Genomic DNA, 49,363 nt, shown 5'->3' with positions numbered 1-49,363 from the left:
TTTTTATTGTCTATTTTTAGGGGGGTTGACTACAGGCACTCAAAAGAAGGAAAAGCTTTTATAGTAATGCTTTTCCTTCGTTGGGAGGTAATGGGCTTATTGGAAGATTTGGTCAATTTCCTGAATTTCTTTGTTAGTTAATTGTACATCTAATGTTTTCAAGTTATTTAATACCTGGTCTGCGCGTTTTGCTCCCGGAATGATTGCATCAATTACGTCCCTTGTTAAGTACCAGGCAAGGACGATATGGGCAACCTCTACACCTTTTGCATCAGCGATTTGACGCACCTTTTCCACTTTTTCAAGGTTTTGTTCGAAGGCTTCCCCTTGGAAGTGTGGCAAGTTTGCTCGTATATCGTTAAATACCATGTCTTTCGTATATTTACCAGCTAGCAAACCGGATGCAAGAGGGAAATATGGAACAAAAGAAATACTTTGCTCTGTCAGGTAAGGGAATAACGTCTGTTCAGCACTGCGGTTTAATAAATTATATTCTCCCTGGTATACATCCACATAGCCATCTTTGTTTGCTTCTTTTACTTGATCTGGTGAGAAATTGGAAATACCGATAGCACGGATTTTCCCTTCATCCTTTAGTTCCTTCAATGCACCTATCGCTTCATCCTTTGGTGTGTTTTCATCCGGATAGTGAATATACATTAGGTCAACATAATCGGTTTGGAGCCGCTTTAAGCTATTTTCCACTTCTTCTTTTAAGAAGGCAGGGTTGTTATCGTTGACCATTTCTTTTCCAATAAATTTTGGGCCGACTTTGGTAGCTATTATGACTTCGGAGCGTTTTCCCGATTCTTTTAAGACTTCACCAATTAATTCTTCTGATCGTCCTGGACCGTACAATAGAGCCGTATCAATAAAGCTCATGCCGCTGTTTATGGCAGTGCGGACTAATTCTTTTCCAGCTTCTTCATCCAAATTTGGATAAATATTATGGCCACCAACAGCATTCGCACCCAGTCCAATTGGATTAACATGCAGGTCTGACTTGCCAAGCTTTACTTGCTTTGTCATGTGGATCAAGCTCCTTTTTAAAATTTGATACAGTAAACCAAAAATAATAATGTACAGTGTTTCTGCCTTTCTGGTAAATAGGTATGTATAAAGTTCAAATAACCTATAATTTAAGCTTAAAACAACAAAAAAATCCTTTCAATCTTAACGTATTTTATTTCATTATTAAAACGCTAACAATACCGCATTCGACATTATTCAACAAAAACCGGGAAGTGACAGGCACCTACCGCTTTTTCCAGTCGGTTTTGTACATTCCGTGCAATATCCAGGGAGATGGTAAGATAAAAGGGTGATTTTCAGGAAGGGATAGTGCTTCTACCTTCGTTAGATCCATCCATATGTATGTTTGATCTTCCATATTTTCCATAGCAAACTCCTCATACTCGATTGAAATTGTTTCCCACAAACCAGCTTGTTCTGTCATGTCAGTCCAAGGGTAAATGACATGCAAGTAATAATGTTTTTTTCTATCCTTTCTCATAATTAAAAATCGTGTTCTTTTATCATTTTCATAAAAAGACCATTCCTCTAAAAGCTTCTCAGGAAACAACGCCATAGATGCTGGAAATGGGTAATAACATTCATAAGGGAAGATAGCGGAGTTTTTAATGTAATACTTATTTATCAACTCTTTTTTCCGTTCTAGATTACCGAGCTTATGCCATGGTTTTACAGGTGTGCCGGACACAAAAGAAGATGGATCCTCTGATAGCGCCCCATGCAATGTCGTGAGTTCCGGGAATCCTAATTTTTTTAAAACACGCCGTGCAGGTACATTATCCTCCTGCGTATTAGCCCCAACCCATTGAATACCATTCTGTTTAAAGGCTTCATTCGCCATATACGACATGAGCGTAGTTGCTACATTATTTCCTCGAAAACGACGGTCACTGCGCAATCTCCCTAGCATCGCGTACTGATTTGCGAAGATGGTGTACCCTCCAACACTAATCAACTGACTTTCTAAAAACAAACCATATAATCGATTATTATTCTCCGTTACGAGACGTTTAAAAATCTGTAAGACATAATCATCTCCCAATCCAGTATCCATTGACATAAGACGCGGATAATCCGTCTCGTTTAACAAGCGTATTTCTTTATCCATGATTGAAGTCACTCTCCAAAGTATTTTCCATGTACATTATAAACGTTTTGGGAGTGTCTATGCATGTAACATTTGTACAGTGGGAGTGGGCATCTATCCCCTTTGATACCATAGACGATAAAAAGGAATGACAAGTAGAATAAAACCAACATAAATCAATATTCCTGTCATAAATGCCTGAATCGATGTGAAGAGCTGGTTGCCCAAATAAGCATATACAATCATACCAGGAATCTGGCCAATTGCGGTTGCAGCAATATAATGTGTGAATAACATGGAGCTAAGACCGGAATAAATATTGACTACGGGTGTTGGAATAATCGGGATCATTCGACTGAATAGAACGGCAATAAAGGCATTTTTGCTAATAATCTGATCAAATTTTTTCACCTGATCGTACTTGGAGATGTAATTTTGAAAGGGGCGAACAAAATAGTTCCGTGCCATCATGAAAAAGATTACCGCTGCACCAACAGACCCTGTCCAATTAATGGCCGCCCCAACCCAAATACCGTATTTCACTCCCATCAGCCCAGCGAAAACGGCAAAAGGGATCACCGGAATAACACTAAAGAAAATAGCCAGAAAAAACATTAACGGCAACTGCCCATAATGACTTTCGTTGATCCATGCTAATAATGGCTCCCGAAATAAAAATGCTATAAATAAGAGTAGTCCATATAATATGCCAAAGATAATTGCACGTTTCATTCTAATAAGTGACTCCTAATCAAGGTTAATAATTTCTTCATTAGCATATCCTATTGTGGAGAAATATTACCCTGCATTTTCATTTCGACAAAAAATGACAAAAAGCGGGAAGTGACAGGCACCATATGAAAGCGGATTTATTTATGTGTGGTTTTTGTTTTTAGGTGAAAATGGGAGTAATTTTGAGTTATTTTAAGAAAAAGTGAGATGTTCCCGATTTCATTTTCGTTGTTTTCGTTTTCATGAACGATGTTATCGATTTCACGGACTTTGTAAAATAATGCCTTTTACAGCATAATTAAAGTAACAAAAGAAAGGAAGTGACAAGGATGAAACAACTTATTAAAGAAGCTTATAACTTATATGTAGATGCATATGCAAGACTAAGTCGTAACCAAGGTAAATAATAGAGCACATACGAAACAAAACTAAATATACTTAAACATTGTAAGCGAGGTTGTTCATATGTTTTTCAAAATAAAATATCAATCCGACCCGATAAACCGATTCTAATGAAAAAATTAAGAATCGGTTTTTAATTGTATCCGCATTTAGAAGTACTTTGCCATGATAGTCCTCATTAATATTCCACTTCTTAAAGACCTCTTCAGAGAAGCATTCATTTTATTTTAGCTGGAATAGCATGATGTTTGAATTCTTACGGTATGAAAGCACAAGAATAGTAAGCGCATTTACTGGAGCACTGGGAAATACGGGATTTTTTAGGAATTTAAATTTGTTACTAAGATGTCCAGTCCAAGCGCAAAGGCTGTAAAGAGATTTCCTTTCTGTATAATAAGTCAGCAACGACTCTTCCTTTCGACAAATTTCGGGAAGTGACAGGCACCGTTAAGGCACCTTTAACTTAGGAATCTTTTCATGGTTTTGATATATTGTTTTGGTTCTTCGATGTAAGCCATGTGTGCACTGTTTTCGAAAACATGAAACGTGCTGTTTGGAGTAAGATTGCTGAAGTATTCGGTGGATTCTGGTGTAGCTTCATCATACCGGCCACATGTAAATAAAGTAGGGACGGTGATGTTTTTAAGCTCCGTTGTACAGTCAAAGTTCTTCAAATTGCCAGTTACATGAAACTCGGATGGGCCCCACATGATTTGATAGATTTCGCGATTCTTATATGTGGTTCCTTTTTTTAAGAATTCTGGCATAGAATCGAGCCTGCATACGAAGTGCTTATTAAATACTGCTGTTGCCTCTTTATACTCTTCCGTGTCCGTCGTTTCAAATTTTTCGCATGTATTTAAGGTGATCTGAACATTAATAGGTAATTTCCCACGATTTTGTTTCTGGTCCTCTGCCCATCTCGGTGCACTTAAACATGGGCTTGAAAAGATGATTTTTTGAACACCTTCTGGATGCGCAAGAAAGTAAGCGGCTGCCAGTGTTGTTCCCCATGAATGCCCTAAAATGTTGAATTCCTTTAGGCAAAGAGCCTGTCTAATTTGTGCTAGTTCCTCCACAAATCGATCAAGGTTCCATAATGAAGCATTTTCTGGTCGATCAGACTTACCACACCCGAGCTGGTCATAAAAGATAACAGGGTTCTCTTCTGCCAGAACTTTCAATCCCTGTAAAGAATAATGAGAAGACCCGGGCCCTCCATGAAGGACAATGACTGGTATTTTATTCAAATGGTCGCCGTGAATTTGATACCATACTTTGCCTCCAGTTACATCTATAAAACCTTCTTCAATAGACATATGTATTCCTCCTTAAAGCCTTTTATAAAAGGACATCTTTAGTCTATTTTACCATTAATGATGAATGAACGGTTGTATCTGTTTATTTATGTATGGTTGTGCTCATCATTTGTTTGAGATGTTTATCCAGGCTTTTGTACGCTTATTAGAATGTAGCAACACCTACCATAACCACCCGCAACGTTCGACAAAATCCGGGAAGTGACAGGCACCAAAAGAGGCACCAATGTGATTTGGGTCACAGATTAATTTTTTAAGATGGATTAGAATGAAATCAAGACAAATAAATGGAGGGGAAAATATTGAAATTTACTGTTGAGCATACACCAGCGAATATTGTAAAGGTTTTTCCTAAAGCAAGTGATTATTCAAAGAGCATAAAATTGACTTCTGTTGTGGAGGGAAGCGTCCATTGAAAGAGACGTTTGCAGAAAAAGACTTGGACGAAAATGTCATTTTAACAAAACTGAACACCCGTTATGAGGAATGGAACAAGGAAGACCATGACGTCATGAATTGGGATGCTAAACCACTATCCGAGATTGTTGACCACATCCGACATACCCATCACGCCTATTTAATGGAAGAACTTCCTGCACTTGGCCAGTTTGTAACAAAAGTATACTCCAGACATGGTGCAAGCCATCCGGAATTAAAGGAATTGTATCACGTATACAATGAATTTAAATTAGAGATGGAAGAACATACGATTAAAGAAGAAAATACCGTATTCCCGCTTATTAAAGAGTATGAAAGAGAGCCTAGTGAAGAATTGCTCCATCAAATTCGCAAGGCCGACGGGGAACTTGAAGAAGAACATAATACGGTTGGTGATAAACTTAAAGTAATGCGGACGATTACCAGTGATTTTCAGCCTCCTGCTGATGCATGCGGATCCTGCCAAATCACGTATGCACGTTTGGCGGAAATGGAAGAAAACACATTCCAGCATATTCATTTGGAAAATAATGTATTGTTTTCGAGATTATAAGTTAAATGCAGTATATTAAACAGGGCAGATGCCCGTTTTCCTGCAGCATAGTGGTGGAACGGCATCTGTTTTTTTATATTTTACATTATCCATCGTTCCCGAATATTCTCGTTCGACAAAATTCGGGAAGTGACAGGCACCATGTTGTGTTATGTTAGGGATAGAGCTTATGAAGGAGGGGGATCACGACACATGTATAAATCTGTTATAGATGCACATATCCATTTGGATTTATATAAGAGGGATGAGCAAAGGGTTATACTTAATGAAATGGAAAAATATCAGGTTGAAATGCTTATATCGGTATCAAACAACCTGGCCTCTGCCGTTGAGAATTTATCTTTATCGAGGGAAAATAACCGTGTTAGGACAGCTATTGGCTTTCATCGGGAACAGCCGCTGCCGAGTGGGAAGGAATTGGAATCCATAATCCTATTTATAGACCAGCATCATGAAGAAATGATTGCGGTTGGTGAAGTTGGGCTTCCTTATTACAGGAGAAAGAAAAATCCTCAAATACCGCAAGAGCCATATATAGAACTATTAGAGTGGTTTATTATAACTGCAAAAAAGTATCAAAAACCAATTGCACTTCATGCGGTTTATGAAGATGCCTCTATTGTATGTACTTTACTGGAAAAACATTCGATAGATAAAGCGCATTTTCACTGGTTTAAAGGAGATTTAAAAACGATGGAACGTATCATACAAAATGGCTGGTTTATTTCGCTAACACCGGATATATTATATGAAACAGAAATTCAAAACTTAGGAAAGAAATACCCGCTGAATCAATTGATGGTGGAAACAGATGGGCCTTGGTCATTTAAAGGGCCGTTTAAAAATGAAATGACACATCCTAAGATGATACACGAGTCCATTGCGGAAATTGCCAAAATTAAAAACCTGTCAATTCATGATGTATATGATCAAATTTATCAAAATACGGTTCATTTTTACAGCTTAAAGTAACTAGGATGTCAGTAGGCAGAATGGTGTTCGACAAAATCCGGGAAGTGACAGGCACCTAACAAGGCACCTAACACATAAAAGCAAAAGACGTCTTGGAAAACAGGAGTCTTTTGCTTTTTTAGGAAAGGCATCACGCACTCTATTATGCCTGTATTTATTTTGCAATAAAAATTTGTGTCCAATACGGATTCATACTTCCGCTGTTTTCCATTCCAACTCCTATATGGGTAACAGATTCATTAAGAATATTTTTACGGTGGCCCTCACTGTTCATCCATTTTTCAACGACTTCCTGAGCAGTTTGTTGTCCTGCCGCAATGTTTTCAGCTGCAACCGTGTATTGGATGTTGAATTGTTTCAGCATGTCAAAAGGAGAACCATACGTTGGAGAGTTATGGCTAAAATAGTCATTGTCAGCCATATCAACGGACTTCGCTTGAGCTACGTCATTCAATTGCATATCCATTTGTAGCTCAGGTAATCCATTCTCCCTGCGTTGCTCATTTGTCAAACGAACCACTTCCTCAACCACTTGACCGACCTCTGCAGTCTGCAGATTGCCGCCACCTTGTGGAGCAGGAGCATCTTCTTCGGTTGGTTGACCTTGATCAGGCACTCTTTCATTACGTTCGTATCTGAAACCCCGACCAAACCTATTCTGGAAATTTGGACTATCGTCTGTTTGTCCATCAAATAATGGGAATTCATATGTTTGAGGCTGTCCATTATTAGGAACTTGATTATTTGCTGGTGGATTCTGCTCAGGACCAAAGCCGACATTTTCAAATGTATTGTTCTGTCTGTCGTTGTTATACCTTGCTCCTTGTTCCTGTCCTGCATTACATCCTGTTAACATGATGGAAGCAATCATTATTGTTGAAATACATTTCATATGAATTTTCATGGTCATTCCCCCCTTTCTATTTGGGATTATTTTAAAACCTAGAAATAAAATTATTCTCCCAATTTAAGGAAAACATGGAAAATCCAGTGTGGAATTATGTAGTATTCCTTGTTTCTGACAGGTTCGAAAGCGTATAATTTGGTTAGACAGGAAAATGAAAACAGCAACCGGCATCGTATAGATTTATTAGTATGCGTCATTCTAACTATGTAGGGCTTTTTAGTTTACTAAAAGAAGAGGAGAGGTTAAATTGGGTCTTTTAGACGGACTTTTAGGCAATGCTTCAACGGTGAGCAAAGAGGAAGTAAATAAGGAACTTAGTGATTTGTTAACAGTGGAAGAATCGGTGGACGTTGCATTTCGATTAGTTCGTGACTTAATTGTGTTTACCAATCGCCGTTTAATTCTTGTTGATAAGCAGGGGATGACAGGGAAAAAGACTGAGTATCATTCGATTCCATATAAAAGCATTTCACATTTCAGTGTAGAATCAGCTGGTCACTTTGATTTGGACGCAGAACTGAAAATATGGATTTCTGGAGCCGAATTACCAGCTGTTTCCAAACAGTTTAGAAAAGATAAAAGCATTTATGACATTCAAAAATTGTTGGCAAAAGTTTGTACATGATTTTCATAACGGTTCGCCTGTAATAAAAAACTAAGCCTAAACTAAAAGGCTTAGTTTTTTATTACACGTTAGGAAAGTATAAAATTTTAGCAAAGAAGTCTTTTGACGTAGCTAAAATTTTAAAACGTCCTAAGTATAAGAAATACTACCCATTCGCTAAAGGATGAGCGAATGCGGATTTTCTAAGAATTTTAATATTTATAAGATTGGCCACCGTCGATTGTAATAACTGCTGCGTTAATAAATCTAGATTCATCGGAAAGTAGAAAAGCAACTAAATATCCTACTTCCTCTGGTTTTCCAAAACGTTTCATTGGGTTCGGTTCCACAAATTGTTTTCCAACTTCTTCCCAGTTATCCCCACCTATTTGTTTAAGAGAGCCTTCAACCATTGGTGTCATAATCGCACCAGGAGCAATGGCATTAATGCTTACACCGAATTGTCCGTATTCAATAGCAGAGTTTCTGGTTAAACCTACAACGCCATGTTTACTCGCTGCATAGCCGGATTGATTTCCAACACCGCGAATACCACCAACGGAAGCAGTATTTACAATGGAGCCGGATCCTTGTTCTTTCATCACTTTTAACACATATTGCATCCCATAAAATACACCATTTAAATTAATGCTGACTACTTTATTAAACTCCTCAGAACCAAAGTCTTCCGTAAGATTCTGCTTTCCTTCAATACCCGCGTTATTGAAAAAGCCATCAATTTTGCCGAACTTTTCAACGGTTTTATCTACATAGTTTTTCACTTCATCTTCCTCTGCTACATTTGCTGTAACTAAAAGAACCTCAGCTTCCGGAGCAACTTCTGATACTTTTTGCTTGGTTTCCTGTAATCCTTCTTCGTTTAAATCAACTAAAGACAGCTTTGCCCCTTCTTTTGCTGACTGCAAAGCAGATGCTTGTCCTAACCCGGAACCTGCACCTGTAATTAAAACTACTTTATCATCGAATCTTTTTCCCATGATATTCATCCCTTCTTATTTTGTAATTATCAAATTATATTTAATTAAATATAATAATTGATCGTAGTGTTATCATAGTACTTCTGTTTCCTGTAGTCCATTAGATTGCTTGCTTAAGCTACTATAATGAAAAAGCATGGATTCATTCCTATTCTTTACATCTAATTACGAATTATAGATGGGTTCTCTAAATTTATGAAATAGTAATCTGTAAACAAAAAAAGGAGCAAATATCGCTCCTTCACTAAATTCGACAAAATTCTACAAAACTCGGGAAGTGACAGGCACCTCTAAAGGTATTTTGTCTTCTATTGGTGTTGCTTTTTTGATGAATATGGAAAGGATTAGGGCAATGATAATGATAAAGGTGGAAATTTCATGTCCCCTATTACCGGAAGATTATTTGATAAGTATGGTGGACGTATCCTGGCTGTCGTTGGATTATCTATTGTAGCTGTCAGCACTTTTATGTTAAGTAATCCAATTATATTGTTCTACAATCCATCCTGACAAAGTCGGCCCAATCGCTGACGCAAACATTAAAATAAGACCGAATACCCCCATTCCAGACTTCATCAAAAGGTGTTATCGGAGTTACATCGTCAAATTGCCAATTATTTAGTTGGAAAGGAATGTGACGTGTATCCAGCCCCTTTCCATGTAGTGCTGAATTTGGAAAGTTACGAAAAAGAAGAAGAAAGTAAAGATGTATTCGAACCGGACATAACAATAGTATGTGACCCTAATAAGTTGGATGATGCAGGATGTAAGGGTAGTCCGGATATGGTGATTGAAATTATTTCACCATCATCCGCCAAAAGAGATAAAATAGAGAAAATTAATAAATATGAGCAGGCGGGGGTAAAAGAATATTGGATAGTAGAGCCACAGGAAAAGATTATTAGTGTCTTTAAGCTGCAGGAAAGTGGCAGTTATGGCCGTCCTGAATTGTATACAGATGAGCATGAGGTAAAGGTTTCTATTTTTGATGATTTCATTATTCAGTTGAACAAGGTGTTTCAGTATAATCAAAGAAAGGTAAAAGGCAATCGTAACCCATAATTATTTATTAGGAACGATTGCTTTTAGCGTGGAAAGACCATTCGACAAAATTCGGGAAGTGACAGGCACCATGTAGAGAGGGGAGTATGGGATGATGGGTAATTCGTTGAGTGATGGGAAGCGTCCACCGTATGGGGTTCTTGCGGTGTTAATGATTGGTGGTTTTATCGGTTTTTTAAATAACACATTATTAAACGTTGCACTGCCTTCGATTATGACAGACTTACAGGTTGATACGGCAACTGTACAATGGTTAACTACTGGGTTTATGTTAGTGAATGGTTTATTAATTCCAGCTACTGCCATCCTGATTCAAAAATATTCGGTTCGCACGCTTTTCTTAGTGGCCATAGGGCTATTTACAATAGGAACGATTATCGCTGGGTTTTCGCCTATATTTTCAGTACTGTTAGTGGCCAGGATGATTCAGGCTTCAGGTTCTGCCATCATGATGCCACTCCTCATGAATGTTATGCTAATTAGCTTTCCAGTAGAAAAAAGGGGAGCAGCCATGGGGGTATTCGGATTAATTCTTATGTTCGCCCCAGCCATTGGCCCGACATTATCAGGCTGGATATTGGAACATTCTCATTGGCGCATGTTGTTCCACACGATTTGGCCCATTGCTATTGCCATTTGGACGACAGGATTTTTCTTGTTGAAGGATAAAAAAGAGAAGGTGGCCATAAAGCTGGATCTTTTCTCCTTCCTATTATCCAGTGTTGGTTTTGGTGGCATATTATATGGATTTGGTTCTGTAGGGTCAAATGGTTGGGATAATCCTATTATCTACATAACGATTATCATTGGAATCTGTTCGCTTGTCGCCTTCATTATCCGGCAGTTTAAGTTGGAAGTGCCAATGCTGAATTTCAGAGTCTATCAATACCCGATGTTTTCCCTGGCATCCGGGATTATGATGATTAATACGATGGCCATGTTTTCCGGGTTTCTTCTGTTGCCTATCTATGTACAAACGGTTCTGGGCATTTCTCCATTGGCAACTGGGTTAATGCTACTGCCTGGTGCATTAGTCAATGCAATTATGTCACCGGTGACGGGCAGATTGTTTGATAAATATGGTGGGAAAATTCTTGCTGTTTGTGGTCTGGGGATCACGGCAATGACGAGCTATTTATTAAGTAACTTAACATTTGAAACAAGTTATTATTATTTAATGGGGATGCATGCTTTACGCATGTTTGGAATGTCGATGGTCATGATGCCGGTCCAGACGAATGGCTTGAATCAGCTGCCTGCCAAATACTATCCTCATGGAACAGCGATGAACAATACCTTGATGCAGCTTTCCGGTGCAATTGGTACGGCATTAATCATTACGTTAATGTCCATACGTGAACAGAGCTATGCCAATCAGCTCTTAGCAGAAGTAGCAGGACAACCGACAGCAGCTGTGCAAGAACAAATTGCTCTCGAGGCCATGCAGGCGGGAATTAATTTTGCATTTCTCGTTTCAGCATTTATTGCTTTTGCTGCAATGATTCTGGCCTTCTTTATGAAGCGGGCCAGATCTGAGGGTAACGAGAGCACAGAAGAAAAAGATGATAAAGTTCCTGCTACATCATGAGGGGATTTCATATAATATAGGAAAAATCAAGCACTCCCTATAGAGGATGCTTGATTTTTTTGTTTCCGTGAGTACCGAATTACAATGCTCCAATACTAAAAAAGTCTACAAATGCTAATTCCAATGTGCGAATGCTTAATGCACGAGTGTCGAATATTGCAATGTGCAATATACTAAAGTACGGATGTTGGGTTACAATGCACACTAAAAATACTACAAGCTCTTAATTGCTATGCATAAAGCTATAAAAAGTCCATGCCTACTAAATCCTATCCACAAACACAAAAATCCCATCATATTTATAAATATCCTACCTCTGCATCAAAAGTGAAAATCCGAACGTTAAAACAAAAAATAGAAATTAAAATGTGATATTGACGAACATTACACTCTGTGATAGGATTTAAAACAGTTGTAAAAACGGAAATTCGAATGTTTATGATATAACTCGGAAGGAGGAGAACACCTTTGACATTCAAACAACAATACGAGGAAATCAAACAAATTGCGGAGGAGATATACTATCATCCGGAATTAGGATATAAAGAAACGAAGACGAAACAGACTGTCATAAACTATTTAAAGAAAGTAAATGCGAATATTGAAATAGAAGAATTCAGCTTAACTGGATTTAGAACTACCCTTGGAGAAGATGACAAAAAGGAGCTTCATCTGGCATTTATCGCTGAACTGGATGCTGTTTATGCACCGAGTCATATGTATGCAGACAAAAATACAGGGGCGGCACACAATTGTGGGCACTACACACAAGTGGCGATTGCACTTGCATTGTATAAACATTTGCACCAGACAGAAGCGTATAAAGACTTTGATTACAAATTAAGCTTCATCTTCGTACCTGCAGAAGAATATTTAGACTTGGATTACCGTGAACGCCTCATTCAGGAAAATAAAATTTCACACTACGGTGGTAAACCGGAAGCGATGAAGCTTGGGGTATTTGATGATATCGATGCAGCGATTAGTGTACATGCCATTGGTGGGGAATTTGAAAAGAGAACGATCAATACAAATTGTGATTTAGCTGGATTTTTATATAAAAAATACCACTTTAAAGGGAAAGCCACACATGCAGGTTTTGACCCATTCTCTTCCAAAAATGCGTACAACATGTCAACTTTATTTAATGTTGCAGTCGGCCTGGCGAGACAGCAGTTAAAAGATTCCGAGCAAGTACGGATTAATCCGATTGTCATGAATTCAGATATGTCCACCAACGTGATTCCGAATCACATTACCGTTGGGACAGATTTACGTACGAAAACGGTGGATTACCTGAAAGACACTGCAATCAAGCTGGATGATGCGGCGAAAGGAAGTGCTCAAGCGCTGCAGGGGGAAGTGGATATTCAGACACAAATGGGATATTTGCCATTTATACAGAATCGTTATTTATCTGGATTTGTCCAAAGTACTTTCGAAAGAACCGACGAGATTGAGGTGATCTTGAACGAAGATGCGATCAGTGCTGCTGGTGATATTGGAGATCTTTCCTTTATGATGCCATGTATTCAAATAGGATACAGCGGCTTTACCGGCACCATTCATGGTGATGATTTTATCGATGTTGATCCGGAATTTATTTACGAAATTTTTCCTGGATTTCTTTCAGAGATGTTAAAGGAAATGAGTGGAAAAGTGGATCGGTCGAAATTATATAAGAGAACGTACGAAGAATATATGGAATTAATTGCTGATATTGTCAGCTAAAAAATAACAACTTGGGGGAGACATACGATGAAAGGAAACCTGCTTTACCTTATTGCTTTTGCACTAATAGTTATATTCATTGCGGAAATGATTGGATTCCAATCGCTTCCAATTGGCGGATTTACAATCGGGCTTTTGCCACTTGTGTTTGCTATTATTATTACGATGGTTCTCGGTTTGGGAATTTTCCGTAAAGGATTTTGGAAAAAGGTTTATAGTGAATCGAATATCAACTTTTCCAGTAAGTATTTGATTTTTATCATGCTTCCATTGATGGCGAGATATGGAGCGGATGTGGCACCACATCTTCGTGAAATTCTTTCCATCGGCTGGGTGTTTATTATTCAAGAGCTTGGTAACCTCGGAACCGTATTAATCGGACTTCCGATTGCGATCATGCTCGGATTACGCCGAGAAGCAATTGGTGCAACACTTGGTATCGGACGTGAAGGAGAATTGGCTTACATCTCAGAAAAATATACCCTTGAATCCAAAGAGGGGAGAGGGGTTCTATCCATCTATATTATCGGAACCTTATTCGGTGCTATTTTCTTCAGTGTGTTCGCACCGATTCTATTGGATTTAGGAATTCAAATTGAAGCACTTGCCATGGCATCTGGTGTTGGATCTGGAAGCATGATGAGTGCAGCGTCAGCGACACTTGTTGCAACGGTACCAGACATGGAAAGTACGATTTTGGCGTATGCTTCTGCCAGTCAGTTATTAACCAGTTTTCTAGGTACATTCACCATGGTATTCCTAGCAGTACCAATACAGCGATTCATGTACAAATTGATGGTTAGGAGTGAAAAATAATGGCAGCAGGAATGAACAAATACGTCAAATACGGGCTGGTTCTACTATTAAGTATTGGACTGATTTTATTTACACAAGAAATTAAATTACTGAAATACCCGGAATCTACACCGGTAACAGCACTGACCATTTACGGGCTTGTTAGCTTATGGTTCTTCTCCATGATTGGGATATTTATTTCAGACCAGATGCAAAGGGTTCGTATTAAAGTCATCCGAGATTTTCCAATTTTAGGTTGGGTATCGATTACGTCACTTGTATTCTGTTTGCTATCCGACTTTTTTGTAGAAGCTATTCAAGCGGTTGACTTTTTATCGATTACAACACCAATTCTTACTTTTGCAGGAATATCTGTAGCTAACCGTTTGGTCGATTTAAGAAAAACGTCATGGAAAATTGCTATTGTAGCCATTTTTGTTTTCACTGGAACATATGTGGGAAGTGCCTTGCTCGCACAGCTTGGATTGTTCTTGGCGGGGAATTAAATAAAAAGAAAAGAGCTGGAATCCATTCCTTATAACAATGGGTTCCAGCGTTTTTATATATTGGAAAGCATCAAACTTTCTTCCTGCTTAAGTGCAACGGTACATTCACCAAAAGGTTTGACCAACACCAAGTATTCTAAGTGAATTTTAAAATATCTAGGTTAGAAGGTATAATAATTATAGAAAATAGATTTGGAGGCATTAATTCATGACACTTTATAAAAAACTATTAACCGATTACAACACAGAATTAAATCACTCCGGTATGAACGGAGAAAGATTGGCAACGAGACTCTATGAACTATCTAAAATTGGCAGTCTGGAAAGCGGCGGAATTACTCGTCTTGGGTATTCAACCGAAGAAAAGCAGGCGAAGGAATTAGTAATTGGATGGATGAAGGAAGCAGGTCTTGAGGTGACAATGGACGGGGCCGGTAATGTGTTTGGAAGATTGGAAGGAAAGGAAAATGGCCCTACGATTATGTCCGGTTCCCATCTCGACAGTGTTCCAAATGGCGGTAATTTTGATGGTCCACTAGGTGTTCTTGCGGCACTGGAGGTAGTGGAAGCCTGGAAAGCAACGGGCTATACGCCACCGGTTCCATATGAAGTGGCCATTTTTTCTGATGAAGAAGGCTCGAGGTTTAATTCTGGGTTAACCGGCAGTGAAGCTTTTATGGGGAAATTGACAAATGAATACTTAGATCAATTATTCGATGAGGAAGGAAAATCCTTTGATGAAGTAATTAAAACGTATGATAGCAATCGAGAAAAGTTTCTCACTCCTTCCAGTAAAAATAAAGATATTCAATTGTTTGCCGAAGTACATATTGAACAAGGAAAGGTACTGGAAAAACAGGAACAGCCTGTTGGAGTGGTAACTGGTATTGCTGGACCTGCATGGATGGAAGTAACTTTTGAAGGAAAGGCAGGGCATGCTGGGAATACGCCGATGGATGACCGGAAAGACCCTGTCATTGCAGCTGGGATGTTTGTCAGTGAGATTGAACCATTGCCAAGAAAGGTGAGTGATTCTGCAGTGGCAACAGTGGGTAAATTGAATGTTCACCCCAATGGTTCTAATGTCATTGCTCAAAAAGTCGAACTCATGGTAGATATTCGTGATATAAAGGAAGAGCCCCGTGACAAACTGATCGATTTGATATCCGAAAAAGCAGAAAGTATTGCAAAACAAAGAGGAATAGAGGTAACGTGGAATCTCAACACGAAGGTTAAACCATTACCGATTCAAGAGGAATTGCAGGAGAAAATAGCTGTCGTGATGAAGGAACTTAATATTACTCCAACGTATATTCCCAGTGGAGCTGGACATGATTCCATGATTCTGGGGGAAAGAATTCCAGTGGCCATGCTATTTGCCAGAAGTAAAGCTGGAATTAGTCATAATCCGGAAGAATGGACGTCTCTGGATGATTGTGTAATGTCAGTGCATGTGCTGAAGCGATTTTTGGAGAGAGTAATGGAGGAGAGATAATCTGCCGAATCCTATGACAAATGCCCTACTTTCCATGAAAGTGGGGTATTCATATGTAAATTTAAAATAATGCTAGGATTTAAAGTTTATTCCGTAAACGTATAATCAATCCGAAAGTCGGGCTTGTCCACATATAAGCTATCCTGTTATACAGTATTTTTTAATAAATGCAAATATTATGGTATATTTAAATATAATAGGAGGTTTTTTCATTGACACAAACAACTGTAACCACTCTTAAAAACTACGTAGGCGGCGAATGGATTGAGGCAAAAACGGATAAGACAGAACCTGTATATAACCCTGCAACAGGGGAAGTGATTGCCCATGTGCCGATTTCTTCCAATGCGGATATCGATCACACCGTACAAGTGGCGGCAGAAGCATTCCAATCCTGGAAAGAAGTACCTGTACCAAAGCGTGCTCGCATTTTATTTAAATATCAGCAATTATTGGTTGATAACTGGGATGAACTTGCTAGGTTGATTACTATTGAAAACGGCAAAAACTTTACGGAAGCATATGGTGAAGTACAGCGTGGGATAGAAAATGTAGAATTTGCTGCTGGAGCGCCATCGCTTATGATGGGAGAACAACTACCATCCATTGCAACCGATTTGGAATCTGGGGTATATCGCTACCCAATTGGAGTAATTGGTGGAATTACACCATTTAACTTCCCGATGATGGTGCCATGCTGGATGTTCCCGATGGCGATAGTAACAGGAAATACATTTGTCATAAAACCGTCCGAACGTACACCGTTGTTGGCTAATCGTTTAGCTGAATTATTAGCGGAGGCAGGGCTTCCGGAGGGGGTTTTCAATATCGTTCATGGTGCACATGACGTCGTAAACGGGCTGTTAGATCATAAGAAAGTTGCAGCGATCTCCTTTGTTGGCTCACAGCCTGTAGCTGAATATGTATATAAACGTGGAACCGAAAATTTAAAACGTGTGCAAGCACTTGCTGGCGCGAAAAATCATTCCATTGTGTTAAATGATGCCAATTTAGATAATGCGACAACACAAATTATGAATGCAGCATTCGGTTCTGCGGGGGAACGTTGTATGGCAGCGTCTGTTGTTGCCGTGGAAGATTCCATTGCAGATGAATTTATCGATTTATTAACGAAAAAAGCAAATGAGATTGAAATTGGAAATGGGCTGGATGAAGGGGTATTTCTAGGTCCAGTTATCCGTGACCAGCACAAAGAGCGTACATTGAAATATATTGAAACCGGAGAAAAAGAAGGAGCAAAATTAGTACGGGACGGCCGTACAGATGATGCAGCTAAACAAGAAGGCTATTTTGTTGGGCCAACCATATTTGATAACGTTACCTCCGAGATGAAGATTTGGCAGGATGAAATTTTTGCTCCGGTTTTATCAATTGCCCGTGTCAAAGATTTAGAGGAGGCTATTAATCTGGTCAACCAATCACGGTTTGCAAATGGTGCGTGTATTTTTACAAAAGACGGTGGAAGTGCTCGCCAGTTCCGGGAAACGATTGATGCTGGAATGCTGGGGGTTAACATTGGTGTACCAGCACCGATGGCATTTTTCCCATTTTCAGGCTGGAAAGATTCCTTCTATGGTGATTTGCATGCAAATGGTAAAGATGGATTACAGTTTTATACTCGTAAGAAAGTCATTACTACCAAGTGGGTGTAATAATTTATGAATGAAAAGCCGTAAGTTTAAATGCTTACGGCTTTTCTGCTTTTATCCTCGCTATTCAATTGAACTTCTTTTCACAAAGATAATTTAGTATTAGAATCTTACTTTCCAGCCCTTTGTATCTATTTTATAAGTAGTTTATCGATAATAGGTAATAAGATAGGGGTATATAGTCCTTACAAAAAATCCTTATTTATATTAAAATAAATTCTAAAGCTGCTTTGCTAAAAACAGGAATACATAATGGGGGAAGGACGAGAAAGTAGATGAAAAAATGGCTGGTGCTAATTATTTTAGCAAGTTTTCTGTTTGTTTCTACTTTCCTATTAAATCAAGAGGGAGAATCAGCTGAGAGAGCGGAAAGTTGGAGTGAAAGGGTAGGAACAGAAGAAGTAAGTGAAACGGACCGAGCACTCGGAGTTGTGGAAAGTAATTTGCAATATGCAGAAGAAGAGGATCTGGAAGCATATGTTGATACTTTGGCAGCTGGGGTACAGGAAGAAAGAACAACAGAAATAGAGGAACTATTTGAAAATGCTGATGTCAATTATGAAATCGTTGGTACAGATGTAGTGATTGAAAGCACTAGCACTATCGTCTTATTAGTAGAACAAAAAGCTGTCGCAACTGATTTAGCGGAAGGATATGAATTTACAGATAGCATTGCAGAAGTTCAATATAGTTTGGCGAAAGAAGAAGGTGAATGGAAGGTATTTTCCAAAGAAGTGATGGCAGAAGCACCAATTGAAGAATAAATAGAGTTATATAGAATGAGCTATCCATTAGGAGTAGCTCTTTTTTGGTAAAATTAATTTTGAAATGATCAATACTATAAAACCTTATGTTTTATAAAAAATATCTCTTTAATCGTTAGAGGTCTGACGAGGATATTCACGTAGAATTACTGGAAATAAATACATCATGTAAATATAAAGGAGAAGGGAATTCCATTTAGAATCCCCTTCTCCCAAAACGCACCTATGATTGGATCGAATATAGAATTAAAACCCACAAAGTATGCATCGGCTAATAGTCTGCCCCATCATTTACTATTTGTGCCAACATATACTACTAAATTGCAGGACCGTATCCTTTTTCTATCCATCTCCCATTAGTGAAATATCCAATAATAAAATGGATATGAATAACGTATTATTTTTAAACCCCTTTTGCAGATAATGAAATCGGTTACAATTATTATTTTAACAATTTAACGAAAATTTTCAAGTACTTTTCTTTAAATTTTATATTGTAAATGATGGAAAATGGAAAAAAGAGGTCATTTTGCTGTACTAAATGAAACACTGGATTGATGTTCTTATGTTTCCTGTCTAGCTTATTCTTTTATAGGAGTACTTAAAAGAAACCGTATAAAAAAGATTAAGGTATCCATATTCTTTTTTATTTTTGAGCTATTTCAGACATTTTATATATTAGAGTAGAAAGGATAAGTACATATCCAATCCAAAGCATTAGATAGTAGATGAGGTAACTATCAACTACCTGAATAAGTAAGGTCGGGATACATAATGGGTAAGAGTTTTCGTTGAGTAAATAATCGCCAATCATTCCAGTTGGTTTATTTATAAGTTATTTACAGTTCGCCCAACTAAATGAATATACATTTAACGTATTGTCCATTTTAAAATAAAATTAAAAATATTATAATTTATTCAGAAATGTCTCACTATTAATAAAATCATTATCATTATAGTACTGTTTAATCTTTTTTTATAAATTTGACCTCGTATAATGAATTCTTTTTAAACAAGAAACTTTCCTAATAAACCCCACGAAGAAAATATCAATAATCTATCTTATTTAATTGTTAGCATCCAAATTTTTTTAAGGAGGTTTATCATTGAGTGATTTACTAAAAAACTTTATATCTGGTGAGGTACTAACAAAGAATTTTGAGGAATCCAAACCTAGTTTTAATTCCCAGGAAGCATTAGATGAAGCAAACCGATGCTTATATTGCTATGATGCACCATGCATTACCGCATGTCCGACAGGGATTGATATTCCAGGTTTTATTAAAAAAATAGCTTCTGGAAATGTAAAGGGATCAGCAAAAACAATTATGGAATCCAATCCTGTGGGGGCTAGTTGTGCAAGAGTATGCCCGACTGAAGAATTATGTGAAGGAGCTTGTGTACTAAATCATTCTACTAAACCAATACCTATTGGGGATTTACAGAGATTCTCTACAGATTGGGCCATTCAAAATGAAGCGATTTTATTTAAAGCCGGAAAAAAGAACGGGAAAACGGTTGCCATTATCGGCAGTGGTCCTGCAGGGCTCTCAACTGCTCGGGAATTGGCGAGATTAGGCTATGAAGTCACGATCTATGAAGCCAAAGAAGAAGCAGGTGGGTTGGATACTTTTGGTATTGTCCCATTCCGTCTTCCAAAAGAAATCTCACTTTGGGAAGTAGAACAAGTAAAACAGCTTGGTGTAGAAATTCGAACGAATACAGAAGTGGGTAAGGATATTTATGCAGACGAACTTGTTGAACAATATGATGCAGTTGTGCTTTCAGTAGGAATGTCGAAGGTTCCAATGCTTGGGATTGAGGGGGAAGAATTGGAAGGAATATATGATGCCATTGACCTTGTAGAAAGAACGAAAAATGGCGACTATCCAAAAGAATTTATCGGAAAGCGTGTAGCGGTTATTGGTGCAGGTAATACCGCCATTGATGGTGCAACGACTTCGGTTAGACTCGGAGCTGAAAATGTAAAAATTCTCTATCGCAGAACCGAAGCGGAAATGACTGCTTATGATTTTGAATATGAATTTGCTAAACAAGATGGCGTGGAATTTAGGTGGCTGACCAATCCAAAACGATTAATTGGTGATGGGGATGGCCGTATTACACAAATGGAATGCATACGTATGGAATTAAAAGGTTCGGGCGCAGATGGTAGGCCAAGGCCAGTTGAAATAGAAGGATCTGAATTTTTAATGGATGTAGATATTGTCGTAAAAGCCATTGGCCAAACAAGGTACGAGAAACTAATAGAAGCCTTTGGTTTGGAGCATAAGGATGGAGTTATAATGGTAGACTCCGATACATTTGTTACCTCGAACCCGAAAGTATATGCAGCGGGGGATGTAATTTTCGGAAAAGGAAACGGGGAAGCGATGGTTGTAACTGCTGCACAGCAAGGAAAAGAAACAGCACTGGCGATTCATGAACGTTTTAAAGAATCTGCAATGGAGAGTGTTTATTAAATTGGTAGAAAACGAATCGACAGGAGGATGAAAATGGCTGATATTAGTATTAATTTTGCCGGAATTAAGTCACCTAATCCATATTGGTTAGCATCGGCTCCCCCAACGAATACAGGTTATCAGGTACAGCGTGCCTTTGAAGCAGGTTGGGGTGGAGCAGTTTGGAAAACATTAGGTGAACCGATTTTAAATGTAACTTCTCGTTTTGGAGCACATCATTTTAATGGTCAACGTGTTGCCGGTTTCAATAATATCGAATTAATTTCCGATCGTCCCATTGAAGACAATCTAAAAGAAATCTATGAAACAAAGAAGCTTTTTCCAAAACATGTCATCATTGCTTCCTTAATGGTAGAACCCCAGCGTGAGAAATGGCACGAAATTGTTAAAAGAGTTCAGGATGTTGGCGTAGATGGAATAGAATTAAATCTTGGATGTCCTCATGGAATGTCTGAAAGAGGGATGGGATCTGCAGTTGGTCAGCACCCGGATTTAGTAGAAATGACCACTATGTATGCTAAGGAAGCTGCAGAAGTACCCGTTATTACAAAGCTCACTCCAAACATAACAGATATAACCGCAACAGCAAAAGCAGCAGCACGTGGGGGGGCAGATGCAATCAGTTTAATCAACACGATTAATAGTTTAATAGGTGTTGATTTAGATACTTGGAATACTATTCCGAATGTGAATGGTAAAGGAGCGCATGGTGGTTATTGTGGCCCTGCAGTAAAGCCAATCGCATTGAATATGGTCGGTGAATGTGCAAGAAATCCTGAAGTGAATATCCCGATATCTGGAATTGGGGGAATCTCCACTTGGCAGGATACAGTGGAATTTATGCTGATGGGCGCTGGTGGAGTACAAATCTGTACAGCAGCTATGCATCACGGGTTCCGAATTATTGATGATTTAACGGAAGGTTTAGAAAATTACTTGGATGAAAAAGGAATTGATTCCCTTAGTGGAATTATTGGGAAATCAGTTGATAAATACACAGACTGGAGTAACTTGGATTTAAATCATAAAGTGGTTGCTCGAATTAACAATGATGTATGTATCAATTGTAATAAGTGTCATATTGCTTGTGAAGATACGTCTCATCAATGTATTGAAATGCTCAAGGATGAAAATGGAAATGATATTTTGCGAGTAAGAGAAGAGGATTGTGTCGGATGTAATTTATGTTCTATTGTCTGTCCGGTGGATGGTGCCATCGATATGATTGACCTAACACCAACAGAACCACCAATGTCCTGGAATGACCGTCAGGCTGCTATTCAAACATTGGAAAAGCGCTAGTACCTCTTAGAATCACTATCATAAATATTTATCGCTGATTAAGGTTCAGTAGTAATACCCGTACTTCAAAATAGAGATGTATTCGAGAATTTAAAGCGGGGGATAAACTGCTTCTAAAAGCATGATTCATATAACTAACAATCATTTGGGAAAGAAAGAAAATCCCCAATAATTGAAGTTTCATTTTATAGGAGGGAATCTACATTGAAAAAGATTATTAAAAATGGAACGATTGTCACTGCAACAGATACGTATCAGGCGGATGTACTGATTGAAGGAGAAAAAATTAAAGCAATCGGCCAAGACTTGAGTGATGTTTATGCAGAAGTGGTTGATGCAACAGGTCAGTATGTTTTTCCTGGTGGAATTGATCCACATACCCATATGGAAATGCCTTTTGGTGGAACGGTCACCATAGATGACTTTGAATCAGGGACCATTGCAGCAGCTCATGGAGGGACAACGACCATTATTGATTTTTGCTTAACGGAAAAAGGTAAATCCTTAAAAAGCGCATTGGAAAAATGGCATGCGAAATCAGAAGGTAGAGCGGTAATTGACTATGGGTTCCACCTGCAAGTGGTAGAAGCCAATGACAAGGTTTTAGAGGAAATCCCTACTATTATTACGGAAGAAGGAGTTACTTCTTTTAAAGTATTCATGGCTTATAAAAATGTTTTACAGGCGGATGATGAAACACTATTCAAAACGCTTTCTGTAGCAAGGGACCATGGTGGATTAGTCATGGTACATGCAGAAAATGGAGATGTTATTGAGTATTTAACGCAGGAAGCCCTAAAAGCTGGAAACACAGAACCAATCCATCATGCTTTAACACGACCACCAGAATTGGAAGGGGAAGCTACCGGGCGTGCTGCAAAACTAACCGCGCTTGCTAACTCCCAATTATATGTCGTGCATGTTACTTGTAAGGAAGCAGTCGAGCAGATTGCAGAAGCGAGAAGCAAAGGATTTTCCGTATTTGGAGAAACTTGTCCGCAATATTTAGTGCTTGATCAAACTTATATGGAGAAACCAGATTTTGAAGGAGCTAAATATGTATGGTCTCCACCGCTTAGAGATAAGTCCAATCAGGAAGTGCTTTGGAATGCCTTGAAGAGCGGGGAATTACAAACAATTGGTTCGGACCATTGCTCTTTTAACTTTGATGGACAAAAGGATTTAGGGAAAGGAGACTTTACGAAAATCCCTAATGGAGGTCCATTTGTGGAAGACCGTTTTAGTGTGCTCTTTTCAGAAGGAGTAAAAAAAGGTCGGATTTCCATGAATCAATTTGTAAATATCGTTTCCACACAGGCAGCGAAATTATTTGGCCTTTTCCCGCAAAAAGGAACCATTGCCCCGGGAAGTGATGCGGACATTGTTTTATTTGATCCAAACCAAGAACGGACTATTTCCGCTGAAACACACCATATGGCAGTGGATTACAATGCCTTGGAAGGAATGAAAGTAACGGGACAGCCTGTCACTGTTTTATCCCGCGGGCAATTTGTCATTAAAGATAAAGAACTAGTGGCAAAACCAGGATCAGGAAAATTTCTGAAACGAGCTAGATTTGACTCTGCACTCGCTGAAGAACAAGACAAAGTGGAAAGTGTCTAAAAATAATATTCTTAACAACCCCGCAGCTGCTTGATAACGGATATTAAGCAGCTTTTCGGGATTGTTTAAAAAATAAAAGAGGAAGAGGGTCGATTTTATTGGAGGAAAAAGAAAGAAGTAGCTCGTACTTAAGGTCTCCGGATTTGCTTCCAGTCAAACATAGAGACCGGAAAATTGGTGTAGCAGGATTTTTTGCTATGTGGGTCGGAATGGCTATCTTGTTAGCAACCTTTGATATTGGTGCTTCAGGTATCCAGAATATCTCACTCCCATGGGTAGTCCTCGCTACATTAATCGGCTGTATAGCAATTGGGGCGTTCATCTCCATTATCGGGGATATTGGGGTGGAACATGGGATTGCATTTCCGGTTTATATGAGGGCTCCATTTGGTACGGTTGGAACACATATTCCATCTGTAACCAGGGCTGTAACAGCATCCTTTTGGTTTGGAATTAACACGTATTTTGGTGCAACAGCCATTAATGCCATCCTAAATACGATGTTTGCAGGCTTTGATAACTGGCTTTTATGCTACGTTGTATTTGCACTTTTCCAATTAATCAACACAGCATCAGGGATAAAATGGATAGAACGTTTTGCTGATGTTGCTGCACCAATAATAATTGTCCTTTCTTTAATCATATACAGCACACTGACAGCAGACATCAAAGCCCAAGGTGAAGATGTATGGGCATGGGTTGCAAGTCCGGTTACAGGTGGAGCTGCAGTAACGGCATTTATGGTAGTTATTTTTGCCAACATGGGTTACTGGGCAACATTAGGCTGTGATATACCAACGATTTCCCGTCACTTTAAGGCACCGAAATATGAAAGAAACTGGTTTAAGCGTAATAAAACAACAATAGTTGGTAGTCTCATTGCTCTTCCCCTTACAGAAGCATTTATGATTATGATCGGAGCAGCAGCATTTATAGTTGCCGGAACATCCAATCCTGTTACGGCACTTCAGGAAACAGCTACTGGCTGGATGTTGGCCATGCTGCTGTTCATGATTGTCCTAACCCAATGGTCTACCAATACAGCTGCGAATGTATTGCCTGCTGCTGCCGTTTTCTCTAATGTACTAGGTCCAAAAGTAACCCATGCCGTCGCCGTTTTTGTTGCAGGTATTGTTGGTACGGTAATTCAGCCATGGAGTGTCTTTGAAATATTAACGCAAGTGCTGCTCATTATCGGTGCTGTTTTATCCTCCGTCAGCGGTATTCTGTTTGCTGACTACTATTTATTGCGAAAACGCAGAGTGAATGTTCCTGACTTATATAAAAACAATGGACAGTATCGTTTCAATAGCGGTGTAAACCTCGTCGGGTTTATCTCATGGGCAATTGGTGGGATTATTGCAACTATATTTATGACCTATTCGTTTATTGTAGGTTTTATTGTTGCAGCTGTAGTTTATTATGTACTGTCCAAATATTGGTACTTCCTAAAATTCCCGCAAGCAGAAATTACTGATCCGAATGATGAAAAATATCTTGGAATAACCGTTGGACGGGAATGGGACTTGGATGAAGAACCAGAGAAAAAAGATGTCATTGCGAAATAAGCGAAAACAAAATGGGAGGGATAATATTGTCTAGTTACCAGGAATTTATCAAGGAAAAACAGCTGATTGATGAATTATTGAAAAATAACTTCGAAATAACTGCAATTGAAGGAACATTGGATGGGGACCGAGTGGAATTGGAAAAACAGGATTATTTCGAAAGACAATCCATTATATTGACTAACTCGGACAGCAGAAAATATGTAACAACTTTATTGATTAAAGGTCAACTGTACCAACAATAAACAGGATAGGAGGAGATATCGTGGAAAAGCAAAGTGTTTTAATTAATGGAGAAAGATTGAAGAATACAGTAGAAGAGTTTGCGAATTTTGGGCGCACGGAAAACAATGGTGTAACTCGTCTGGCATTGTCTGAGATGGATATTAAAGTAAGAAATCATTTTAAGGATGTCTGTGAAGAACTAGGAATGACAGTAAAATGGGATGATATGGGGAGTATGTATGCAACACTGGAAGGCGTGGAAAATGATAAGCCTCCAGTTGTTGTTGGGTCTCACCTTGACTCTGTTGAAAAGGGCGGAAGATTTGATGGAGTTCTTGGCGTACTAACAGGTATCGAGATTGTTCGCACACTCGTGGAGAGCAACATTAAACCACAGGTTCCAGTAGTGGTTGCCAATATTACCAATGAGGAAGGAGCAAGATTTGAGCCTTCCATGATGGCTTCAGGAGTTATGTCCGGTCACTTTGATAAAGGCCAGATGCTAAAATCAACGGATAAAAATGGTATAACCTTTGAAAAGGCATTAAAGGTGAGTGGATTTGAAGGAAGTAAAGAAAATCGTTTAACAGAAGCCGAGGCTTTTTTGGAATTACATGTAGAACAGGGCCCGGTTTTAGAAAGTGAATCAAAAGATATTGGGGTAGTAGAATGTGTCGTGGGGATGTGCTGTTATGAGATTGAAGTAATAGGGGACTCTGATCATGCTGGTACGACTCCGATGCCGATGAGAAAGGATGCTTTATTTGCGACCAATAACTTAATCAATGAGATTCGTGAAAAAATGAGCAAATTGGATAGTGATTTAGTCTATACGATTGGAAGGTTGAATGTCAGCCCAAATATTCATACAGTTATTCCAAATAAAGTCGTTTTTACATTGGAGGCACGCCATAAAGAGGCAGATATTATTCGTCAGGTGGAGGAAATTATTCATGGACTAACGACATCAGAAGGTAAAGAAAAGTGTGAAGTAACGGCAACTAAGTTATGGGACCGTGACACGGTTTGGTTTAATGACAAACTGGTTAATTCTCTTGAGGAATCCTGTACATCCCTTGGGTATTCCTATAAATGCATGCCAAGTGGTGCTGGCCATGATGCCCAGTTTATAGCTACGTATCTGCCAGCTGCTATGATATTTGTACCAAGTGTGAATGGGAAAAGTCATGCGGAAGATGAGCTAACCTACTGGGAAGACTGTGAAAGAGGGGTCAATGTTGTGCTACAGGCGGTTCTGGATTTAACGGCTAATTAAATCTCTATGAATAGGCATAGAGCTGTTTCTATGCCTATTATGTTTATCGTGCGATTAACTGGCTATAATACCCTCACTGATTAAAATTTCTCTTTAAGGTAACACTTCAAATTCCTTATCCCAATAATTAGTGAAATCCGGTTTTTGGGAAGATCTTTTTAGTAAATAATAAGCATTTAATGCCAGCTCAATTGCTTGTCGATTAGTTGGTTCCATGAGATCTGTTTTTAATAAATCCTCTATTTTATCTAACCGGTGGTATAAAGTTTGGCGAACGATAAATAACCGGCTTGCCGTCTCTTTTTTGGATCCCATACAATTCAGATATACAGAGAGGGTCTTTAGTAGTTCACTTTTCATTTCTTTATCATGCCTTAATATGGGAGCTAAATAATCCTGGACATAAGATTCTAGCTGATTGTTATGGTGCATATCCAATAATATTCGGAAGACACCCATTTCCTCATAAAAATAAGTCTGAATCAAATTGGCGTTTTGAATGAATATGACATTCTTGGCTTCTTTATAACTACAGCTGGAAGAAGAATAATCATGATGGACATTACTGATACCAAATGAACATTTTTCTCCATGAAGTATTTTATTTTGATTCATGGTTTTTAATTCACGGACAATTTCCAGAAAACGATTTGTATCTTTTTTTGCATCATCTTGCATGTAAGAAGCAGCAATAACAGCAATTTCATTTCGCCCAACAGAAACTGCGGGAACAAAACCGTTTTTTCGGAAAAGAGTTCGGATAATAATGGATTGCTGCAGCTTCATTTCTTCCCAAGCTCCTTCTTTCATACATACATTATGAGTATGTTTATCGATGAGGAATAATCTGTAATATAGATTCTTAGCAGGAGCAGGCAATATCTTCTGGATATCGGATAAATCATATTTCTTCCCCTGTAACAGGTTTCGAACAATTTCTTCCTCCTGATTTTGTTTTCTTTCTTCCATTGTTTTATTTCGAAGCATAATTTGTGCGATTGCTAATGCTGCACGGTCAGCGATAGAGAAAGAGAACTCATCGAGGTTTTCAGTATCGTCTTGTATACATAAATATCCCCACATATTTCCTAGTCCTTTGATTGGAAATATGGTGTAGGATTCGCCATTGAGAAAACAGCTGTTAAAAGAATTTAATTTGGTTGATTGTCTAATCCACTCCTTAAGGGTTTGTGTGTAGTCTTTGCTTGTTGGAGGGTAGTAATATGATCTTGTGTCATCAGAAATAAATAGGACAGCTGTTTGAAAATGGTTATACAGCTCTTTTAAAATCTTTAAAATACCGTTTGGCAATAGGGACAGCTTATTAATTGTTTCAGAGAACGTGTAGAGCTGACTTAGCATTTGATGATGATGGTTAATAATATTTGTATGAAGGTCCTGCGTAATATCTACAAATTTAACAATCTCGTCAAAGACAATGAGGGGTAATTGATGCTTGTTGCAAAAGTGAATAATTTCAGGCGAAACTTTTTTTACATGTGTACCAAGTTCAATACAAATTCCTGCAATATCCTTTTTTAATAGTTTTTCAATATCAATTATGCCTTTCGGTGAATCAAATTTAATTCCAGACCCTGTTGTCAGGATAAGTTCTCCACCATTGATGAAGGATTCGATATCTCCTAATTCCAAAATATGTGTCCATTTAACTTCCCGGTTCATGCCTGATTCTCCTGCTACTATTCGGGCTTTCTTAAATAATTCTCTGGAAAGTACGTCGTTTATAGTAAGTTTCCACTTTTCCACCTAGTTACCTCCCCTTCATAAAGTTAAAGAAAAACTTAAAATATTTTACACTATGTCAAGTGATAGCAAAGAGGTAATGTTATAGAATAAATTATGTAATATACTAAAAATTATGTCAAATCTAATTATTTGAAATTCAAGATACAGTTTTATTGGACGTTTTGTATATCATGAAATATGGAAAGGAGAAGATCATAGTGGAATCTGTGAAGAAAAAGCAATCTTTAATTGAAAGGGACCGTCAGAACGTCTGGCATCATATTTCCCCATATAGTGAAAAAAATCCGCCAATGATTGTAGAAGAAGGAAAAGGTTCCTGGATTACAGATCATCAAGGTAACCGTTATTTAGATGGAATGTCTGGATTGTATTGTGTCAATGTCGGGTATGGACGCGGGGAATTGGCCGAGGCGGCATATGAACAAATGAAGAAAATGTGTTACGTTCCAATGACACAAAGCCATGAACCAGCAATCGAACTAGCGGAAAAGGTTAACGAAATTCTTGGTGGGGATTACGTCATCTTTTACTCCAATAGTGGTTCTGACGCCAACGAAGTGGCATTTAAAATGGCCCGTCAATACCATCAGCAAAATGGGGAAGCCTCCCGTTATAAAGTCATCTCAAGGTACCGTGCCTATCACGGAAGTTCCATGGGAGCATTATCAGCAACCGGCCAAGCCTTAAGAAAATATAAATATGAACCGCTATCATCAGGATTTTTACATGTTGCCTCACCGGATAATTACCGGAAACCTGAGGGAATGACGATAGAAGAATATAACCTTCAACGTACCAAAGAACTGGAAGATACGATTATCTGGCAGCAAAAAGAGTCGATTGCAGCAGTGATTATGGAGCCACTAATTACAGGAGGTGGTGTGTTAATTCCACACCCTGTTTATGTTGAAAAAGTACAAGAGATCTGTAACCGCCACGGAGTCCTACTTATCATTGATGAAGTAATCTGCGGCTTTGGCAGAACTGGAAAATCTTTTGGGCATAAACACTTCAATGTGAATCCAGATATAATTACGATGGCTAAAGGATTAACTAGCGCATATTTGCCTTTATCTGTGACAGCTGTCCGAAAAGATATCTATGAAACTTTTAAAGACGGGGAAGATAATAGTCATTTTCGCCATGTCAATACATTTGGGGGAAACCCTGCGGCTTGTGCATTGGCACTGAAAAACATTGAAATTATGGAAAGAGAAAATTTATTTGAACGCTCTGCTGAATTGGGAGAACGACTTTTAAATGAATTGGATGAATTACGTAAACATCCGAATGTTGGTGATATCCGCGGATTAGGATTAATCGTCGGAATTGAAATGGTAGAAGATAAAATCACGAAAGAGCCGGCATCGAAAGAGCTAGTTGGAAAATTAATTGCAGCATGTAAAAATAATGGACTGATTATTGGGAAAAACGGAGACACCGTTGCTGGCTACAATAATATTTTAGCGCTTAGTCCACCATTATCAAGTACAGATGAAGATATTGATTTTATTATTGGGGTTTTAAAGAAGGTTTTTAATGAAAATTAATAGTTTTATTCACTCCCACTTCAGGAATTTAAGAAGAATCCAAGAATGGTACGTTTGGTGGGCAGTCATTAATAATCGAGGCTTTAACTAAATCAGTGGGTAATCACCCCCCACTAATGGAAGGTTCATTTTATAAAGGAAGGAATAGCTTGCAGAGTATAGGACAAATATAAAAAAGGAGGGTTTCTTTACATGGAGACCGTGGCATTAGGAACAATCACGCATTATATCAATGGTGAAAAAGTAAAGGGAAATAGTGAACGATTCGGTTATGTGTACAGTCCTTCAACAGGTCAAAAAATCGCAACCGTTCCCTATGCGACTGCAGACGAGGTAGACGAAACGATTCAGCTGGCGAAAAGAGCATTTGTGGAATGGAGCAGAACATCTGTAGGAAAGAGAGTAGAAGTCCTTCATAGATTTAGGCAATTACTTGTAAAATATACCGAAGAACTAGCAAGGATTATTGGCAAGGAAAATGGAAAAACCATTTCTGATGCAAGGGGAGAGATTAGTAGAGGAATCGAATCTGTGGATTTGGCTATCGGAGCTCCTCATATTTTAAAAGGAGAATACTCAGAAAATGTTGGTGGGGATATTAATGCATATTCCATTAAACAACCGCTTGGAGTAGTTACTTGTATTTCGCCATTTAATTTCCCTGCTATGGTCCCGCTTGCAATGAGTACGATGGCCGTAGCTGTTGGGAATTGCATGATTTTAAAACCATCGGAGAAGGTACCATATTCTGCGTTATTTATTTCAGAGCTTTGGGAAAAGGCTGGATTACCTGCAGGTGTATGGAATGTAGTGAATGGGGATAAAGATACGGTTCAGGCACTTATTACTCATAAAGATATCCAGGCAATTAGTTTTGTAGGTTCTACGAAAGTAGCGAAAATCATCTATGAAACTGGTACGAATCATCATAAAAGAGTGACAGCATTTGGCGGAGGAAAGAACCATATGGTCATTATGCCAGATGCAAATATCGATAGGGCGGTAGACTCTTTTATCGGTGCAGCCTATGGATCCGCATCACAAAGATGTATGGCGATATCTGTGGCGATGCCTGTCGGAAAGGAAACAGCACGGGCTTTTACACAAAAGTTAAAAGAAAAAGTAGAAAACTTAAAAACCGGTGCTTTTGATGATGAACATGCTGACTTTGGTGCCGTCATCAGTGCAGAAGCAAAGCAAATTATATTAAAAGCAATAGAGGAAGCTGTAAACGAAGGGGCAAATATTGTAGTCGATGGTAGAAATCCTGATGTGGATAATCAAGATGGATTCTATCTCGGTGCCACTCTTTTGGATAACGTAACATCAGAAATGAACATATATAAGGAGGAAGTATTTGGTCCTGCACGGGTTATTGTTTCTGTTGATACGTTAGATGATGCTATTCAATTTATCAATGAGCATCAGTATGGGAATGGGGTGGCTATCTTCACAAATAGTGGCCGTGATTCACGAAAATTTACGCAGGAGATTCAAGTGGGAATGGTTGGAGTGAATGTACCAATTCCAATCCCTGTCGGCTACCACAATTTCGGGGGGTGGAAAGGTTCGCGGATTGGTGAAGGGCAGATGTTTGGTCCGGATACAGCAAGGTTCTTTACTAAAATAAAAACAGTATCAGAAAGATGGTTCGATTCGACTGGTACAGAAAGTGAAACGAATTTTGATTTTCCAAGTAGCTAAACAAGGGGTCAAAAATGGCCCTTTGTATACTAAACTAGGTGTAGTGTACAAGAAGGAACAATTATATGTAAGCGATTTCGGAGCTTGGTTAATTAATACAAAGGTGGTGAATAAATGTTTAATCTTCCGGCTGAGACATTTTGGCTATTAGTACCATGGCCATTTATTTGGTTAGGATTAGGGATATTTATGTATTTTAAGCTAAGGAGAGAGGATATATACGAAGAAGAAAGTAAATAGGGGTTAGAAAAAAGGGGTTGGAAATATGAATCTGGATATGATTATATTTGTTATTTATATGCTGGGATTATTGGCACTTGGTATATCCTTTTCCAGGAAAGTGAACAAGTCAGTAGATGATTACATCCTTGGAGGAAGAAGTCTGGGACCAGCAGTAACGGCTTTAACGATGCAAAGTACTTCTATGAGTGGGTATATGTTTATGGGAGGGCCCGCTCTTGCATTCCAGCAAGGATGGTACGCCATATGGTATGCTATCGGGGATGCAGGTGGTTCGATTATTAATTTATCGGTTTTGGGGAAAAGAATGAGAAGAATGTCGGAATTATTAGGAGCACTTTCTCCAATTGAATATCTTGAAAAGAGGTATGAAAGTGTCGCTGTAAAAGTGGTTGCTTCTTTGATTTCCATTGTATTCCTATCTGCATATGTGTTTGCACAATTTATTGCAGCTGGTAAGGCATTGGAAAGTTTAACAGGTTTTAATTATGAACTTGCCTTGATTTTAGGGATTGGTGTAATTATTGCGTATACCGTTACCGGAGGATATCTTGCCGTTGTTTGGACGGATTTTGTACAAGGTATAATTATGGTACTTGGAATTACTGGAATAATGGTAATGGGACTTATTCATATCGGTGGTTTATCCGGATTAAATGAGAGCTTAGCTGCGATTGATCCTACTTACTTGAGTATTTGGGGCAAGGACTTAGCATATTACGGGCAATGGGGAATGGTGCTAGGAGCCATTTTAATATATGCCATCACCTATATGGGATTGCCACATGTGGTCGTACGCCACATGTCCATGAAAAGTACCAAAACGGTTAAAGGAGCAGTCCTCGTATCATCTATTTGGAACCAGATTTTTGTTTTCGCACCATATGTTTTAGGTTTTGTTGGAATTGTTATGCTGCCGAATCTGTCTGATCCGGAAATGGTTATTCCTACTCTTGCCTATACTTTTTTTCCTGGTGTTATCGCTGCAATTTTGCTATCGGCACTTATGGCAGCTATTATGTCGACGTCTGATTCAATTTTGATGCAGACTGGGACGATTCTATCACGGGATATCTATCAGCGTTTTATTAATAAGGAGGCAAGCCAGGCTAAGGTGGTCCTAGTTTCCCGTTTATGTGTTCTCGCTGTTGGTGTCGTTGGCGTTATTGTAGCAATCTATCAACCTCCTACTATTTTTGCGTTGGTTATATTTGCTTCTGGCGTTCTTGGTAATAGTTTTATCGTTCCATATATTGCTTCCGTTTATTCCACGAAAGCAAACAAGGTTGGTGTATTGTGTTCAATGATAGCTGGTGCTGGGACAAACATAATTTGGACGGTTGGAGCATTAGATACGGTAACTGGAATTCATCCATTTTTAGCAGGGGTCATTTTCTCTATAGCAGGTATGTTAGTTGGTAATAGGTTTGGTAATCCTCCTTCTGATGAAATGCAGGCATTGGTAGAAAAAGCAAAAGGTCCAAGGCAAATTCCTAAGAATATAAATAAGAGTATTTCCTTTGACTTAAGTCCCGAAGCGAAAAATATTTCTACCCATCTTCAATCGGTGAGGTTAAACAATGTTGAAAATTAAAGCTCAGGATATTTTCTATTCAAAAGAAACAGTGGTGCATTCACTAAGTAAGGTAGAACAAAATCTGAATTTTACAGTAGAAAGTCTTGTTTATTATCCATATATGTTTTATGAGTTTTCTTTTCAAAGGAAAAATCCGATATCTCCTTTAAAGGGGAAGGTTGGATGTACGGTTGATGGTGTAAGTGGAGTACCAGCCTTAACAGATAAAAAACCGGAATTTTTGAATTCCAACATATCTAAGGAGAGATTAGTCCCCATTCAGTTAGATGAACAAAAGGCCAGGGATACTGCAGAAGAGTTTTTATATCGAACTATTTCTAAGAAAATAAAGGTAATCTCTACACCAAATATTTCCCTTAAAGATTACGAATTATTTTATTGGCCATATTGGGTGGTGAATGGTAATAAAGGAGAGGAAAATTTATTTACTTTAATCGTTGATTCGATTACCGGGAAATATCATCCATTAAATGTGGAGTGATTAAAAGGAGCAATCCGATTGTTGGGTTGCTCTTTTTTTCTTGTTTACCCCATCAACGGCTCTAAACTAAAATAATCCAACGCTTCATTAACATCGTGAATATTCGTTATTCTTTTTTCCAAACAATATTGGATAACTAAATCACTCGTATCGCTGTTCGTCAAGGAGTATCCGGCAGCGTGTAGGAGTTCGTCGGTTTCTTCTCTGTCCAGTTCCAGGGCAAATGCGAGTGCAATCAGCGTATTTTTCTTCGGGAGGTAGTTTCTGCTGCTGCGAATCTTGGAAAAATGCCTGCGATCGATTCCTGCTCGTTTATATACTTCCGGATCCCTAAGTCCAGACCGATCAATAAACTCAAATAATACCTGCTGAAATTCTGGTTCCCGGTTGTTTTCAATGAAGTCCTCTAATTCCATTTCTTTTGTTACGTATTCAGCATCTACTGACTCATACAGTGAATAAATTTCTATCTGATGAAGTTCTATGTATCTTTCTATTTCTTTTATAATCTGCTGATCTAACATCATCCATACCTCCAGGAAAATGTCGCTTGGCAGGCGACCAAATGGGGAAATGATTACATTATGATTATAGCATAACGAATATACGAGAGGGTGGTTGTGATGAATAGTGAACGAACAGAGATTATCTTTTTGATTGACCGAAGTGGTTCAATGTCAGGGCTTGAGGAATTTACCATTCGCGGGTTTAACTCCATGATGAAACATCAATGTCAACTTCCAGGTAAAACGATGCTTACTACCGTGCTGTTTGATGATCAGTATGAGGTATTATGGGATGGAGTGGATGCTCAAACGGTAGTATTAACGGAAAAGGAATACTATGTCAGAGGAAAAACTGCCTTATTGGATGCTATAGGAAAAACGATTTTAGACGTAGGATACAGGTTGTCAAAAACAAGTGAGGAACAAAGACCTGGAAATGTAATATTTGTCATTACGACAGATGGATTGGAAAATGCAAGCCAGGAGTTTACTTATGAAAAGGTGAGGAATCTCATTAATCATCAGCAGGAAAAGTATCATTGGGAATTCATCTTTTTGGGTGCAAATATTGATACAGTGAAGGAAGCCGGCAGTATCGGTATTGATATAGAAAATGCATACAGCTATGAAACTTCGTATGATGGGGTGGAAAAAATGTACAGCATAGCTGACGAAGCGATATCGGCGAGTAGAGCCTTAGTAGATTAAAAAGGGAAACAATAGGTTAAAAAAAAGCAATAAAAGGGGAGAGCGAAATGAGTAAGGAAAAAGTTAAAAAACCATTTTACAGGAAAATATGGGTGTGGGTAGTAGTATTAATTATTGTTATTGCTATAGCTAGTGGAGGCAATACAGATACGGAAACTGCCAGCACAGACGAAGAAGCAAATTCAGAGCAGAATAAAAATAGCAGTCAGGAAACAGCAGATAACGAAGAAACGTCAGAGGAAATCACTTCTGCAAAAATCGGGGAGCCTGCAATGATTGCTGACGTTACATTTACTGTTAATGAAATAGAGGAAACGAATGAAATAGACAGTGGGAATGAGTTTATAGAGAATGCGGAAACAGATGGAAAGTTCATCGTTCTGGACGTGACCGTTCAAAATGACAAGAGTGAATCCATTACGATTGATTCCAGTTATTTTAAAATTATTACAGGTAATAATGTTGAATACGATCCAGTTACTTCTGGGGAAGTTATGATGGCGATGGGGGATGACATGAATGACTTCTTCCTGGAGCAGATTAATCCTGGACTCTCTAAATCTGGGAAAGTTGTGTTTGAAGTTGGGGCAGATGTGGATTTACCTAACGCTGTTATGAAAGCTCAAACTGGATTTTGGGGGACGGAGTCGATTGAGATAGATTTAGGTGAATAGGTTTGGAGGGCGTTTCCTTTTGGGAGCGTCTTTTAGTTTACCTTTTAGGTTCTTATTTATGGAAATCACACTTAAAGGGAAGAGTAGGTAAGAAAAATGCAGTAGCGAAATAAGTTATGCCTTCATCTTCCCTTCATGGATATTGAGATAAAATGAAGGCAAAACCTTCCTTCATAATATTGGGAATAATAGCAGGCTGGAATTTAAGGTTGCTCCTTGATTAGTTGGTGAAGTTTTCTCTCATGCTGGGTAGTTTTGGTTAGTAGAAAATCGACTGTTTCTTTAGTTTCAGTTAGTTCAACGCGCAATCCGTCTTGCTTTTTTCCTAATCGATCTAATTGCTCATCAACATTTGCGAAACCTTCATCCATTTTTGTTCCAGGTTACCAATCCTGGCTTCTAGGCTGCTAATTCTACCACCCAATTTGGTTTCTAGATTATTAATCTGACTCTCTAAATCGGAATTCATATTATCCAGCTTTTGGTCAATTTTGTCTGAATAGAGTTTAAATGCATTTAGGATTTCTTTTAACATGGTTTCTTGTTCCATATTTTCACCTCCCTTTGGAATTTAGTATAAATAAATGCTGATAGTTTTGAAAGGGAAATAAACGCTTAAATTAGCAAGTAGAATATCCTAATATGGAGGAACGTTTATTTGGAAATATGATAAATTCAAATAATCTTAACAATAATAGGGCTATTGGCTTATTTTTATAAAAATTCTATTTTCATTCCACATACCGGGACAAATAACTTTCTCAAAACACAAAATTTTTCTAAAATTAAATTCAAATAAGTGTTGGGTGGCAATAAATGAAAGCGCTACCTATAAATCTGCTATGTATAGAGATCTACTAGATATATTAAAAACAAAAAGGAGGGTGATTCAAATCGGACATCATAAGACATCAGATTGCTGCGACGTGAGTCGGAGTGACGTCGAGCAAAAATACGATGATATAACACAAAACTTAGACTTCAAAGAAAGCAATCCATCATCTGTAAAAGTAGAATCAGGTAATAATCACATTTATATTCCAGGTGGAAGTTTTTTTATGGGCACGAAAGATAAAGAAGGATACCCAGAAGATGGGGAGGGGCCGGTTAGAAAAGTTACAGTGGACCCATTCTATATGGATGCTCATACCGTTACGAATGCTGAGTTCCAGAAATTTGTCCAGGATACCGGTTATAATACAGATTCAGAACGATTTGGTTGGTCCTTTGTATTCTATTTATTTGTTAGTAACCGAACAAAAAGAAAAGTGAAACAAGTTGTGAGACAGACTCCCTGGTGGCTTGTCGTGCAAGGTGCATCATGGAGACATCCAGAAGGACTTGATTCAAATATTGAGAATAGAATGGATCACCCAGTTGTCCATGTTTCTTGGAATGATGCTCAAGCGTATTGCAAATGGGCTGGGAAAAGACTACCGACAGAAGCAGAATGGGAGTTTGCGGCTCGTGGTGGGCATGAGCATAAGAAATATCCGTGGGGGGATGAACTCAGCCCAAATGGCGAACATCTTTGTAATGTTTGGCAAGGAGAATTTCCTAAAACAAATACGGAAGAAGATGGCTATAAAGGTACAGCACCGGTCAAGTCTTTTCCGCCAAATGGGTATGGTCTGTACAATGTCGTGGGGAATGTTTGGGAATGGTGCTCAGATTGGTTCGCAAAAAGTATACGTGATCGTGGTGGAAGGAATAATCCAAAAGGACCGAAATCAGGAGAATTTCGTGTGATGCGGGGAGGCTCCTATCTTTGCCACGACTCCTATTGTAACCGTTACCGAGTAGCAGCACGGTCAAAGAATACTCCAGATAGTGCATCAGGAAATATTGGTTTTCGCTGTGTGACGGATGTCTAAATCTTTAATGTTATGAATCTATAATATGAAAAGGAGGAAGATGATATTGGAATATAGAAAAAAAGAAGAAAAGCCCTGGTCGAAATATGTGAAGAAATTTTCTATGTTTGGTACGGCTGCCTTAGCAGCAACCGTATTATTAGGGGGATGTCAAGCACAATCAAAAGAAGTAGATGCAGCTCAGGAAAATGGGAAAACCCAAAATCAAGCAATGGTAGATGAAAAAACGAATGTCATGTATATCGTGCTGGATGATGCTGGTTTCTCTGATTTGGGTAGCTTTGGTTCTGAAATAAGCACCCCGAATATCGATGCATTAGCAGAGAATGGCTTAAAGTATAATAACTTTCATACATCTCCGGTTTGTTCTCCAACACGTGCTTCCTTATTAACAGGAAGAAATAATCACGCTGTTGGTATGGGAAATGTATCGAATTTTGATTTTGGAGAGGAAAATCCAAGCCGGAGAGGAAGAATTTCTGAAGAAGCTGGTTTTGTAACAGAAGTACTTGGAGAAAATGGATATGCCAACTATGGGGTTGGGAAATGGCATATTTCACCAACCGCAGAAATTACTCCAGCTGGGCCGTTTGATACATGGCCACTTGGGAGAGGTTTTCATAAGTATTATGGAAATTTAGAAGACTCGTCTGATCAGTTCCGGCCAGAACTATTTAGGGATAATAGCCCGATACCTTTGCCTGACGTAGAGAACTATCACTATTCAAAAGATATCGTTCTAAATGCGAGACAATATATTACCGATCATGTTTCTGTTCGTCCAGATGATCCATTCTTTTTGTATCTTGGTTTTGGGGCACAACATATGCCACATCAAGTACCTGAGGAATACATTGAAATGTATGAAGGGAAGTATGATCAAGGCTGGGATGTGATTAGGGAGCAGCGATTTGAAAAACAGAAAGAACTAGGAATTATACCAGAAGATGCAGAACTTGCACCGCGAGAAGAAGGAGTAGAAGAATGGGATAGCTTAAGTGACGACGAAAAGAAAGTGTATGCAAGATTTATGGAGACATACGCAGGGTTTTTAACACACACGGATGAACAAGTTGGAAAGTTAATAGAGACCTTGGAGGAAACAGGAGAATTGGATAATACAATGATTGTGTTTATCTCAGATAACGGTGCGACCTTCTCAGGTGGACCACATGGAGCAACGAATCAATCCCTTGCTTATAATCAGATTGTCGCAGATTTCGAGTCTGTAAAAGAAGATTTTAATGAAATTGGTGGAGAATGGACGAGTAGTGACTACCCACAAGGTTGGTCCCAAGTAAGTAATACCCCATTTGCGAAATTTAAAGGTACAACACATGCAGGTGGAATCCGCACACCAATGATTGTGCACTGGCCAAATGGGATTGAGGCGAAAGATGAAATTAGAACACAGTTTACCCATGTTAGTGATATCACGGCAACCGTGTATGATGTTCTAGGAATTGATGTACCAGAAACGTTAAATGGTGTTGAACAATTGGAAGTGACAGGAGTCAGTTTTGCAGAAACATTTGACAATCCGGATGCTGAGACGGGCAAGGATACACAATACTTTGAACATAGTGGAAAACGTACCATTTATCATGATGGATGGAAAGCGGTTTCCGTTCATGAGCCTGGTACTGATTTTGAAGATGATGAGTGGCAACTCTACCATTTGGAAGAAGATTTCTCGGAATTAAACAATGTGGCAGAGGAACATCCGGAAAAAGTAGAGGAACTTATTAAAATTTGGCATGAAGAAGCAGAAAAGAATAATGTATTCCCAATGTCAGAGAAATTCTTAGAAGGTCTGGCAAATGTACCAGCTGATAACATTAGAGCAAGAAAATCGTTTACGTATTATCCGGAAATGTCACATTTAGGTGAATCAGCTGCACCACTTACATTAGATCGTAATCATGAAATCACCATCCCAATTGATTTTGAAAAAGGAGATAAAGGGATTCTATTAGCCCTGGGTAATGATAAGAGTGGATATACGTTCTATGTAGAAGGGAATAGCCTTCATTACGAGTATCACAATGGTAATGAGAGATTCACGATTACGTCAGATAAGAGGTTAGAAAAGGGTGAGAATGTCATTACATTTGTTTTTGAAAATACGGGTGAGAATCTAGGGATAGGAACATTGTTCATTAACGACGAACCGGTTGGAAATACGGAAATAAAAACATTACCACTAAAAGTTTCATTTGAAGGGCTGGATATTGGAGAAGACTTACTATACCCTGTAAGCCCGGAATATGCGGATAAGGGATCTTTCCCATTCACAGGTGAAATCGAAAAAGTACAATATGAATTTGAAGAAGCTGCTCATATTGCTTTTGAATAAAAACAGCCATAGGGACAGGGTCCACTGTCCCGTTTATTTGAATGAAAAAGTACCTGTCCCTATGGTCTTCCTCAAAACGATAAATAGTATGTTTATTAGGAATAGTCTGTTATAATATAAATACTTGATTAGTCCGTAAAAATGTAAACGATTACAATTACCTAGTATGAAAGAACTATTTATAAGGAGTGAGGGATATTTGAAGGGAAACAAATACCTCGAGGAACAGGATAATTTAGAGTTTAAGGGTGATGGACTTATTTATCAGGGGGACAGCAGAATAACGTTAGTCCCAACTACTTCTTTCGGTATTTTAAGAAAAGATTTATATCTTAATATTGGAAAGGAAAGGGCAAAAGGCTTTTTAACTCGTTATGGCTTTGATCTTGGTCGAAAAGATGCAAAGGTCATATTAGAAAAATACAAAAACGAATCGACGGAAATGATTATTAAAAAGGGGCCCGTCTATCATCAGTTGCAAGGTCATGCCATTTCAAAAATCACCAATTTAAAAGTAGAACATCATGGGGATAAAGTATCTATTTTTGTCGAAGGGGAATGGGAGCATTCTTATGAGGCAAAGGAACATATGGAACAATTTGGTGCATCGGAGGAACCTGTCTGTTATACATTAGTTGGATACGCGAGCGGTTATCTTACAGAGGTGTGTAATCAAAGAGTATTGTTTAAGGAAATATCTTGTGTTGGAAAAGGGAATGAAATATGCAAATGGGTTGGAAGAACGGTTGATTACTGGACAGATGAAATGAGTGATGAACTCAAAGTATACAAAGAGGAACCTATTTTAAAGGAATTAGAATTAACATATGAAAAATTACTGGAAGAACGCAATCATTTAAAAAACGTTTCAATCATTCATAGCAAATTAACAGAAGAAATTTTAAAAGGGAAAGACTTGGACGCAATTATGGAAAACGTTTATCGTTTAACGAATACAGCTATCTTGATTGAGAGTAAAGAACTAAAGCCTGTCGCTTCTGGTGGGGTCTCAACAGAAAAATTGGAAGAGATGAACCAACTATTTATACAGTATGTTCAGTCTAACGGATGGAAGACAAAATCTCTCCATCAAACAACAACGATAAATTTGGGCGAACATTCCCGTGTCGTAACTCCAATATTTCTTCAAGGAAAAACAATTGGATACTGTTCGTTTTTATGTGAAGAATCTGCGAAAGCGAATTTCAGATTTCTGCAAATGATTATTGAACGAATTGCATCGATCAGTGCACTATATCTATTAAATAAAAAGACAGAAGCAGAAGCGGAAGAAAGGATGAGGGGACGATTTTTAGAACAGATTTTAAATGAAGACTATAGAAAGGAAGAAATCTTACGGCGCAGCAGTTTCGTTGGTTTAGACCTTTTTCAAGCATATTATATAGTGGTGATTGATTTTCAATTTCCTAATAAAGATTACAAAGAAGAATTATCCTTTTTGGAAGAGGTCATGAACCAAACATCCTCTTATTATAAGAAGCAAGGAATACAGGTTCTAATGGGACACCAGTCTAATAAGTTAGTTCTCTTATTTTTAAACAATGAAATAGAGAAAAAGGGAATTCAAGCTACTTGTGCATATTACTTGGATTATCTTTCTAAAACGTATCCTTCTGTTTCCTTTCGTGCTGGGATCAGTATGCAGTCTGATGAAATTGAAAAGGCTTCGGAAAGTTATACAGAAGCACTAACTTCAGTAAGAATGGCAACAAAAGGAAATAATTTAGTAGCATTTCAGTCTTTGGGAATTCTTGGCCCTTTAATCAATAAGAATAACAAGAAAGAAGTGGAAGCAATTGCGACGTACACACTGAAGCCGCTATGCGATGATTTAGAAGACTATAAAAAAATCGAGTTGGTCAAAACCTTGTTTGTGTATTTGCTTAACGGTGGCAATTTAGAACAAACAGCTTCAGATTTAGCATTATCTTTAAGTGGTCTTAGGTATCGAATCGGAAAAATCGAAAAGTTGTTAGAACAGGATATAAGAAATCCGGAAGTATCGTATCAGTTATTATTATCCATTCAAGCGTTAATATCAACAGGCAAGCTAGATTTAGACCATGTTTGAAGCACGAAAGTCTCCTAAATCGAGGCTTTTTTCACGTTAGGAAAATATAAAATTTGATCAAAGAAAAATCGAGTAGCTAACATTTTAAGGTTCTAAGTATAAGAAAAACTGGCCCATTTCCTAACAGACGAGCGAGTGGGCCAGTTTTCTAAAGATTGCAAACTGACATGTGATGTTTAAAAATAACTAATATTCAAACATCACATGTCATTGTTTGTGTAAGCGCTTTTAAATAAAATAAAATTAAGAAATATAAAAATAGTATAAATAAAAACGTAGGAGGCCAAAACATGCTAACAGGTAAAGAATATTTGGAAAGCTTGCGAGATGGTAGAGAAGTTTATTTGAATGGGGAAAAAGTGGAGGATGTAACAACACATCCAGCATTTCGTAATGCTGCTCGTTCCTATGCAAGAATGTATGATGCGCTACATGATCCAGAAGTAAGCAAAAAGTTAGTAACTGAAAATGAATATGGAGATAAAACGCACTGGTTCTTTAAAACGCCAAGAAGTTCAGAGGATTTACTTAAAACAAGAGATGCGATTGCAGAATGGTCGAAGTTGAGCTATGGATTTATGGGCCGTACTCCTGATTATAAGGCTTCGTTTCTTGGTCACTTATATGGTTATGCAGACTATTATAAAGGTTTTGAGGATAATGCAAAAGCCTGGTACAAAAAGGCGTCAAAGGATGTACCTTTTGTTAACCATACCATTATTAATCCACAAGTCGATCGTTCCAAACCTCTACATGAAAACAAGGATGTATTTGTACGTGCGGTGGAAGAAAAAGATAATGGCATTATTGTAAGCGGCGCCAAAATGGTCGGTACATCTGCCCCATTAACCAATTATAACTTCGTAGCGAACTACGGACCTAGAGACCTGGGTGGTGGAGACCAAAGTCATGCACTTATTTTCCTGGTACCGATGAATGCGCCTGGTTTGAAGATGATCAGTCGCCAATCCTTTGAATATAATGCTGCTAAGAATGGAACGCCATTTGATTATCCGCTTTCAAGTCGTTTCGATGAAAATGATGCCGTTATCGTACTAGATAATGTATTCATTCCGTGGGAAGATGTATTAGCTTATAAGAACGTAGATGTATCCAATAATTTTGTGCCTGAAACGGGTTTTGTAAATAGATTCTCCTTCCATGGTGCATCTCGATTAGCTGTAAAACTGGATTTCATGGCCGGATTATTGCTTAAAGCGACAGAGGGTGCTGGTACACAGCAATTTAGAGGGGTGCAGGTTAATATTGGAGAAGTATTGGCACTTCGCAATATGGTATGGAGTCTCACCACAGCGATGGCTAGTGATCCTGACGAAGGAATGAATGGTGTAGCTGTTCCGAATGGGTACGCTGCAAATGCTTATCGTGTACTGGCACCAAATACTTGGGTAAGGGTGAAAAATATCTTTGAACAAGTGGTTGCAGGTGGATTAATTCAGTTACCTTCTAGTTCAAAGGATTTTCTGAATGAAGATTTAAGACCACATATTGATAAATATTATCGTGGAACAGGTATTACCGCGGAAGAACGCGTGAAGTTACTCAAGATGGTTTGGGATGCCATTGGTTCTGAATTTGGAGGCCGTCATGAACTTTATGAGATAAATTATGCCGGCAATACCGAGAATATTAGATTAGAAGCATTAAAACACGCAGAAGCTACTGGCGCAGCGGATGCCTACAAAGGCTTTGCCGAGTCAGCGATGAATGATTATGACTTAAATGGATGGACGAATGATACATGGATTAATCCATCTGAAGTAGCTAATTTAGTCAAACAATAAAATTTCTAAAGGAGGATTTATAAATGGAAGATCGTCAATTTAGAAATGCAATGGGGAATTTCGCAACGGGTGTGAATGTCATTACTACAGAAGTGGATGGGGATGTACATGGAATGACAGCAAATGCATTTATGTCGGTTTCATTAGACCCAAAGCTTGTTGTGATATCAGTTGGGGAAAATGCCAGCATGCTGGAAAAGATTAGAAAAAGTAAAACGTATGCTGTCAACATTCTTTCTAAAGATCAGCAGGAATTATCGATGATATTTGCAGGACAAATCAAAGAAGATAGACATGTCGATTTTGAATGGCTAGCAGATTTACCGGTTATTAAAGGAGCATCCACCCAAATTTCCTGTGAAGTTGTCAATGAACACGTGGAAGGAGATCATACGCTTTTCATAGGGAAAGTAGTAGATTTGAAGCTTAAGGATTGTTCTGATCCGCTAGTTTTCTATAAAGGAAAATATACTTCTTTAGAAAAGTCGGGTGTAGCTATATAATTTTAAGCTAATCATTTGCCTGTGGCTTTTCAGGCAAATGATTAGATATTAACAAATTAACAAATTTTTTCGCCTTTTATAAAAATTCCTAACTTGTCCACTATATAGGGACGAAGTGTTTGAGAATGACTAAATTTACAATATTATATAATTAATTACACCAACGAAAAGATATGGACTGATTGAAAGCGATTACTAAAAAATAATTACAGGGAGGAATTAGTAATGAGTCCGTTCAAAGAACCAATTTTTGATGTAGCCCAATTAGCACATGTGGAGCTTTTGTCACCAAAGCCACAGGAGTCTGTCGAATTTTTCACTAGATTTTTAGGGATGGATGTTACAGCTCGTGAAGGTCAATCTGTATATTTAAAAGCTTATGAGGATACGTATCAGAATACACTTAAAATTACGGAATCGAATGATGCAGGTTTAGGGCATTTAGGGTGGCGTACCCACTCACCACAAGCACTGGAACGTCGTGTGGAAGCGGTAAAGGCAACTGGTTTAGGTCAAGGTTGGATAGATGGAGACATAGGTCATGGTCCAGCATATCAATTCACAACACCTGATGGTCACAAGATGGAGTTACTATTTGACGTGGAATACTATCAACCAAAAGAAGGGGAAAAAACAAGACTATTAAACCGTAATATCAAACGTCCTGATCGCGGTGTACCTGTACGTCGTCTGGACCATATTAATCTGATGACTTCTGATACTGGTAAAAACACTGACTTTATGCTGGATGCACTTGGATTTAGATTAAGAGAGCAAATCCAGGATCAAGGGAAGGTACTTGGAAGTTGGGTGAGTGTTTCCAACTTAGTTCATGAAATCGCCTTCATGCAAGAGCCGAATGAAATTCCGGGTAAATTGCATCACCTATGCTACTGGTATGGAATTCCACAAAATCTATATGATGTTGCGGACCTATTAAAAGATAATGATATCTTTATTGAAGTACCACCAAATAAACATGGGATTAGTCAAGCGTTCTGTATGTATGTACTCGAGCCGGGCGGAAATCGTATTGAACTATTTGGTGATGCTGGATATTTAATCACTGACCCGACTTGGGAACCTGTTATTTGGGAAATGAAAGATACACCTGGATATGGAGATACGTGGATTGGAACAGCATTCCCTGAATCATGGTGGACCCAAGGGACTCCAAGAACTGTTGCAGAACCAGTTAAGTCTAAATAATAAAAGAGAAAGATTTCTTTAAAAGAGTTTTGGCTTTTTTACAAGGTAATAAAGCATAAAAATTGGCCGTAATACTGCCTCTTGCAGGAATGGCCACGTCCAGCTCCAGCGCCCAGCGACTAGCGAGACTTCCTTCACCTCCGTACGTCGCTAAACGGGCGCTTGCGCTTTTGTTAAAGAAATCTTTCATTTACATATTACCGGCTCCAGTAACCAAGTTTTTCAGAAATTAACTCACCAGCACGAATAAGTTCACGTGCGAAAAATTGTATTCTTGGTAAAGTAAAGCGGTTACTTGGACCAACTAGATTAATAGCGGAAATCACTTTCCTGGAATGGTCACGTATAGGGGCAGAAACAGAAGTAACATCTCTTCTAAATTCACCCCTACTAACAGAATATCCTTGTTTACGAATCTTCTCCAGTTCATGAAGAAACGCCTTTCTATCTGTAATCGTGGTGGTAGTGAATTTGGTTAGATCATTACGTAAAAATGAGTCGACAAAATATGGATCACTGTATGCAAGCAAAAGCTTTCCCGAACTTGTGCAATGCGTATGATTATGCAATCCAGAATGAGATCGTAATTTTATGGAGTTCTCACTTTCTACTTTACATAAGTAAACAACATCCATCTTATCCAGGATTGCCAGATGGGACGTTTCCTTATGGGTATGTGCAAGTTTTGTAACGATGGGAAGTGCTTCATGATGGAGGTCAATATTTGCTAAGAAGATGGAACTTAACTCCAGTACAGATAGACCAAGTTCGTATTTATTTGTTTCCTCATTCTTACGTACAAAACCTTGGGATGCGAGTGTCGCTAAAATCCGTTGTACACTGCTTTTTCCAATTCCGAGTTCAGATGCAAGTTCCCGAACACCTTTCTGTGGTTGTTCCATAGTAAAGGCACGCAGTATACGAATGGAATTGTTCACGGACGATAGGATATTTTTAGATTGGTTTTGATCCATCATAACTGTCCTCCTTTTAGAGACAATTATAATTAAAAATTCAGAAAATGTCCATCATAAAGGGACACTTGTATTGTTGGAAATTCCAGCAATTACTAAACTAACTTATAAGGTGATGCTTTGATTATGAGAGGAAGGTGGAAGGTCACATGTCAAAAGTAAAAGTAGCGATACTTGGTTCTGGAAATATAGGAACAGACCTCATGTACAAAATTTTGAAAAATGATGGGGCAATGGAATTATCAATAGTGGCTGGTATTGACCCGGAATCTGAAGGGTTACAGAGAGCAAGAGAAGCCGGGATAGAATCCAGTCATAAGGGAATTGAGGATATTTTAGCTGATCCGGAGATAAAGGTGGTTTTTGATGCAACGAGTGCAAAAGCACATGTTCAAGCTGCTGAACAGTTAAGAGCAGCAGGGAAGATGGCAATCGATTTAACACCTGCAGCAGTAGGACCTTATTTGGTACCACCTGTAAATTTAAATGATCATATCGAAGCGAGAAATGTAAACATGGTATCTTGTGCTGGGCAAGCAACGACACCACTTGTTTATGCAGTCTCCAGAATCGTTCCTGTTCACTATGCGGAAATGATTGCAACGGTGGCTAGTCGTGCGATTGGTCCTGGAACAAGGCAGAATGTCGACGAATTTACAAGAACAACTGCAAATTCTTTAGTTCAAGTAGGTGGAGCGAAAACGGCTAGAGCCATACCCGTATTTAATCCAGCAGAACCTCCAATTACGATGACAAATACGGTTTATGCTGCGATTAAGGAAAAGGATTTTGATGTTTATGCAATTAAGAAATCTATCTATGAAATGATAGAAGAGGTTTCAGAATATGTACCAGGCTACCGTTTGAAAGGAGAACCAATCATTGACTATCGTGATACGCCATGGGGACGCTTACCGGTTGTCGTCATTATGAATGAAGTGGAAGGTGCTGGAGACTTTTTCCCTAAATATGCCGGGAATTTAGATATAATGACGGCCTCAGCCAGAAAAGTTGGGGAATTATATGCCAGTCATTTCTTACAAAAAGAGGGGGTACAAAAGTGAAGATTCCTAGACTGACAGATACTACACTACGAGATGGTTCACATGCGATTAGTTATCGTTTTACGGAACAGCAAGTAATAGATATTGTACGTCGGTTAGATGAAGCTTCCGTTCCCGTGATAGAAGTGAGTCATGGTGCGGGATTAAATGGCTCAACCATCCAACAAGGGTTTTCAACAACTCCAGAATTTGACCTGATTAAAGCAGCGGTTGAGACAGCAAACCAGGCAAAGATTGCTTCCCTGTTTGTTCCGGGAATTGGTACGAGTGAGGAATTAAGAGAAGCGGTAGATATAGGAATTCAAGTGATTCGCGTTGCGGTTCACTGTACCGAAGCAGACGTGACAGAGCAATACATCCGATTAGCTAAAGAATTAGGGATTGAAGCGGTAGGATTCCTCATGATGTCCCACACTCAACCAGCTGAAGTGCTTGTGGAGCAAGCAAAATTAATGGAATCATACGGAGCGGATTGTGTGTATGTAGTGGACTCTGCAGGAGCACTTGTCCCACAAGGTGTACGGGATAGGGTTTCTGCTTTAAAAGAGGTATTATCTATTGAAGTTGGATTCCATGCCCATAATAACTTAGGGTTAGCTATCGGTAATACGGTAGCTGCACTTGAAGCAGGGGCAGATCAAGTGGATGGAACAGTAAGAGCCTTAGGTGCTGGTGCTGGTAATGCTGCTACTGAAGTAATTGTCGCTACCTTAAATAAAATGGAACTGGATACGGGAATAAGTTTAGCTACATTAATGGATTTATCGGAAGAGGTAGTTGCCCCGATCATGCCAGGTCCGATAGTTATTGATCGTGATAACCTATCCAGCGGCTATGCAGGTGTATACAATAGTTTCTTATTACATGTTCGACATGCGGCAGAGAAATTCAATTTAAATCCTACTGAAATTATGGAAGAGTTAGGAAAACGTCAAGCAATTGCAGGTCAAGAGGACTGGATTTTAGATGTCGCCCTGGAGCTTAGTGAGAAGAAGAAGTTAGAGATTTAACTAAATGAAAATTTTATTTCGCATTTTATATAAACATCGGACCACTGAAAAAAGGTTTTATCGCTCATAAACGGGGGAGGAGCGCTCATAGATAAGAATTTCCGCTCATAAAAGGGT

Annotated in this window: 43 protein-coding genes; 33 read left to right on the top strand and 10 right to left on the bottom strand. The window is 38.6% G+C overall.

Annotation, left to right across the window (positions count from 1 at the left end; all coding sequences use genetic code 11):
- Nucleotides 1-96 precede the first annotated feature (96 nt).
- From GMJ66_RS16435 to GMJ66_RS16420, 4 genes are all read right to left on the bottom strand, one after another.
- Nucleotides 97-1,029: an aldo/keto reductase gene (locus GMJ66_RS16435; RefSeq protein WP_156291404.1), complete on the bottom strand. Its 933-nt coding sequence runs from the start codon at nt 1,027-1,029 to the stop codon at nt 97-99.
- 226 nt (nt 1,030-1,255) lie between these two features.
- Complete coding sequence (locus GMJ66_RS16430; protein ID WP_156291403.1) at nt 1,256-2,140, bottom strand: GNAT family N-acetyltransferase; 885 nt, start codon at nt 2,138-2,140, stop codon at nt 1,256-1,258.
- 93 nt (nt 2,141-2,233) lie between these two features.
- Nucleotides 2,234-2,851 carry a TVP38/TMEM64 family protein gene (locus GMJ66_RS16425; RefSeq protein WP_156291402.1) on the bottom strand — a complete coding sequence of 206 codons (618 nt, stop codon included), beginning with the start codon at nt 2,849-2,851 and terminating at the stop codon, nt 2,234-2,236.
- An 860-nt stretch (nt 2,852-3,711) separates the two neighbouring features.
- Nucleotides 3,712-4,572 (bottom strand): proline iminopeptidase-family hydrolase, encoded by an 861-nt coding sequence (locus GMJ66_RS16420; protein ID WP_156291401.1) that lies wholly within the window; start codon nt 4,570-4,572, stop codon nt 3,712-3,714.
- Between the two features lie 412 nt (nt 4,573-4,984).
- Between GMJ66_RS16420 and GMJ66_RS16415 the strand changes: the two genes are divergently transcribed.
- Both GMJ66_RS16415 and GMJ66_RS16410 read left to right on the top strand, forming a co-directional pair.
- Nucleotides 4,985-5,563 (top strand): hemerythrin domain-containing protein, encoded by a 579-nt coding sequence (locus GMJ66_RS16415; RefSeq protein ID WP_231514965.1) that lies wholly within the window; start codon nt 4,985-4,987, stop codon nt 5,561-5,563.
- A gap of 192 nt (nt 5,564-5,755) precedes the next feature.
- Complete coding sequence (locus GMJ66_RS16410) at nt 5,756-6,535, top strand: TatD family hydrolase (RefSeq protein WP_156291400.1); 780 nt, start codon at nt 5,756-5,758, stop codon at nt 6,533-6,535.
- Between the two features lie 154 nt (nt 6,536-6,689).
- Here GMJ66_RS16410 and GMJ66_RS16405 read toward each other — a convergent pair whose 3' ends face one another.
- Nucleotides 6,690-7,439, bottom strand: coding sequence for a CAP domain-containing protein (locus GMJ66_RS16405; RefSeq protein WP_197046749.1), 750 nt, complete (start codon nt 7,437-7,439; stop codon nt 6,690-6,692).
- 250 nt (nt 7,440-7,689) lie between these two features.
- On the opposite strand from GMJ66_RS16405, the gene GMJ66_RS16400 reads away from it, so the two are divergent.
- Nucleotides 7,690-8,067, top strand: coding sequence for a PH domain-containing protein (locus GMJ66_RS16400; protein ID WP_156291399.1), 378 nt, complete (start codon nt 7,690-7,692; stop codon nt 8,065-8,067).
- 191 nt (nt 8,068-8,258) lie between these two features.
- On the opposite strand, the gene GMJ66_RS16395 is transcribed toward GMJ66_RS16400, so the two are convergent.
- Entirely contained in the window at nt 8,259-9,044 is a 786-nt protein-coding gene (locus tag GMJ66_RS16395; protein WP_156291398.1) for a glucose 1-dehydrogenase, read from the bottom strand.
- Between the two features lie 378 nt (nt 9,045-9,422).
- On the opposite strand from GMJ66_RS16395, the gene GMJ66_RS20960 reads away from it, so the two are divergent.
- The 15 genes from GMJ66_RS20960 to GMJ66_RS16325 all read left to right on the top strand — a co-directional run bounded on the left by GMJ66_RS20960 (nt 9,423) and on the right by GMJ66_RS16325 (nt 27,132).
- The gene (locus GMJ66_RS20960; protein ID WP_269321886.1) at nt 9,423-9,554 is read left to right on the top strand and encodes a hypothetical protein; all 132 of its coding nucleotides are present in this window, start codon (nt 9,423-9,425) and stop codon (nt 9,552-9,554) included.
- Between the two features lie 72 nt (nt 9,555-9,626).
- Complete coding sequence (locus GMJ66_RS16390; RefSeq protein ID WP_156291397.1) at nt 9,627-10,106, top strand: Uma2 family endonuclease; 480 nt, start codon at nt 9,627-9,629, stop codon at nt 10,104-10,106.
- Between the two features lie 94 nt (nt 10,107-10,200).
- Nucleotides 10,201-11,694, top strand: a complete 1,494-nt coding sequence (locus tag GMJ66_RS16385; RefSeq protein ID WP_156291396.1) for an MDR family MFS transporter — start codon at nt 10,201-10,203, stop codon at nt 11,692-11,694.
- 468 nt (nt 11,695-12,162) lie between these two features.
- The gene (locus tag GMJ66_RS16380) at nt 12,163-13,425 is read left to right on the top strand and encodes a M20/M25/M40 family metallo-hydrolase (RefSeq protein ID WP_156291395.1); all 1,263 of its coding nucleotides are present in this window, start codon (nt 12,163-12,165) and stop codon (nt 13,423-13,425) included.
- A 27-nt stretch (nt 13,426-13,452) separates the two neighbouring features.
- Nucleotides 13,453-14,241: a DUF3100 domain-containing protein gene (locus GMJ66_RS16375; RefSeq protein WP_156291394.1), complete on the top strand. Its 789-nt coding sequence runs from the start codon at nt 13,453-13,455 to the stop codon at nt 14,239-14,241.
- Complete coding sequence (locus tag GMJ66_RS16370) at nt 14,241-14,726, top strand: hypothetical protein (RefSeq protein ID WP_156291393.1); 486 nt, start codon at nt 14,241-14,243, stop codon at nt 14,724-14,726. The genes GMJ66_RS16375 and GMJ66_RS16370 overlap by 1 nt, the downstream gene beginning before the upstream one ends.
- 208 nt (nt 14,727-14,934) lie before the next feature.
- Nucleotides 14,935-16,221 (top strand): M20 family metallo-hydrolase, encoded by a 1,287-nt coding sequence (locus GMJ66_RS16365; RefSeq protein WP_156291392.1) that lies wholly within the window; start codon nt 14,935-14,937, stop codon nt 16,219-16,221.
- A 212-nt stretch (nt 16,222-16,433) separates the two neighbouring features.
- Nucleotides 16,434-17,894: a CoA-acylating methylmalonate-semialdehyde dehydrogenase gene (locus GMJ66_RS16360; protein WP_156291391.1), complete on the top strand. Its 1,461-nt coding sequence runs from the start codon at nt 16,434-16,436 to the stop codon at nt 17,892-17,894.
- A gap of 272 nt (nt 17,895-18,166) precedes the next feature.
- Nucleotides 18,167-18,655, top strand: a complete 489-nt coding sequence (locus tag GMJ66_RS16355) for a hypothetical protein (RefSeq protein ID WP_156291390.1) — start codon at nt 18,167-18,169, stop codon at nt 18,653-18,655.
- A gap of 1,106 nt (nt 18,656-19,761) precedes the next feature.
- Nucleotides 19,762-21,138 carry an NAD(P)-dependent oxidoreductase gene (locus GMJ66_RS16350; RefSeq protein ID WP_156291389.1) on the top strand — a complete coding sequence of 459 codons (1,377 nt, stop codon included), beginning with the start codon at nt 19,762-19,764 and terminating at the stop codon, nt 21,136-21,138.
- Nucleotides 21,139-21,171: 33 nt separating this feature from the next.
- Entirely contained in the window at nt 21,172-22,440 is a 1,269-nt protein-coding gene (preA, locus tag GMJ66_RS16345; protein WP_156291388.1) for an NAD-dependent dihydropyrimidine dehydrogenase subunit PreA, read from the top strand.
- Between the two features lie 204 nt (nt 22,441-22,644).
- Nucleotides 22,645-24,063, top strand: a complete 1,419-nt coding sequence (gene hydA, locus GMJ66_RS16340; RefSeq protein WP_156291387.1) for a dihydropyrimidinase — start codon at nt 22,645-22,647, stop codon at nt 24,061-24,063.
- Between the two features lie 98 nt (nt 24,064-24,161).
- Nucleotides 24,162-25,631: an NCS1 family transporter gene (locus GMJ66_RS16335; protein ID WP_156291386.1), complete on the top strand. Its 1,470-nt coding sequence runs from the start codon at nt 24,162-24,164 to the stop codon at nt 25,629-25,631.
- A 26-nt stretch (nt 25,632-25,657) separates the two neighbouring features.
- Nucleotides 25,658-25,876, top strand: a complete 219-nt coding sequence (locus tag GMJ66_RS16330) for a hypothetical protein (RefSeq protein WP_156291385.1) — start codon at nt 25,658-25,660, stop codon at nt 25,874-25,876.
- Nucleotides 25,877-25,896: 20 nt separating this feature from the next.
- A complete protein-coding gene (locus GMJ66_RS16325; protein WP_156291384.1) occupies nt 25,897-27,132 on the top strand; it encodes a Zn-dependent hydrolase in 1,236 nt (411 codons plus the stop codon).
- Nucleotides 27,133-27,225: 93 nt separating this feature from the next.
- On the opposite strand, the gene GMJ66_RS16320 is transcribed toward GMJ66_RS16325, so the two are convergent.
- Nucleotides 27,226-28,899 (bottom strand): PucR family transcriptional regulator, encoded by a 1,674-nt coding sequence (locus tag GMJ66_RS16320; RefSeq protein WP_156291383.1) that lies wholly within the window; start codon nt 28,897-28,899, stop codon nt 27,226-27,228.
- Nucleotides 28,900-29,096: 197 nt separating this feature from the next.
- Here GMJ66_RS16320 and GMJ66_RS16315 point away from each other — a divergent pair, with 197 nt between their 5' ends.
- The 5 genes from GMJ66_RS16315 (at nt 29,097) to GMJ66_RS16300 (ending at nt 34,471) form a co-directional block, all read left to right on the top strand.
- Complete coding sequence (locus tag GMJ66_RS16315; RefSeq protein WP_231514964.1) at nt 29,097-30,449, top strand: aspartate aminotransferase family protein; 1,353 nt, start codon at nt 29,097-29,099, stop codon at nt 30,447-30,449.
- 192 nt (nt 30,450-30,641) lie between these two features.
- Nucleotides 30,642-32,153 carry a CoA-acylating methylmalonate-semialdehyde dehydrogenase gene (locus GMJ66_RS16310; RefSeq protein ID WP_156291381.1) on the top strand — a complete coding sequence of 504 codons (1,512 nt, stop codon included), beginning with the start codon at nt 30,642-30,644 and terminating at the stop codon, nt 32,151-32,153.
- A 114-nt stretch (nt 32,154-32,267) separates the two neighbouring features.
- The gene (locus GMJ66_RS20955; protein WP_269321885.1) at nt 32,268-32,393 is read left to right on the top strand and encodes a hypothetical protein; all 126 of its coding nucleotides are present in this window, start codon (nt 32,268-32,270) and stop codon (nt 32,391-32,393) included.
- A gap of 25 nt (nt 32,394-32,418) precedes the next feature.
- Nucleotides 32,419-33,987, top strand: coding sequence for a sodium/proline symporter (locus GMJ66_RS16305; protein ID WP_156291380.1), 1,569 nt, complete (start codon nt 32,419-32,421; stop codon nt 33,985-33,987).
- Complete coding sequence (locus GMJ66_RS16300; RefSeq protein WP_156291379.1) at nt 33,974-34,471, top strand: hypothetical protein; 498 nt, start codon at nt 33,974-33,976, stop codon at nt 34,469-34,471. The genes GMJ66_RS16305 and GMJ66_RS16300 overlap by 14 nt, the downstream gene beginning before the upstream one ends.
- A 44-nt stretch (nt 34,472-34,515) precedes the next feature.
- Here the strand turns inward: GMJ66_RS16300 and GMJ66_RS16295 are convergent, their stop codons facing one another.
- On the bottom strand, nt 34,516-34,995 hold the full coding sequence (locus GMJ66_RS16295) for a helix-turn-helix domain-containing protein (protein WP_156291378.1): 480 nt from the start codon (nt 34,993-34,995) through the stop codon (nt 34,516-34,518).
- 99 nt (nt 34,996-35,094) lie between these two features.
- On the opposite strand from GMJ66_RS16295, the gene GMJ66_RS16290 reads away from it, so the two are divergent.
- Together GMJ66_RS16290 and GMJ66_RS16285 are read left to right on the top strand one after the other, a co-directional pair.
- Nucleotides 35,095-35,685, top strand: coding sequence for a vWA domain-containing protein (locus tag GMJ66_RS16290; RefSeq protein WP_156291377.1), 591 nt, complete (start codon nt 35,095-35,097; stop codon nt 35,683-35,685).
- A 47-nt stretch (nt 35,686-35,732) separates the two neighbouring features.
- Nucleotides 35,733-36,359: a DUF4352 domain-containing protein gene (locus tag GMJ66_RS16285; RefSeq protein ID WP_156291376.1), complete on the top strand. Its 627-nt coding sequence runs from the start codon at nt 35,733-35,735 to the stop codon at nt 36,357-36,359.
- Nucleotides 36,360-36,693: 334 nt separating this feature from the next.
- On the opposite strand, the gene GMJ66_RS16280 is transcribed toward GMJ66_RS16285, so the two are convergent.
- Nucleotides 36,694-36,909 (bottom strand): hypothetical protein, encoded by a 216-nt coding sequence (locus GMJ66_RS16280; protein WP_156291375.1) that lies wholly within the window; start codon nt 36,907-36,909, stop codon nt 36,694-36,696.
- A gap of 337 nt (nt 36,910-37,246) precedes the next feature.
- Between GMJ66_RS16280 and GMJ66_RS16275 the strand changes: the two genes are divergently transcribed.
- The 6 genes from GMJ66_RS16275 (at nt 37,247) to GMJ66_RS16250 (ending at nt 46,198) form a co-directional block, all read left to right on the top strand.
- Nucleotides 37,247-38,233, top strand: a complete 987-nt coding sequence (locus GMJ66_RS16275) for a formylglycine-generating enzyme family protein (RefSeq protein ID WP_407939241.1) — start codon at nt 37,247-37,249, stop codon at nt 38,231-38,233.
- 40 nt (nt 38,234-38,273) lie between these two features.
- A complete protein-coding gene (locus GMJ66_RS16270) occupies nt 38,274-40,589 on the top strand; it encodes an arylsulfatase (protein WP_407939240.1) in 2,316 nt (771 codons plus the stop codon).
- A 199-nt stretch (nt 40,590-40,788) separates the two neighbouring features.
- Nucleotides 40,789-42,681, top strand: coding sequence for a XylR N-terminal domain-containing protein (locus GMJ66_RS16265; RefSeq protein WP_197046747.1), 1,893 nt, complete (start codon nt 40,789-40,791; stop codon nt 42,679-42,681).
- Nucleotides 42,682-42,971: 290 nt separating this feature from the next.
- Nucleotides 42,972-44,486, top strand: a complete 1,515-nt coding sequence (locus tag GMJ66_RS16260) for a 4-hydroxyphenylacetate 3-hydroxylase family protein (protein ID WP_156291372.1) — start codon at nt 42,972-42,974, stop codon at nt 44,484-44,486.
- 23 nt (nt 44,487-44,509) lie between these two features.
- Nucleotides 44,510-44,989 (top strand): flavin reductase family protein, encoded by a 480-nt coding sequence (locus tag GMJ66_RS16255; protein ID WP_156291371.1) that lies wholly within the window; start codon nt 44,510-44,512, stop codon nt 44,987-44,989.
- A gap of 225 nt (nt 44,990-45,214) precedes the next feature.
- Nucleotides 45,215-46,198 (top strand): catechol 2,3-dioxygenase, encoded by a 984-nt coding sequence (locus GMJ66_RS16250; RefSeq protein ID WP_156291370.1) that lies wholly within the window; start codon nt 45,215-45,217, stop codon nt 46,196-46,198.
- Between the two features lie 197 nt (nt 46,199-46,395).
- Here the strand turns inward: GMJ66_RS16250 and GMJ66_RS16240 are convergent, their stop codons facing one another.
- Nucleotides 46,396-47,175: an IclR family transcriptional regulator gene (locus GMJ66_RS16240; protein ID WP_156291368.1), complete on the bottom strand. Its 780-nt coding sequence runs from the start codon at nt 47,173-47,175 to the stop codon at nt 46,396-46,398.
- Between the two features lie 146 nt (nt 47,176-47,321).
- Here GMJ66_RS16240 and GMJ66_RS16235 point away from each other — a divergent pair, with 146 nt between their 5' ends.
- Together GMJ66_RS16235 and dmpG are read left to right on the top strand one after the other, a co-directional pair.
- Nucleotides 47,322-48,236: an acetaldehyde dehydrogenase (acetylating) gene (locus GMJ66_RS16235; RefSeq protein WP_156291367.1), complete on the top strand. Its 915-nt coding sequence runs from the start codon at nt 47,322-47,324 to the stop codon at nt 48,234-48,236.
- Nucleotides 48,233-49,246 carry a 4-hydroxy-2-oxovalerate aldolase gene (gene dmpG / locus GMJ66_RS16230; protein ID WP_156291366.1) on the top strand — a complete coding sequence of 338 codons (1,014 nt, stop codon included), beginning with the start codon at nt 48,233-48,235 and terminating at the stop codon, nt 49,244-49,246. The genes GMJ66_RS16235 and dmpG overlap by 4 nt, the downstream gene beginning before the upstream one ends.
- Nucleotides 49,247-49,363: the final 117 nt, after the last annotated feature.

Source organism: Oceanobacillus salinisoli (genome assembly GCF_009733865.1).
Taxonomy (GTDB): Bacteria; Bacillota; Bacilli; order Bacillales; family Amphibacillaceae; genus Oceanobacillus; species Oceanobacillus salinisoli.
Note: the sequence above shows the minus strand (reverse complement) of the source record. Positions and strands in the feature narration are given on the sequence as shown.

Excerpts from the sequence above, each read along its gene's own strand:
- GMJ66_RS16370 (WP_156291393.1), top strand. The coding sequence starts at position 14,241 with ATGGCAGCAGGAATGAACAAATACGTCAAATACGGGCTGGTTCTACTA.
- GMJ66_RS16260 (WP_156291372.1), top strand. The coding sequence starts at position 42,972 with ATGCTAACAGGTAAAGAATATTTGGAAAGCTTGCGAGATGGTAGAGAA.
- GMJ66_RS16435 (WP_156291404.1), bottom strand. The coding sequence starts at position 1,029 with ATGACAAAGCAAGTAAAGCTTGGCAAGTCAGACCTGCATGTTAATCCA.
- GMJ66_RS16430 (WP_156291403.1), bottom strand. The coding sequence starts at position 2,140 with ATGGATAAAGAAATACGCTTGTTAAACGAGACGGATTATCCGCGTCTT.
- GMJ66_RS16285 (WP_156291376.1), top strand. The coding sequence starts at position 35,733 with ATGAGTAAGGAAAAAGTTAAAAAACCATTTTACAGGAAAATATGGGTG.
- GMJ66_RS16420 (WP_156291401.1), bottom strand. The coding sequence starts at position 4,572 with ATGTCTATTGAAGAAGGTTTTATAGATGTAACTGGAGGCAAAGTATGG.
- GMJ66_RS16255 (WP_156291371.1), top strand. The coding sequence starts at position 44,510 with ATGGAAGATCGTCAATTTAGAAATGCAATGGGGAATTTCGCAACGGGT.
- GMJ66_RS16295 (WP_156291378.1), bottom strand. The coding sequence starts at position 34,995 with ATGTTAGATCAGCAGATTATAAAAGAAATAGAAAGATACATAGAACTT.
- GMJ66_RS20960 (WP_269321886.1), top strand. The coding sequence starts at position 9,423 with ATGTCCCCTATTACCGGAAGATTATTTGATAAGTATGGTGGACGTATC.
- GMJ66_RS16280 (WP_156291375.1), bottom strand. The coding sequence starts at position 36,909 with ATGGAACAAGAAACCATGTTAAAAGAAATCCTAAATGCATTTAAACTC.
- GMJ66_RS16300 (WP_156291379.1), top strand. The coding sequence starts at position 33,974 with ATGTTGAAAATTAAAGCTCAGGATATTTTCTATTCAAAAGAAACAGTG.
- GMJ66_RS16290 (WP_156291377.1), top strand. The coding sequence starts at position 35,095 with ATGAATAGTGAACGAACAGAGATTATCTTTTTGATTGACCGAAGTGGT.
- preA (WP_156291388.1), top strand. The coding sequence starts at position 21,172 with ATGGCTGATATTAGTATTAATTTTGCCGGAATTAAGTCACCTAATCCA.
- GMJ66_RS16240 (WP_156291368.1), bottom strand. The coding sequence starts at position 47,175 with ATGATGGATCAAAACCAATCTAAAAATATCCTATCGTCCGTGAACAAT.
- GMJ66_RS20955 (WP_269321885.1), top strand. The coding sequence starts at position 32,268 with ATGTTTAATCTTCCGGCTGAGACATTTTGGCTATTAGTACCATGGCCA.
- GMJ66_RS16365 (WP_156291392.1), top strand. The coding sequence starts at position 14,935 with ATGACACTTTATAAAAAACTATTAACCGATTACAACACAGAATTAAAT.
- GMJ66_RS16410 (WP_156291400.1), top strand. The coding sequence starts at position 5,756 with ATGTATAAATCTGTTATAGATGCACATATCCATTTGGATTTATATAAG.
- GMJ66_RS16395 (WP_156291398.1), bottom strand. The coding sequence starts at position 9,044 with ATGGGAAAAAGATTCGATGATAAAGTAGTTTTAATTACAGGTGCAGGT.
- GMJ66_RS16405 (WP_197046749.1), bottom strand. The coding sequence starts at position 7,439 with ATGAAAATTCATATGAAATGTATTTCAACAATAATGATTGCTTCCATC.
- GMJ66_RS16305 (WP_156291380.1), top strand. The coding sequence starts at position 32,419 with ATGAATCTGGATATGATTATATTTGTTATTTATATGCTGGGATTATTG.
- GMJ66_RS16385 (WP_156291396.1), top strand. The coding sequence starts at position 10,201 with ATGGGTAATTCGTTGAGTGATGGGAAGCGTCCACCGTATGGGGTTCTT.
- GMJ66_RS16425 (WP_156291402.1), bottom strand. The coding sequence starts at position 2,851 with ATGAAACGTGCAATTATCTTTGGCATATTATATGGACTACTCTTATTT.
- GMJ66_RS16270 (WP_407939240.1), top strand. The coding sequence starts at position 38,274 with ATGATATTGGAATATAGAAAAAAAGAAGAAAAGCCCTGGTCGAAATAT.
- GMJ66_RS16310 (WP_156291381.1), top strand. The coding sequence starts at position 30,642 with ATGGAGACCGTGGCATTAGGAACAATCACGCATTATATCAATGGTGAA.
- GMJ66_RS16355 (WP_156291390.1), top strand. The coding sequence starts at position 18,167 with ATGAAAAAATGGCTGGTGCTAATTATTTTAGCAAGTTTTCTGTTTGTT.
- GMJ66_RS16250 (WP_156291370.1), top strand. The coding sequence starts at position 45,215 with ATGAGTCCGTTCAAAGAACCAATTTTTGATGTAGCCCAATTAGCACAT.
- GMJ66_RS16375 (WP_156291394.1), top strand. The coding sequence starts at position 13,453 with ATGAAAGGAAACCTGCTTTACCTTATTGCTTTTGCACTAATAGTTATA.
- GMJ66_RS16235 (WP_156291367.1), top strand. The coding sequence starts at position 47,322 with ATGTCAAAAGTAAAAGTAGCGATACTTGGTTCTGGAAATATAGGAACA.